The 57,671-nt window shown below is 50.7% G+C and carries 41 protein-coding genes (2 of these 41 only partly in view); 12 read left to right on the top strand and 29 right to left on the bottom strand.

The features are described 5' to 3' along the window. From BLQ88_RS14010 to BLQ88_RS14025, 4 genes are all read left to right on the top strand, one after another. Positions 1 to 924, top strand: partial view of a lipoprotein N-acyltransferase Lnb domain-containing protein gene (locus BLQ88_RS14010; RefSeq protein ID WP_090151553.1) — the 3' portion only. The gene continues 306 nt to the left of window position 1, outside the view; the window shows 924 of its 1,230 coding nt (coding positions 307–1,230); its start codon lies beyond the left edge, outside the window; the stop codon is at positions 922 to 924. Beyond that, positions 890 to 1,684, top strand: a complete 795-nt coding sequence (locus tag BLQ88_RS14015; RefSeq protein ID WP_090150867.1) for an inositol monophosphatase family protein — start codon at positions 890 to 892, stop codon at positions 1,682 to 1,684. The genes BLQ88_RS14010 and BLQ88_RS14015 overlap by 35 nt, the downstream gene beginning before the upstream one ends. 187 nt (positions 1,685 to 1,871) lie before the next feature. Next, positions 1,872 to 2,408: a YfiT family bacillithiol transferase gene (locus BLQ88_RS14020; protein ID WP_090150869.1), complete on the top strand. Its 537-nt coding sequence runs from the start codon at positions 1,872 to 1,874 to the stop codon at positions 2,406 to 2,408. Positions 2,409 to 2,425: 17 nt separating this feature from the next. Continuing rightward, a complete protein-coding gene (locus BLQ88_RS14025; RefSeq protein ID WP_090150872.1) occupies positions 2,426 to 2,581 on the top strand; it encodes a FeoB-associated Cys-rich membrane protein in 156 nt (51 codons plus the stop codon). 68 nt (positions 2,582 to 2,649) lie between these two features. On the opposite strand, the gene acs is transcribed toward BLQ88_RS14025, so the two are convergent. Next, complete coding sequence (acs, locus tag BLQ88_RS14030; RefSeq protein ID WP_090150874.1) at positions 2,650 to 4,539, bottom strand: acetate--CoA ligase; 1,890 nt, start codon at positions 4,537 to 4,539, stop codon at positions 2,650 to 2,652. 259 nt (positions 4,540 to 4,798) lie between these two features. On the opposite strand from acs, the gene BLQ88_RS14035 reads away from it, so the two are divergent. Further along, positions 4,799 to 6,025, top strand: coding sequence for a THUMP-like domain-containing protein (locus BLQ88_RS14035; protein ID WP_090150877.1), 1,227 nt, complete (start codon positions 4,799 to 4,801; stop codon positions 6,023 to 6,025). On the opposite strand, the gene BLQ88_RS14040 is transcribed toward BLQ88_RS14035, so the two are convergent. Together BLQ88_RS14040 and BLQ88_RS14045 are read right to left on the bottom strand one after the other, a co-directional pair. Continuing rightward, on the bottom strand, positions 6,018 to 6,374 hold the full coding sequence (locus BLQ88_RS14040) for an ArsC family reductase (RefSeq protein ID WP_090150880.1): 357 nt from the start codon (positions 6,372 to 6,374) through the stop codon (positions 6,018 to 6,020). The genes BLQ88_RS14035 and BLQ88_RS14040 overlap by 8 nt on opposite strands. A gap of 25 nt (positions 6,375 to 6,399) precedes the next feature. Beyond that, a complete protein-coding gene (locus BLQ88_RS14045) occupies positions 6,400 to 7,800 on the bottom strand; it encodes a dicarboxylate/amino acid:cation symporter (RefSeq protein WP_090150881.1) in 1,401 nt (466 codons plus the stop codon). A 443-nt stretch (positions 7,801 to 8,243) separates the two neighbouring features. Between BLQ88_RS14045 and BLQ88_RS14050 the strand changes: the two genes are divergently transcribed. The 3 genes from BLQ88_RS14050 to BLQ88_RS14060 are packed head-to-tail and all read left to right on the top strand — an operon-like array spanning position 8,244 to position 12,760. After that, positions 8,244 to 9,095, top strand: a complete 852-nt coding sequence (locus BLQ88_RS14050; protein ID WP_090150883.1) for a universal stress protein — start codon at positions 8,244 to 8,246, stop codon at positions 9,093 to 9,095. Positions 9,096 to 9,103: 8 nt separating this feature from the next. Then, complete coding sequence (gene corA / locus BLQ88_RS14055; RefSeq protein WP_090150886.1) at positions 9,104 to 10,249, top strand: magnesium/cobalt transporter CorA; 1,146 nt, start codon at positions 9,104 to 9,106, stop codon at positions 10,247 to 10,249. A gap of 36 nt (positions 10,250 to 10,285) precedes the next feature. After that, positions 10,286 to 12,760 (top strand): bifunctional UDP-N-acetylmuramoyl-tripeptide:D-alanyl-D-alanine ligase/alanine racemase, encoded by a 2,475-nt coding sequence (locus BLQ88_RS14060; protein WP_090150889.1) that lies wholly within the window; start codon positions 10,286 to 10,288, stop codon positions 12,758 to 12,760. A 3-nt stretch (positions 12,761 to 12,763) separates the two neighbouring features. Here BLQ88_RS14060 and ppk1 read toward each other — a convergent pair whose 3' ends face one another. The 15 genes from ppk1 to queG all read right to left on the bottom strand — a co-directional run bounded on the left by ppk1 (position 12,764) and on the right by queG (position 40,623). Further along, positions 12,764 to 15,097: a polyphosphate kinase 1 gene (ppk1, locus tag BLQ88_RS14065; protein ID WP_090150892.1), complete on the bottom strand. Its 2,334-nt coding sequence runs from the start codon at positions 15,095 to 15,097 to the stop codon at positions 12,764 to 12,766. Positions 15,098 to 15,267: 170 nt separating this feature from the next. Continuing rightward, positions 15,268 to 17,223, bottom strand: a complete 1,956-nt coding sequence (gene gyrB / locus BLQ88_RS14070; RefSeq protein WP_090150897.1) for a DNA topoisomerase (ATP-hydrolyzing) subunit B — start codon at positions 17,221 to 17,223, stop codon at positions 15,268 to 15,270. A 251-nt stretch (positions 17,224 to 17,474) separates the two neighbouring features. Continuing rightward, the gene (locus BLQ88_RS14075; protein WP_090150900.1) at positions 17,475 to 19,169 is read right to left on the bottom strand and encodes a hypothetical protein; all 1,695 of its coding nucleotides are present in this window, start codon (positions 19,167 to 19,169) and stop codon (positions 17,475 to 17,477) included. A 197-nt stretch (positions 19,170 to 19,366) separates the two neighbouring features. After that, positions 19,367 to 22,531: a PVC-type heme-binding CxxCH protein gene (locus BLQ88_RS14080; RefSeq protein WP_090150904.1), complete on the bottom strand. Its 3,165-nt coding sequence runs from the start codon at positions 22,529 to 22,531 to the stop codon at positions 19,367 to 19,369. 44 nt (positions 22,532 to 22,575) lie between these two features. Continuing rightward, complete coding sequence (locus tag BLQ88_RS14085) at positions 22,576 to 23,448, bottom strand: ThuA domain-containing protein (RefSeq protein ID WP_090150906.1); 873 nt, start codon at positions 23,446 to 23,448, stop codon at positions 22,576 to 22,578. A gap of 244 nt (positions 23,449 to 23,692) precedes the next feature. After that, positions 23,693 to 24,640, bottom strand: a complete 948-nt coding sequence (locus BLQ88_RS14090) for a hypothetical protein (RefSeq protein WP_090150909.1) — start codon at positions 24,638 to 24,640, stop codon at positions 23,693 to 23,695. A 107-nt stretch (positions 24,641 to 24,747) separates the two neighbouring features. Then, positions 24,748 to 25,272, bottom strand: coding sequence for a YkgJ family cysteine cluster protein (locus BLQ88_RS14095; RefSeq protein WP_090150912.1), 525 nt, complete (start codon positions 25,270 to 25,272; stop codon positions 24,748 to 24,750). A gap of 79 nt (positions 25,273 to 25,351) precedes the next feature. Continuing rightward, positions 25,352 to 26,050, bottom strand: coding sequence for an outer membrane beta-barrel protein (locus BLQ88_RS14100; RefSeq protein ID WP_143016853.1), 699 nt, complete (start codon positions 26,048 to 26,050; stop codon positions 25,352 to 25,354). Positions 26,051 to 26,170: 120 nt separating this feature from the next. After that, on the bottom strand, positions 26,171 to 27,475 hold the full coding sequence (locus BLQ88_RS14105) for a vanadium-dependent haloperoxidase (protein WP_090150918.1): 1,305 nt from the start codon (positions 27,473 to 27,475) through the stop codon (positions 26,171 to 26,173). After that, positions 27,475 to 30,786 carry a VCBS repeat-containing protein gene (locus BLQ88_RS14110; protein WP_090150920.1) on the bottom strand — a complete coding sequence of 1,104 codons (3,312 nt, stop codon included), beginning with the start codon at positions 30,784 to 30,786 and terminating at the stop codon, positions 27,475 to 27,477. Before BLQ88_RS14110 ends, BLQ88_RS14105 begins: the two co-directional genes overlap by 1 nt. A 61-nt stretch (positions 30,787 to 30,847) precedes the next feature. After that, positions 30,848 to 34,153 (bottom strand): VCBS repeat-containing protein, encoded by a 3,306-nt coding sequence (locus tag BLQ88_RS14115; protein WP_090150923.1) that lies wholly within the window; start codon positions 34,151 to 34,153, stop codon positions 30,848 to 30,850. Positions 34,154 to 34,157: 4 nt separating this feature from the next. Continuing rightward, positions 34,158 to 35,702 (bottom strand): SusD/RagB family nutrient-binding outer membrane lipoprotein, encoded by a 1,545-nt coding sequence (locus BLQ88_RS14120; protein WP_090150925.1) that lies wholly within the window; start codon positions 35,700 to 35,702, stop codon positions 34,158 to 34,160. Between the two features lie 18 nt (positions 35,703 to 35,720). Further along, positions 35,721 to 38,816 (bottom strand): SusC/RagA family TonB-linked outer membrane protein, encoded by a 3,096-nt coding sequence (locus BLQ88_RS14125; RefSeq protein WP_090150928.1) that lies wholly within the window; start codon positions 38,814 to 38,816, stop codon positions 35,721 to 35,723. A gap of 367 nt (positions 38,817 to 39,183) precedes the next feature. Then, positions 39,184 to 39,597, bottom strand: a complete 414-nt coding sequence (locus BLQ88_RS14130) for a DUF1761 domain-containing protein (RefSeq protein WP_090150930.1) — start codon at positions 39,595 to 39,597, stop codon at positions 39,184 to 39,186. Positions 39,598 to 39,675: 78 nt separating this feature from the next. Beyond that, positions 39,676 to 40,623: a tRNA epoxyqueuosine(34) reductase QueG gene (queG, locus tag BLQ88_RS14135; protein ID WP_090150932.1), complete on the bottom strand. Its 948-nt coding sequence runs from the start codon at positions 40,621 to 40,623 to the stop codon at positions 39,676 to 39,678. A gap of 161 nt (positions 40,624 to 40,784) precedes the next feature. Between queG and BLQ88_RS14140 the strand changes: the two genes are divergently transcribed. The 3 genes from BLQ88_RS14140 (at position 40,785) to BLQ88_RS14150 (ending at position 43,877) form a co-directional block, all read left to right on the top strand. Then, positions 40,785 to 41,357: a nucleotide exchange factor GrpE gene (locus BLQ88_RS14140; RefSeq protein WP_374754762.1), complete on the top strand. Its 573-nt coding sequence runs from the start codon at positions 40,785 to 40,787 to the stop codon at positions 41,355 to 41,357. Positions 41,358 to 41,396: 39 nt separating this feature from the next. Continuing rightward, complete coding sequence (gene dnaJ / locus BLQ88_RS14145) at positions 41,397 to 42,557, top strand: molecular chaperone DnaJ (protein ID WP_090150939.1); 1,161 nt, start codon at positions 41,397 to 41,399, stop codon at positions 42,555 to 42,557. Positions 42,558 to 42,683: 126 nt separating this feature from the next. Beyond that, positions 42,684 to 43,877, top strand: coding sequence for an endonuclease/exonuclease/phosphatase family protein (locus tag BLQ88_RS14150; protein ID WP_090150942.1), 1,194 nt, complete (start codon positions 42,684 to 42,686; stop codon positions 43,875 to 43,877). 829 nt (positions 43,878 to 44,706) lie between these two features. Here BLQ88_RS14150 and BLQ88_RS14160 read toward each other — a convergent pair. The 11 genes from BLQ88_RS14160 to BLQ88_RS14205 form a co-directional block, all read right to left on the bottom strand. Beyond that, on the bottom strand, positions 44,707 to 45,009 hold the full coding sequence (locus BLQ88_RS14160; protein WP_143016848.1) for a hypothetical protein: 303 nt from the start codon (positions 45,007 to 45,009) through the stop codon (positions 44,707 to 44,709). Between the two features lie 93 nt (positions 45,010 to 45,102). After that, a complete protein-coding gene (locus tag BLQ88_RS14165; protein ID WP_143016849.1) occupies positions 45,103 to 46,149 on the bottom strand; it encodes a DUF6973 domain-containing protein in 1,047 nt (348 codons plus the stop codon). Positions 46,150 to 46,236: 87 nt separating this feature from the next. Next, the gene (locus BLQ88_RS37360; protein ID WP_262485701.1) at positions 46,237 to 46,368 is read right to left on the bottom strand and encodes a hypothetical protein; all 132 of its coding nucleotides are present in this window, start codon (positions 46,366 to 46,368) and stop codon (positions 46,237 to 46,239) included. Between the two features lie 370 nt (positions 46,369 to 46,738). Continuing rightward, positions 46,739 to 49,714, bottom strand: coding sequence for a glycosyltransferase family 117 protein (locus tag BLQ88_RS14170; RefSeq protein WP_090150952.1), 2,976 nt, complete (start codon positions 49,712 to 49,714; stop codon positions 46,739 to 46,741). Positions 49,715 to 50,001: 287 nt separating this feature from the next. Beyond that, on the bottom strand, positions 50,002 to 51,315 hold the full coding sequence (locus BLQ88_RS14175) for an ABC transporter permease (RefSeq protein ID WP_090150956.1): 1,314 nt from the start codon (positions 51,313 to 51,315) through the stop codon (positions 50,002 to 50,004). Between the two features lie 39 nt (positions 51,316 to 51,354). Continuing rightward, on the bottom strand, positions 51,355 to 52,269 hold the full coding sequence (locus BLQ88_RS14180) for an ABC transporter ATP-binding protein (protein ID WP_090150959.1): 915 nt from the start codon (positions 52,267 to 52,269) through the stop codon (positions 51,355 to 51,357). A gap of 151 nt (positions 52,270 to 52,420) precedes the next feature. Beyond that, positions 52,421 to 52,855 (bottom strand): hypothetical protein, encoded by a 435-nt coding sequence (locus BLQ88_RS14185; RefSeq protein ID WP_090150962.1) that lies wholly within the window; start codon positions 52,853 to 52,855, stop codon positions 52,421 to 52,423. 143 nt (positions 52,856 to 52,998) lie between these two features. After that, positions 52,999 to 53,403 (bottom strand): hypothetical protein, encoded by a 405-nt coding sequence (locus BLQ88_RS14190; RefSeq protein WP_090150965.1) that lies wholly within the window; start codon positions 53,401 to 53,403, stop codon positions 52,999 to 53,001. Between the two features lie 15 nt (positions 53,404 to 53,418). Next, positions 53,419 to 54,645 carry an alanine dehydrogenase gene (locus BLQ88_RS14195; protein ID WP_090150968.1) on the bottom strand — a complete coding sequence of 409 codons (1,227 nt, stop codon included), beginning with the start codon at positions 54,643 to 54,645 and terminating at the stop codon, positions 53,419 to 53,421. A gap of 47 nt (positions 54,646 to 54,692) precedes the next feature. After that, on the bottom strand, positions 54,693 to 55,124 hold the full coding sequence (gene tsaE / locus BLQ88_RS14200) for a tRNA (adenosine(37)-N6)-threonylcarbamoyltransferase complex ATPase subunit type 1 TsaE (RefSeq protein WP_090150970.1): 432 nt from the start codon (positions 55,122 to 55,124) through the stop codon (positions 54,693 to 54,695). 56 nt (positions 55,125 to 55,180) lie between these two features. Beyond that, a complete protein-coding gene (locus BLQ88_RS14205; RefSeq protein ID WP_090150973.1) occupies positions 55,181 to 56,467 on the bottom strand; it encodes a Gfo/Idh/MocA family protein in 1,287 nt (428 codons plus the stop codon). A gap of 114 nt (positions 56,468 to 56,581) precedes the next feature. On the opposite strand from BLQ88_RS14205, the gene BLQ88_RS14210 reads away from it, so the two are divergent. Further along, positions 56,582 to 57,671 carry the 5' portion of a heparinase II/III domain-containing protein gene (locus tag BLQ88_RS14210; protein WP_090150976.1) on the top strand. Its footprint extends 875 nt past the window's final position, so 1,090 of the gene's 1,965 nt are visible here — the first part of the coding sequence; the start codon lies at positions 56,582 to 56,584; its stop codon lies beyond the right edge, outside the window.

Below are 57,671 nucleotides of genomic sequence, written 5' to 3' on the forward strand. Positions count from 1 at the left end.
GTAGCGCATTACCAGGAAGAGAACCGCTCCATTTCCGAACAGGTTTTAAATCTTTCAGTACCCCAAAAACAAAGACTCTACAACTTTCTCGAAAACAACTATCTACCCGAAAACCGGGAGTATCAATACAAATTTTTCTACGACAACTGCGCCACCCGTATGACCGTCGCATTGAAAGCGGCTATGGGCGACAGCCTCATTTATAATGGTTATACCAAAGAAAAACTGAGCTTCCGCCAGTGGATCGACCGGTACGCATTCAAGCAGAACCCCTGGGCGGATTTTGGCATGGATTTGGCCATAGGCGCGCCATCCGACGAAATCGCGACACCCGAGCAAGCCACTTTTCTCCCCGATAACCTCGCCACGGCATTTACAGATGCGAAAGTAAAAACGGCGACAGGCACCGCGCCGCTGGTTTCAGAAACCCGCGAAATTTTCAAAGCAGCGCCATTCCCGCCGCCTACCCCGTTTACACCCACGGTTGTTTTCTGGTCGCTGGCGATCCTGACGCTGGCAATCACCTACTGGCAAATCCGTACCGAACGGATCAATTTCGTGTTTGATAAAGTGCTTTTCGGCATTGCGGGCCTGTCTGGCTGGATTTTACTGGGGCTCTGGTTCGGGACGAACCACGGCGTTACGAGCTGGAATTACGACGTACTCTGGGCATTTCCGCTGTGGATGCCGTTGATTTTCGCCCTTTCGAAAACCAAAAAGCCCTCTTGGTTTCAGTATTTGTTGATTTTTTATGCATTTCTGCTACTTTGCGCAACGGGCAATCTGGCGAAACACAATCTGGTGCTGATACCCATCCTGGCGATGCTGATCATCAGGGTTTACTATATTAACAATTCACTATCAAAAATTCCCCAAAAGGAAATTGCGTATGGATCTGGAGTTGCTGACACAAAAAACCATTGAAATAGTAAGGCAGGCGTCCTCATTTATCCAGCAGGAAGCGGCCCTTTTTTCTCGTGACAAAATCGAGTACAAAGACCTCAATAACCTGGTTTCCTACGTCGATAAGGAAGCCGAAAAACTGCTGGTAGCCGGTTTACAGGAACTTCTGCCCGAAGCCAGCTTCATTACCGAAGAAGGTACCACCGGCCAGGAGCCCGATCCCGAGGCATTGAACTGGATCATCGACCCGCTCGACGGTACCACCAACTTCATCCACGGCATTCCCGTGTATTGCGTGAGCGTAGGCCTGGCCCGTGGCAAAGAGCTGCTCGTAGGCGTGATCCACGAACCGAGCCTGAATGAAATGTTCTACGGCTGGCAAGGCGGTGGCGCGTGGTGCAATGGCAAGAACATTAAAATATCCACCGTACCGCAGCTCGCCGACGCCCTCATCGCGACCGGCTTCCCCTATTACCGCTTCGAGAAGCAGAAACGCTACATGTACATCCTCGAACTGCTCATGCAAAAAACGCACGGCATCCGCAGAATGGGCGCCGCAGCCGTGGACTTAGCCTATGTAGCAGCCGGCCGTTTCGACGGTTTTTACGAATACAACCTGAATTCCTGGGATATGGCCGCCGGAACGCTGCTCATCAAAGAAGCAGGCGGCACGGTAACCGACTTCAATGGAGGCGATAATTACCTCTTCGGAGGCGACATCATCGCAGCCGCCCCGGGAGCACATCCGGAACTCGTGCAGGTGATCAGCGAAAATTTCTGAACACATGCCAGGTCAGGAAATGGTCAAGAAATTGTCAAGTATAGTCAGGAAGTGGTCAAGGGTAGTCAGGAGTAGTCAGGGAATGATCATAAAATCGATGACAGAACATCAAATTACAATACCTGACCACACCTGACAATACACATTCACTCATTCACCCATTCACTCATTCACTCATTAAAGCGCCATGAACCTGAACGAACTCCAATACCCCATCGGCGAATTCCAATCTCAGGAAAGCTACACTCCTTCCGAGATCAAATCGAATATTCAGATTATCAGCGCATTGCCCTCCAAGTTTATCAACCTGCTGGGCAATTGGGATGATCACCGACTGGATACGCCCTACCGCCCGGATGGCTGGACCGTGCGACAGCTGATCCATCACGTCGCCGATAGCCATATCAATGCCTACACGCGTTGCAGGCTGGCGATGACGGAGGATAACCCGACGATCAAACCTTACGAGGAGCAGTTATGGGCCGAATTACCGGATGCGAAAACGGCGCAGGTCGAATTGTCGCTGCAACTGATCCGATACGTGCATTTGCGATGGGTACTATTGCTGAATTCTTTGGACGAAAACGACCTTGCCCGCACCTATTTCCACCCCGGATCACAAAAATCATATCGTCTGGACGAAGTGATCGCGAATTACGCATGGCACAGCGAGCACCATTACCAGCATGCATTCCGGCTTGCTCAACGGAACAATTGGCAGTAAAATACGGTTAACCGATCATGGAGCAGCAAATCATCATCTGGGCACTATTCCTCGTCGCGGCCGGCTACATGGGCTGGCGCATCTGGAAATCATTCGACCGGCGCAACACCGGCGGATGTGCCAAAGGGTGCGGTTGCGCTGCCGACAAAGTGAGTTCGGTTAAAATCAAATAATATACCCGTTCGCGAGAATGCAAAAGGCCCCAACCGGGGCCTTTTGACTTATATTCAAGTATCAAGTTCTACAACTTCCCTTCCTTAATCTCTTCCACAACCGCAGGATCGAGCAAGGTTGAGGTATCTCCCAAATTACTCACATCACCCTCGGAAATCTTGCGCAAAATGCGGCGCATGATCTTGCCTGAACGTGTTTTTGGCAAACCGGTTACGAACTGTACCTTATCAGGCTTCGCAATGGGCCCGATAATTCGGGAAACCGTGGCGGAAATATCCTTGCGGAACATTTCGGGGTCATCAGGCGTGTGCTCGGTGATCACGTAGGCGTAAATGCCCTGACCTTTGATGTCGTGCGGGTAACCGACTACGGCCGATTCCACCACGCCCAGGTGCATATTGATCGCATTCTCCACCTCCGCGGTGCCGATACGGTGGCCGGAAACGTTCAAAACGTCGTCCACGCGGCCGGTAATGCGGTAGTAGCCGTCTTCATCACGCAAACAACCGTCGCCGGTGAAATATTTGCCCGGGTAGGTCGAGAAGTAAGTCTGACGGCAACGCTCGTGGTCGCCGTAGGTGGTGCGGATAATGCCCGGCCACGGGAATTTAATGCAGAGATTACCGCTCACGCCGTTTCCTTCGATTTCCTGGCCGCTTTCATCCACCAGCACCGGCTGAATACCCGGCAATGGCAATGTGGCGAAAGTAGGCTTCTCCGGCGTAATGCCTGCGAGCGGCGAAATCATGATGCCGCCGTTTTCAGTCTGCCACCAGGTATCCACCAGCGGGCAATGGTCGCCGCCGATATTGGTTTTGTACCAATGCCATGCCTCTTCGTTGATAGGCTCCCCTACCGAACCCAGTTTTTTCAATGAAGAGAAATCATGCCCTTTGACATAATCCAAACCAAAGCCCATCAGCGAGCGGATGGCCGTAGGCGCGGTGTAAAGGATATTAACCTGATGTCTTTCAACAATTTTCCAGAAACGGCTGGCGTCCGGGTAGGTAGGCACGCCTTCGAATACCACGGTAGTAGCACCATAGCAAAGCGGGCCGTACACAATGTAGCTGTGCCCGGTGATCCAGCCAATGTCGGCGGTACAGAAATGCACCTCGCCCGGCTCGTATTGGAACACGTTCGCGAATGTGTAAGTCGCGTAAATCATGTAGCCGCCGCAGGTGTGCACCACACCTTTCGGCTTGCCCGTCGAGCCCGAAGTATAGAGGATGAAAAGCATATCCTCGGCGTCCATGGGTTCGGCGGGGCATACGGAGTTCACTTGTTTCACTTCGTCTTCCCACCACAGGTCACGCCCTTTGAGCATGTGTACCGGTGTGCGGGTACGAGTGAGCACGATTACTTTTTTAACGGTCGAGCATTGTACCAATGCCTCGTCCACGGTATCCTTCATCGGGATCACCTTCGAGCCGCGGAATGCGCCGTCGGAGGTGATTACCATCGAACATTCGGCGTCGTTGATACGGTCGGCGATGGATTTGGCCGAAAAGCCACCGAAAACCACCGAATGTACCGCGCCTATGCGTGCGCAGGCGAGCACGGCAATGGCCAGCTCGGGCACCATCGGCAGGTATATACAAACACGGTCGCCCTTTTGCACGCCGTGCTTTTTGAGCACATTGGCGAACCGGCAAACCTGTTCAAACAAAACATGGTAAGTGAGTGTCACCGCCTGATCCTCGGGGTTGTTAGGCTCCCAGATAATCGCGGGCTGATCGCCGCGTTCGGCCAGGTGACGGTCGAGGGCATTTTCGGTGATGTTCATCACACCGCCTTCGAACCATTTGGTACGCGCTTCCTGGAAGTCCCAGCTCAGTACTTTCTTCCACGGTTTACGCCATTGAAACTGTTGGGCCACTTCCGCCCAGAAACCTTCGGGATCTTCTACACTTTGTTGGTAAGCAACCTTGTACTCTTCAAAGGTCTTAATTCTCATGATAAATAAAGGTTTTAACAGGAAATTTAGGATTTGACTGTGAAGTTATAATTTTCATTTGGTTAGTCCTACTTGCACAGAAACTGTATCCCAGACACTTGCAGGCCATTTTATTGATTATCAACCGATAGCAGAAGGTGAGCAATTGTTATCATTCTGATAATATTTCAAATTCTCCCCATAAAGCAGGCATTGTTGCCCACCGTCGTACGCTACCGGCTAAAAAGATGTACTTTCGGCTTTCGAACTAGTTGAACGAATGATCAAAGGGCAGGAAATAGCAGCAAACGGCAATGCGCACGAGGGGTTGGCGGAAATAGAAATCGCATTCATCCGTGCGCATTTGTACGACAACCCCGGCGAGCTGATCCTGAAAGCGGGCAAGTTCAAGGGGCTCGATGTGAAGAAACTCGCGGCGCAAATCCAGTCACGGCAGAAGGCTTTGAAAAAGCTGCCCGAATGGTCGGCGAACGAAAAGCTGATTTTCCCGCCCGCATTGTCCGTGGAACAATGCTCTTCGGAAGCCACGGCGCATTACAAAGCCGGCATCGTTTCGGGAAATGCATTGATAGACGTCACCGGCGGCATGGGTATAGACTGCTATTACATGAGCCGGAGCTTCGCCGAAAGCCATTATTTCGAACAACAACCCGAAGTAGCGAGCACTGCCGCGTACAACTTCGCGCAGCTGGGCGCAACACGCATACACGTACACGCGGGAGAATCGCTCAATGCATTACAAAACGGCCTCACTGCCGACTGGCTCTACGCCGACCCGGCCCGCCGCGACGCGAACAAGGAAAAAGTAGTGCGCCTCGCCGATTGTACGCCGGATGTAGCCGGAAATGCAACATTACTTTTAAATGCAGCCCCTAATATTTTAATCAAAACATCCCCCCTCCTCGACATCGACCTCGCTTCGAAGGAACTGCAAAAACTGAAAGAAGTACACGTAATGGGTTACGAGCAAGAATGCAAGGAACTACTCTTCGTGCTCGACCGCGAAATGCAGGACCCGAATTTTAAAATCAAAGTCCGCATTGTCGACGCAGCGGGCCAGCCCATTCACCAGCTCGATTTCGACCGGGAGGAAGAGCGCAATGCATTGGTAAGTTATTCCAAACCGCTGGGCCATTTGTATGAACCACACGCCGCCGTACTGAAAGCGGGCGCATTCAAAACACTTTGTGCACGGTATAATATGCAGAAACTGGCCATTCACAGCCAGTTATACACGTCGGAAGAATGGATAAGCGATTTTCCGGGACGCAGTTTTAAGGTCGCAGCCGTTTGCAAGCCCGATATCCGTGAGATTTCACAGCACATTCCCGGTGATAAGGCGAACATTACCACCCGCAATTTTCCAGCGAAGCCCGAAGAATTAAGGAAGAAGTGGAAATTAAAAGATGGTGGCGACCATTACCTGTTCGCCACCACCCTTGCCGATCAATCCAAAGTCGTGATCGTTTGCGTGAAACCTATTTGAGGTAGGTTTCTTCGTAGATTTTCTCGTTAAAGCCGAGCGTCAGCGCTTTACCGGTTTCGTCTTCTACTACCGGGCGTTTAATGGCCGTCGGGTTCGATGAGAGCAGTTTTGCAGCGGATTTTGCGTCGGTAACCTTTGCTTTTTCTTCGTCGCTGAGCTCCTTCCAGGTGGTGGAGGCTTTGTTCAAAACCTTGTCCCAGGGGAACTCGCTGAACCAGCTGCTTACTTTCTCCGGGCTGATGCCGTCTTTTCTGTAATCGTAAAACTGGTACGCCACCTTGTTTTTGTCGAGCCAGGTGCGGGCTTTTTTAATGGTATCGCAATTCGGGATTCCGTAAAGGGTCAACATAAAAATTTACTCTGAAAATGACTGTTTATATTTCGCTGGTTGCGGGAACTTCCACCACCTTGTCCGAATTGTGCATTTTCTCATCATCGAGCTCGCCTTCCCAACGGGCGATAACGGCCGTTGCAAGGCAGTTACCGGTCACATTCACCGACGTGCGGGCCATGTCCATCAGTTCGTCGATCCCCATGATCAGCAATACAGGCCATTCGGGCATTCCAAAGTTAGCGATCGCACCCAACAATATCACCAAAGTAGCCCGCGGGATACCGGCCACGCCTTTGCTGGTGAGCATTAATAACAATACCATCGTAAACTGCTGCCCGATCGACATTTCGGTGCCGGTTGCCTGCGCTACGAACACGGTCGCGAGTGCGAGGTACAACGTGGAACCGTCGAGGTTGAAACTATAACCCGTTGGCATTACAAAAGATACGATCTGGCGTGGCACGCCGAATTTCTCCATTTTCTCCATCGCCTTGGGCAATGCGGATTCCGAACTGGTAGTCGCGAATGCGATGGAAACCGGCTCGAAAATGGCTTTCGCGAATTTGATCACCGGAATCCGGGCGATCATCGCCACCGGTACAAATACGATGAGAATAAAGACGACCAGCGCACAATACAGCGTAGCGAGCAGCAATGCAAGGTTTTTCAATACATCGATACCCATATGGCCGACGGTTTCGGCAATCGCAGCCCCCACGCCGATCGGCGCGAAATACATGATGATTTTGGTAAACTTAAACATTACCTCGGCCAGCAGCTCCACGCCATGCACGAACTTCTCTTTTTTCGCCGACGGCAGTAATGCAAGGCTAATGCCGAAAAGCACGCTGAAAACCACGATTTGCAGCACTTCACCGTGGTAAATGGATTTGGCGACGTTCTCGGGGAATGAATGCAGCACGATTTCCTGCCAGGTTTGCTGGTTCACTTTCGGCAAGGTAGCATTCAAACTCTCCGGCGGCACGATGCCCACACCCGGCTTGAACCAGTTGGCAAACACCAGCCCGATGACCAATGCGAACGTGGTAACGACTTCGAAATATAGTAACGATTTCCAGCCCATCCGGCCGACTTGTTTCAGGTCGGAATGGCCCGCGATACCGGTTACGAGCGTCGCAAAAAGCAGCGGCGCGATCACCGTTTTGATCATTTGGAGGAATATCTGCCGCAGGAAATGCAGCTCGGTGCCCATTTTTGGAAAATCATAACCAATCTCCGTCCCGACGAGCATCGAAATGAGGATTGAAGTGGTAAGGTTCCTTTTCAGGACCGCGTACACGATCAGGCTCGCCAGCGCCAGCCAGCGGAGGCCAATGAGCACACTATCAGATAACGGCAGGATGTCGTAAGCACTTAAAACGGAGGCTATCGCGGCAATGGTGACCAGCACGATATTGATAATCGTAATCTTGCTCTTCATACAGGGAATTTGGTATCCTTAATTAGTTTGTAATGGTAAACTTATAAAAAATCAAATTAATGATTGTCAATGCAACAAATGGATTTAAGTCAAAATACAGAATTTAATCCAAGTATCAGACAACCGGAATGAATGTTTATACTAAATGAAAGAGGAATTATAAAATAAACAATCGTTTACCTTAAAACAGCAAATGTATTGGACAAATACAAATAATAATGAGCGCCGAGGCAGGAGTTCGGCTTGAAAATCGTGAATTCGTGCCCAATTTGGCATAAAAATTGACAACAGCAAGATTACGCATACATTAAATTCTTTTCCAAACCGGCCTATGTGCCTTTTCCGACCGCCAAAACTGGTAAAAGATGACCAAAGTCCTTGATTCGGGTTCCTAAAATCGATATGTTAGGACTATCCATACCCAAAACATAACTCAACCCAACATGAGAAGTATCCTGATTGCCATTGATTTTTCTGAAAATGCCGAGCGCGCATTGGCCGCCGCTAAACTGATCGCCGAAAAAGAGGCGACCGAACTCCTGATCCTACACGCGTACCAACCCTATATAGCCGATGTAAATGTGACTTCCGGCAATGTGATGCCCGGCATCGGCGGCACCGACTTTCTGACGATGACCACCGAACTGGAAGAAGAATTCAAGAAACGGCTCGACGAATACGCCGCGACCCTGACGTCGGAAGGTTACAATGCAAAGGCAATATGGGCAGTCGGCAGTGTGCAATCGGCCATTGAAGAGGCTATCAACGACCACGTGCCGGATATGATCGTGATCGGACGCACCGGTACAGGCGGCTTCCTCGACAAACTCATCGGCAGTTCGGCCACGCAAATCGCGCTCAACTCACCGTGCCCGGTATTGGTGGTACCACCGCAAACCGAGCCGACGAAATTCAAGAAAGTGGTGTACGCGACGCAGTTCGAATACGAAGAGAACAACATCCTGCGCGAGGTATTTGTGCTGATGAACCACCTCAGCGCGGACCTTACGCTGCTGAAAATCAACTCGGACACACAGCCCGACATTCAGCCTGATAACCAGTACATTGCCGATATCAAGTCACATTTCACGATCCGCGACGGCCAGATCGTGATCCGGGAATCGAAACACGTGCTCGACGGGATCGAGGATTATTGCGACGAAGTACGGGCAGATCTGCTGATCATGTCGACCCGCGAACGCTCGTTTATTGAAGAATATCTGATCAATCCGAGCATTACCCGTAAGCTCGTAGTGGATACGCATGTACCTTTGCTGGTGTTTCACCTCAAATAACAAACGGTTTGAACGGAACGGAAAGCGATAAACCTGCTGAGGGCGCCTCACCGCATGGCGGCGCAGTCAAAAACGGCGGCAGAAAATCCAAAAAGTATCGTAAGCGTGGCCTGCTCACTTCGCCGGGCACGCTTACCTATATCGGTCCGGAGGTTGGCCTGAAAACCAAAATCCGCCGCATTCGCTACAACGAGCATTCTTTTAAGGAAGAGAATGTGAAATCGCTCGACGAATGCCGCCCCGAGCCCGAAGGACAAAACCTCATTACCTGGCTCAATGTGGATGGTATTCACGAAATCCCCTTGATCGAAAAGCTCGGCAAGTTCTACCACTTGCACCCGCTGCTGCTGGAAGACGTCGTGAATACGGAGCATAAGCCAAAGCTCGAATTGTACGACACCGGGCATTTGTTTCTGACCCTGAAAATGCTCCACGTCGATTCCGAATCGCCGATCAGCATTTCCGCCGAGCATGTGAGTTTTGTCTTGGGCAAAAATTATGTGCTGTCGTTCCAGGAAGAGCTCACTTCCGACATTTTCACGTCAGTCGAAAACCGGCTCGAAGCTTCCGTAGGCAAAACCCGCCGCAACGGGCCCGATTACCTGCTTTTTGCGTTGATGGACGTGGTGGTCGACAACTATTTCATTGTTCTGGAAAAGCTCGGCGACGCCCTCGACGCAACCGAAGACCAGGTGATCCGCGGCGTACAGGAGCTTTCGCTCAAAGACATGTACGCATTGAAACGCGAGCTCACACTCGCCCGCAGGCAGATCTGGCCGCTCCGCGACATGGTGAACCAGCTGATCCGGGAGGACAATATGCGGATCAGCAAGGATGTAATCCCCTACTACCGGGATCTTTACGACCACATTATGCAGGTTCTCGACACCATCGACTCCTACCGCGAACTCGTGGCTAGTTTGGTGGACGTGCATTTGTCGACCATCAGCAACCGTATGAACCAGGTGATGAAAACGCTGACGATCTTTTCGGCCGTTTTCATGCCGCTGACGTTTATAGTGGGCGTTTACGGGATGAATTTCGAGTTTATGCCCGAGCTCAAAGAGCCTTATGGCTACTACTATGTGTGGGGATTGATGGTCGCGGTTACGGTGGGGATGATATTTTATTTCAAATCTAAAAAATGGATGTAGATTGATAACTTTGTGCTCTGATTAACGAGCATTGGAATGAGTCTTACCGTCAATACATCCCCTGTGGTTACCACACAGGCACAGTATATCCTGACCGACAGCCGGCAGGTTTCCTTCCCCGGACAAAGTATCTTTTTTGCCATCAAAGGCGAGCGCCACGACGGCCACCGCTTCCTGCCGGAGCTTTACGAGGCGGGCGTGCGGGAGTTTGTGGTAGAAGAAGCCGCATTCACCGGCGAGCTGCGCGAAACCGCAGCAGCCTGGGACGATGCGCAAATCTGGGTGGCAGCGTCGAGTATCCGTGCATTGCAGCAACTGGTGGCTTCCAAACGGAAGCAGTTCGACATTCCGGTGGTGGGTATTGCGGGAAGTAATGGTAAAACCATTGTAAAAGAATGGCTCGTGCAACTGCTGTCGCCCGGGCGCAGCATTGTAGCGAGCCCCAAAAGCTACAATTCGCAGATCGGCGTGCCGCTTTCGGTTTGGAATTTGAGTAAGGAGCATTCGCTGGCGATTTTCGAGGCGGGTATTTCCAAAGCACATGAAATGGAATACCTGCAACCGGTCATGCAGCCTACCATCGGCATTTTCACCAATATCGGCCCGGCGCATGACGATGGTTTCCGCAGCCGCAAGCAGAAGATCACCGAAAAACTCCGCCTTTTTACCAAAGTCAAAAAACTCATTTACCGGAAAGATTACCACGAGATCGACGAGGAAATCAGCCTCATTCTGAAACCGGTGAATGCATTCCTGGAAACGCTCAGCTGGGGAAGCAACTACTCCGGCTCGCACGTGCAGGTGGCCTATACTCCGCAAAAAGACAAAACCGTAATTTCTCTCACCGGAAAACTTGGTAACCATACTTTCGAAACCGGCTTCCGCGACGACGCTTCACTCGAAAACCTTACGCATTGCATTGTTTTTCTCCTCGATTTCGGCCTCGAACCGGCTGTAATTCAAGAAAGGGTATTATTGCTCAAACCGGTTTCCATGCGTTTAGAACTCAAAGAGGGCATTAATAACTCGTACATCATCGACGATGCTTATAATAACGATTTGCAAGGCCTCTCGATGGCGTTGAACTTCCTCGCGCAACAGGAGCAGCGCCACCGCAAGACCGTCATTCTCTCGGACGTCCTCCAAACCGGGCAGACGCCGCTTGAACTTTACAAAATGGTTTCCCGACTGCTGAGCGAAAAAAGCGTCGACAGGTTAATTGGTATAGGAAAACAAATCAGCAGCCAGGCATCGCTGTTCGACATTCCGGAACAGGAGTTTTACGACGATACCGACTCTTTCCTCAAAACATTCGCATTCAACACCCTCGCGGACACGCTCGTGCTCGTGAAAGGCGCGCGGCCTTTTTCGTTCGAACAGATCGTTCACCGCATTCAGCAAAAGGCGCATAGTACCGTACTCGAAATCAACCTCGACGCATTGGTACATAACCTCAACTATTACCGCGCACGCGCCGGGCAAGGCACGAAGATCATGGCGATGGTGAAAGCATTCGCCTATGGCAGCGGGAGCTCGGAAGTGGCCGCACTGCTGCAATACCACCGCGTCGATTACCTGGGAGTAGCCTACACCGACGAGGGCGTCATGCTCCGCCAAAGCGGCATTACCTTGCCCATTATGGTCATGAATGCGACCTTACCTACCTTCGACCTGCTGTGGCAATACAAGCTGGAACCCGAAATTTACAGCCGCCGCATCCTCACCGACTGGGTCGAGTACATCATCCGCAAAGGCGAACCGGCCAACACGCCCTCCGTACATTTGAAGCTTGATACGGGCATGCATCGCCTCGGTTTCGTGAAAGACGACTACGAATGGCTGGTTGAACAACTTCGTAAAAATCCGGCATTGAAGGTAGCAAGCATATTCTCGCATTTGGTGGGCGCGGACGAAGGCGTGCATAATGAGTTTTCGAGAAAGCAATATGCGCAGTTTATGGATGGTGCCGGGCTTATCGAGAAGACTTTGGGATACAAAACCATCAAGCATATCCTCAACTCCGCCGGCATCGTGCGTTTCCCCGAATACCGCCTCGATATGGTGCGGCTAGGTATCGGGCTTTACGGCGTGGAAGCTACCGGGCAGGACCAGCGAGCATTGCAATCCGTCGGCACATTGAAAACCATTGTTTCACAGATCAAGTACCTGACCTCCGGTGAAACGGTGGGATATAGCCGCAAGGGCATTGTGGACCACGATTCGGCCATCGCGACGCTGGCAATCGGCTACGCGGACGGCTACGATCGCGGGTTGGGCAATGGCGTGGGGAAAGTTTGGGTGAATGGCACATTATGCCCTACTATCGGCAATATCTGCATGGATATGACCATGATCGACGTCACGCATGCGCAATTGGATGAAGGGGATGAAGTGATCGTTTTCGGAAAGGAAGTTCCTATTACGGAACTCGCGAAAACCATCAACACCATCCCCTACGAGATCCTGACGGGCATCGGCGACCGCGTCAAGCGTGTATTTTTTAAAGACTAAGCCTTATAGACCGGCTTCGGTTTGCGGCGCTACCTCGGTATCTGCATTGTCAGGTTCAGGGGTAGCGCTTTTTTCTTCTGCTATTGCTTCTGCTTCAACATCCTCTTCCTCAAACAAATGCGTTGCCATCACCTGGTCGAGCGTAACGTCGTAGAATGCCTGATGCACGTTCAGCGGCTCGCTGCCTTCCTTGATCTCACATTTGATATAGTTACCATCTTCCTGCAATTCGTAAGCATTCACATTGTCTTGCAGGCTGTAATACAAAATATGGATCGCTTCCTGGCGCACGCGCGGGTCGACGAGTTTGAAAAGTGATTCAATGCGTTTGTCGAAGCTCCTTACCATCGCATCCGCGCTACCTCCGTACACGAGCGGGTTGCCGTTCTGGTGGAAATAGAAAATGCGGGAGTGTTCCAAAAAGTCGCCTACGAGCGAGCGCACGGTGATATTTTCACTTAAACCTTTGCGCTGCGGCCGCAGACAGCACATCCCGCGAACGATCAGTTTAATGGGCACACCCGCCTCCGAAGCTTTGTACAGCTCATAAATGGTGTCGCGGTCTTCCAGGGAGTTTATTTTAATACAAATACCACTTTTCAAACCTGCTTTCGCATTCTCCGCTTCCTGCTGGATCAGCTCGATCAGCTTCGCACGCATGTAGCGCGGGGCCGTGATGAGGTTCTGGTATTCGGACGGGATCGAATGCCCTGTGATAACATTGAAGAATTCCGAAATGTCGTGCGTGTATTCTTCATTGGATGTCAAGAGGCCGGTATCGGTGTACAAACGGGAAGTATCCTCATTATAGTTACCACTCGACAAATGCGCGTAGCGCAGCACGCGATTGCCCTCGTTCCGAACGATCAGCAACAGCTTCGTGTGCGTTTTGAGCAAACCAATGCCGTATATGACGAAACAACCGGCTTTTTGCAGTCGTTGCGCTTCTTTAATATTGTTTTCTTCATCAAAACGCGCCTTCACCTCGAACAATACCGCTACGTGCTTGCCATTTTCGGCCGCGTGCAGAAGCGCCTCCGTCACGCGCGAGTTTTTTGCGAGGCGGTAAATGGTCAGTTTAATGGACAATACCTTCGGATCTTCCGCAGCTTGTTCGAGCAGCTGCAATACCGGTTCGAAGTTGTTGTAAGGGTGGTGTAACAGAATATCCCGCTCCCGCATTACCTCGAAAATATCGGGAATGCGCTCGCGTTCCAGGCCCAGCGGCGGCACCGGCGGGCGGGTCGGCGGGATCTGGTCTTTAAACTCCGGGTGTTTGATAATGCCCCAAAGCGCCGTGAAGTCGATCAGCGCGTCGATCATAAAAACGTTGTGATCATCGATTTCCCAGCGCTTTTTAATAAGGTTAAGCAAATCCGGGTTCACGTCGGGCTCGATCGAAACCTGTACCACGCGGCCCAAACGGCGGCTTTTGATCTTCTGCTTGATCTCGTCGATGAAATCCGCCTCGATATCGTCACTTTCTTCGAGGGTAAAATCACCATTGCGGCTAATGCGGAACAGGTTCGCAGATACGATATCGACATTCCGGTACAGCTTGTTGATATGCGCCTTGGCAATGTTTTCAATAGGTAAAAATAGCAGCTCGTCCTCCCGCTCGATGACGTAGAAGCGCGGCAGATTCGGCGGTAACTGCACAAATGAAAGCTTTCTGTCTTCCTCCGAAGTGGTACCCTTAACCTGCGTAATCACACCCAGGATCAGGACTTTTGCGAGCAAAACGGGGAATGCGTGTGTATAATCAAACAGCATCGGGGTCAGCATCGGGTACACGGTGCGGTCGAAGTATTCTTCTACGGCAACATGTTCTTCGCCGGTGATCTCGTCCATTCCGATAATGCGGAAGCCGTGGTCCGCGAAAAGCGGCAGCAGCTGGTTTTTATAGCATTCATTCTGCCGGCGCACGAAATCGTGCACTTCCTTCATCAACACCTTCCGGAAAGGAATTTCACGCAAACCCGAGTAATCGAGGCGTTCCTTCCCGAAATCGAGGTAATTATAAAGGCTACCCACGCGGATTGTGAAGAATTCGTCGAGGTTTGAGGAAGTAATCGCGAGGAATTTAAGGCGGTCGAACAGGTTACGTTCTTCGTTGGTCGCCTGGTCGAGCACGCGGTCGTTGAACTTCATCCAGCTCAGGTCCCGGCTGATGAGGTCGCTTTGCTGCATTTGGGTAATAGCTTTCTCCGACGACGAACTGACTGCCTTACCGTCGTCTGCCGCAGCCGGTTCTTTCGGGCTTTTGAACAATGCGAACAAATTGGTCAGCTTACTTCGTTTTTCGTTGCTATATATATTGTCGGATGAGCCGGACATAACGTTATGCTATTTAAAAAGGTGTATCAGGATGGCAATAAAAATTCAACGAATCTAAACAATCTATTGTTTTCGGGCCGATGAACTTTGTGTTAAATTTTCGTTCCAAAAAGAAACGGATGACCGTGTTTCACAGCCATCCGTTTCGATATTGCGGTATAAGCTAATGACTACACGTCGACGCGGGCATATTTCGCGTTTTTCTCGATAAAATCGCGGCGAGGGGCTACTTCATCGCCCATCAGCATCGAGAAAAGGTGATCGGCTTCGGCAGCAGATTCCACAGAAACCTGTTTCAAACTTCTGCGCTCGGGGTTCATCGTCGTTTCCCACAGCTGCTCGGCATTCATTTCACCAAGACCTTTGTATCGCTGTACGTTCACCGAATCTTCCTTACCATTGCTGATCTCGCGAACCGCTTCTTCGCGTTGCTGCTCGGTCCAGCAGTAACGCTCTTCCTTGCCTTTCTTCACGAGGTACAATGGCGGCTGGGCAATGTAGATGTAGCCATGGTCGATCAGGATCTTCATATAACGGAAGAAGAACGTCAGGATCAGCGTACGGATGTGACTACCGTCGATATCCGCATCCGTCATGATTACGATCTTGTGGTAACGCAGCTTGTCGATGTTCAATGCACGCTCATCGCCGTCCTTACCGATCTGCACGCCCATTGCCGTGAACATATTCTTGATCTCCTCATTTTCGTAGATCTTGTATTCCTGTGCTTTCTCCACGTTCAGGATCTTACCACGCAATGGAAGGATCGCCTGAAATGCGCGGTTACGGCCTTGCTTGGCAGTTCCACCCGCCGAGTCCCCTTCCACGAGGTATAGTTCGCACACGTTCGGGTCGGTTTCGGAACAGTCGGAAAGCTTTCCGGGCAAGCCGGTACCGGTAAGGATATTCTTGCGCTGTACCATTTCGCGCGCTTTTTTCGCAGCGATACGGGCTTTCGCGGCAAGGATGACCTTGTCGATGATCACGCGGGCTTCTTTCGGGTGCTCTTCGAGGTAGCTTTCGAGCATTTCGGCTACCACCTGGCTCACGGCACCGGTTACTTCGCCGTTTCCGAGTTTGGTCTTGGTCTGACCTTCGAACTGCGGCTCAGCTACTTTAATGGAAATAACCGCTGTAAGTCCTTCACGGAAGTCGTCCCCGCTGATCTCCAATTTTTCTTTGGCCAAAATACCTGACTTGTCGGCATAGTTTTTCAGCGTACGCGTCAATGCGGCACGGAAGCCGGAAACGTGGGTACCACCTTCGATGGTATTGATATTGTTTACATACGAGAACACGTTCTCGCTGTACGAGGTGTTGTACATCATCGCCACTTCCACCGGGATCGCGCCTTTATCGCTTTCCATGTGGATCGGCTCGGGGATCAATGGCTGACGGGTAGCGTCGAGGTAAGTCACGAATTCGTTTAGACCTACTTCGGAATAGAATTCTTCGCCGCGGAATTTGCCATTTTCGTCTTCCTCACGCTTGTCTTCGAGCGTAATGCGGATGCCTTTGTTCAGATAGGAAAGCTCGCGTAAGCGGCTAGCGATCGTCTCGTATTTGTATTCGGTTACGGTAAATATCGACGCGTCGGGCAGGAAGTGGATGATCGTCCCCGTATCGGTTGAATCGCCGATCACGCGGGTCGGGTAAAGCGGCTTGCCTTCGCTGAACTCCTGCTCGAATACTTTGCCCTCGCGGTGCACTTCCGCACGCAAATGCGTGGAAAGCGCGTTCACGCAGGATACCCCTACCCCGTGCAGACCACCTGAAACTTTATATGTGTCTTTGTCGAACTTACCCCCGGCGTGCAATACCGTCAACACAACCTCCAGAGCCGATCTCTTCTCTTTGGGGTGCATTCCGGTAGGGATACCGCGGCCGTTATCTTTTACAGTGATTGAATTATTGGGCTCTACGGTGACATTGATCGTATCACAGTAACCTGCCATCGCCTCATCGATAGAGTTATCGACAACCTCCCAAATCAAATGGTGAACGCCTTTGAAGCCAGTGTCACCGATATACATGGCCGGACGTTTACGAACGGCCTCTAAACCTTCAAGAACCTGGATATTTTCAGCCGAATAGCTGTTTACTTCTAGCACTGCTTCGTTTGACATATAGTTTGTTTTACACTTGGATAAAAAGAACCATTATCTGGCTTTTTAAGCACGTAAAGATACGAATTTTTTATGGTTTTACCTAGCAAAACCTATCTCAAACCTGCCATTCCGTGTGCCTTTCAAAGCGAATGCGGGCCTGGGAACGTCCGGGGCTGAAATATGATATTTCTGTGTTGGGAAATAGCAGCAAAAGGTTACATCGTCATTTCTCCGACGGGCGATATGGCTTAGTATCCGGCGAATGAAAGTTACCTGAGCATATACCCGTGCCCGCTGCATACGAGCGTCCTGTCGAGCCGGTAAAATTTCTTTTTCCCGTCTCCTGAAACATCCAGAATGCCGAGGTCGTAGGTACCGGCGTCCAGATCGTTTTCGCGAAGCAGGGTATTGAAACCGTTTTTGTAGTAGTTGGCTGCCGTAAGAATATTTTTTCGGGCTTCTATTTTCGGAGTAGCATTGATGAGGTAGATCGTGTCGTTCGCGGTATTTTTCATGACCAGAAAACGGTCGTCCCAAAAGTCCTTACGCACGGGCGACACATTGCTGGAAATAAAGTAGTAGGTGAGCCGTTCGGTACCCTCCCGCACGACGCGATGGATATTCCAGGTCTCGATGTACATTCCATTGTCACGCACGGACCCTTTTTGAGCAAACATCGCATTCAGCTCTTCTTTTTCCACAACAGGCTCGGGAAGCCAGAAAAAACCCTTTTCATATCCCGGCACCAGGTAGAAACTGCCATATTTGACGATTGACCGCTCTACGGAGAACATACTGCGGTTATTGCGCCAGTTATAAATGTCGGCGAGATAGGTCGTTTTTTTGGCCGCTACAATGGCTGTGTACCGGTAATGTGAATAGGCCCAATAGAAAATGCTCAGCGCCAATGCAGTCGTATAAACCCACCTTTTCCGAAAATACTCGAAATAAAACACGAGGAAGATGTAAAAAATAGCCGTCGCGAGCGCGGCATACAGCTGGAAACGACTCGCCACGGTGGTTCCCGCCCACGATCGGAAAACTGCGATAATGAGGCTGGAAATAAAAATGAATGCAAAAACCGACAGCAGCTCGATCGTCCCGGGTTTGATCTGCATGGGCTTCTTGAAATAAATACTCGCCACACGAAGCGTTACCATTACCATGCACGCCAGGATTAGAAAACCCCAAATAGCCGACGTTAGCTCCGGCTTGGCCCAAAGCGACATCTCGGAACCGATAAACCCGAAAAGCGACGAAAAAAAGAGCAGCCCGCTTTTAGGCAAATGCACCGCCTGCCCCGACTCGTAACCCGAGAGGTAAATGCCGAGGCTGATGAACATGAAAACCGCAGTCAGGATTGCGCTGCGGAAGTTTTTATAGCAGAGGAAATAGAAAATGATCGCCGGGAATGACAGAATACCATTTCCGTGGGTGAAAGTAGCCAGGAAACAGCAGAGCATTGCGCCGTAGAAAGCAGGTTTCGTGCCGCGTGACACGAGGATGATGGCCGTTACCAGGAAAGCCGTCAGATACGAATGCTGCATACCGGTAAGCGCCCAGCCCGAGACTTCGTGGTATAGCGGGTGGAAGAACAGGAACGGCACCGGAACGAAATAATACAGCGGCAGCCCGGCCTTGCGAAAATTGAGATACAGGAAATAGAAAATGTAGATCAGGTTGGCAGATACGAGCGCAATATAGAATCGCAAATGGAGACGTCCGGTGAGCTCGTAGTCAAGCAGGGAGATAAACCTGGGAACTACCGCTTTGTGATCGTTGAAAGTGCGGAACATTTCTTCAATCACTTTGGTAAAACTTGTGTGCTCACCCGTAATCGCTTCGATAAACTGAATGAATAGAAAATCGTCCTGAAAAGGGAAATTGACCGAAAAATGAAGATTATAAAGAAAAAATAACAGAATTACGAGACTGATGGCAACAATTGGTAAGAATCGAAGCATGGGTTAAGGCCGTAACGTATGTATATGATAGATTCGGATCAGTTGTAAGCAAATCTAAACCTTTCTCGCATCTGTTTGTACACTTAGTTTGCTTTTCTTAGTAACCGAAAAGTGACGAATAAATTGTAAACAAACAGAGAGAGCGGAGAAAAATCCCCGCCCTCCGTATCAAGCATTTACAATATCATATCAATCTGTTACTTTTCCAAAGGGTGATCCTTTAAAAGCTGCTCCGGTGAGTAAAAGTCTTTCTTACTCTCGGTAGCGGCCCGCACCTGTTTCACCTTTTCAGGCGAGATCGCGGCCCCCTTGTTTCCGAACGAGTTGCGGACATAAGTCAGTACCGCCGCTACTTCATCGTCTTTCAGCAAGCCAGCAAAAGGCGTCATAGGCACCTGGCCGGGATACTTCTTGCCATTCACCTCGATCGGCCCCAGCAAGCCTTTCAATGCAATCTTGATCAACCGCTCGTCGCTGCCTGAGATCCATGGCCCTGAAAGCGGCGGGAAGCCCGATGCTTCCAGCCCTTTGCCGTCGGGCTGGTGGCAGGTAGTACAATAACCTTCCTTGGCGTAGATCTGCCGGCCCTGGTTGAACAGGATCAGATCATTGCCTTTCAGGTTTGTCGCGGCGACGGTCTGTTTCTCTCTCTTCACATTCTCGCCCTTCAAATGTGCTTCCGCTGCTTCAAATGCGTGGATCGTCCAGTCGTCGAGCGGCATTTTCTTCGCTTCCGCCAGGATCGGCAACCCCTTTTCCTTTCCTATCCACGAAGCTGCTACAATAGCCATCAGCCTTACACGGCTATTCTCGTCGCGCGCTGCCTGCATGAGCAAATCGGCCTGGTCGGGCACCTGGTGGCCGGTATAGCGCACTACCTGCACTGCGGCTGCACGTGCGTGGTAGTCTTTGGCTTTCAATACCTGTTTCAAAAGCTTTTGATCTACTTTATCCATACCCCAGCTTACCCAAAGGCCTTCCAGCAAATGATGCTCGTAACGCGGGTCGTTTTTGTCCAGCCCGGCCACCCAGGTGTTCAGCTTGGCCAAAACCTGCGATGCATCACGGCCACGCAACTCGCGGCGCGTGCGGTAACGGGTGCGGTACTCCGGTAATTTCAGGTTGTTCAAAAGCTCTTCAATGCTCGCACCATCGACCTTCGCAGGCGTCACCAGCGGGCGTGAGGGATAGGTAATGCGGTAAATACGGCCGTGCGAGTGGTCACGCAACGGGTCACGCGCATTGTGCTGCATGTGGCCGATGAGGATGTTGTGCCAGTCGATCACGTACAATGAGCCATCCGGCGCAAATTCCATATCCACCGGGCGGAAGTTACGGTCTTCGCTCACTACCAGATCCTGGCGGTGATGGCTTTTGTAGCCGGTACCCTCATCTGTAAGCGTATGCTCTTTGGTTCCGAGGAAACCAATGGTGTTATTGATCAGAAAATCGCCCTGGATATCGTCCGGAAAATGGCGGCTCGACACAAATTCCAGACCGGAAGTAGGCCGCACACGGTGCTTATCCTCCACGAGCTGCACCGATTTGTGTGTTGCTTCGCCGTAGCGCGGCAAAACGCTTCCGGGCAGCATCCAGCGGACATCCGGGCTCGATGTTTCGGCAAAAAACGGCTGGCCCCAGTCATCGAATGCGATACCCCACGGGTTAGGAATGGAAAGCTGTGCCGTACGTTCGAGTTTTTTCAATTGCGGCGCATAGCGGTAGAAACCACCGTTGGTGGCACGTACAGGGCCATACGAAGTTTCTACATTAGTGTGCAGGAAAACCCCCTCACCGGAATAAATAGCGCCCGACGGGTCCACTGTGAATGCGTGGCTATTGTGGTGCGTGTCGTGGTCGTCGAAACCACTCAGCAGGATTTCCTCCTTGTCAGCCTTGCCGTCGCCATTGGTGTCGGACAGCAGTTTCAGGTTGGTACCTTGCGAAACGTAAACGCCTTCTTTGGCAATTTCAAAACCCAACGGCAAATGAAGACCATCCGCGAAAACCGTCTGCTTATCGGCCTTACCGTCGTTATTGGTATCTTCGAAAATGATGATCTTGTCGTTCGGCTTCGAATCTCCCGGCTTGTAGTGCGGATAACTCGGCATGGTAGCTACCCAAAGGCGGCCTTTGTTATCGAACGACATTTGCATAGGCTTAGCCAAATCCGGGAATTCCTGCTCCGAAGCGAAAAGCTCGATTTTATAGCCGTCCGGCACTTTCAGTTTCGCCAACGCGTCGTTTCCGTAGAGGTAAGTAAGACTGCCATTCTTTTCAGGATTAAAATTGGTCTTCACCTGCGGCAATGTGCGGGAACTCTTATCGGCCGCAGCGAGGTCCATTTTCTCGCCTTTCGAAGCCGCCTGCCAGATCGCCTGGTCACGAATGTCGGTCAGCTGGCGGATCTTCTCGATTTCAGCAGGATAATTGTCCGGCCCGAATGGATTGTACCGGCGACCATACACATGCACGCCGTTCGGGATTTTGAAGTCGTTATGCCACATCCAGTTCTTTTCGGTCACGGCGGCATGCACCAGTTCCCGGTCCTTCGCTTTGGCCGACGCCTTTCCGAAGATTTTATCTACCAGCAAAACGCCCAGTTTCTTGTATCCTTCTGCATTCAGTTGCGATCCGTCGATCGTCAGGTCTTCCTTCGTTTCGGCATACCATTTCTGAGACGGAGCGAATGCATCCACGAACAGCACTTTATTTTGATCAGCCACTTCCTTCATGGCTTTGGTGTACAAAAGCAGGTTTTCGTTCTCCTTTTTACCATTCGGAAGGTCATACTTGGCTGAAAGGTCTTCGAAAGCGATCGGCGAAACGATCACCAGCTGGGGCGCCGAAGTACCATTGTATTTCTGCTGCAACGTCCATTTGATGAATGCATCGAGCTCGGCTTTATAGTTGGCAAGGCCTGCTTTGCCTTCAAACGACTCATTGTAACCAAAAAACGATACGATCACATCCGTTTTCAAACGGGTAAGCCACTGATCGGGCGTTTCGAGATGGCCTTCGCTTTGGGAAGGATTGGCGAGTTCGGTCTGGAATTTTTCGGCTCCTGGGAATGCCCAGGGCGTATTGCGGCTCGCATGCGGACGAAAGCCGGGCGTATCGCCGCCATCGCACATATTGCGGATAACGAGGTTATCATCGGGGTAGCGCATGTACAATTCCGTTTCGAAATTGTCGTAGTTCATCATCCGCGACCCCAGGTTGTTACCGATCAGGGAGATGTGTGTGCCCTTGCCGATCTTGACGGGAGCCGGCTGGTTCAACTGGAACGCGCTGAATGCAATGACTGCCAGTCCAAATGCAATAAGCGATGAATAAACGCTGATTTTTTTGGGTTTAGACATTTGAAAAGATTTTAGATTGGGTTTTAGGTAGCGTTATGTAAAAGTTACTTGGCTTCGCGGTAGGGTACCTGGATATCCATTTTACCCTTCCATGTTTTCGGGATTTTCAGGCCCAGTTCGTAATGGATCGCATTGACAACAAGCCGCTGGAACGGTTCCAGCCTGAAATCTTCCGGATGGCCGAGCGTGGTCATGAACACCTTGCCGCCGAATGAATTGGTACCCGTCCATGCCACCGGGTTCTCGATCGCCTCTTTGTCGGGGTTCACCGATTTGCCCATCAGCAGCCAGGTAGAGCCTTTCGTAGGATAATCGGGCAGCACGCGGTACAGCCACGAACGTGCGTGGAACGGGCCCGTAACGCCCGTAAGAATGGGATTTTTGACCTGCTCGGGAATGACGGTCACGTCGGTGCTGCTGTTGTGGCCATAATGCGTGTGCTTGGCCGCCCCGCCCCATCCCGGAGGCGCATTCAGCGCAAACTCGCCGAAAGCATTCCATTTTTCGCTTTCATGTCCTTTGGGGAAGTTAAATGCGTGCGTGGTGGTGCGGAAGCCCATCACTGGCTTGCCTGTTTTCAGATAAGCCTCGATATGCGCCAGCTGGTCCGGCGGCAACTGACGCCAGCGGAGATAAAAAACCGCCAGATCGGCATCCTTCAATGCTTCCAGGCCGGGGATATTCTTTTCGCTGTTGTGATCGGGATTGGCTTTGAGGACGATCGTACGCATGCCATAATTCCTTTCGAGCTCCGCCGCCACGATCGGCAGCGTTTCCTCCCCGCTGTACTCGTGGTCGCCCGTGACGAATACAACGAGAGGCTTCTTTTTAGAAGATTGCGCGGACGCCACATGCGCGCCAGCCACCACTGCAAATGCCGTAAAAAGCAAGCAGATGCAGAACTGTTTTAATTTCATGGTGAAAGGATTAAGGTTCAAGCTTCGTGAGTAAAGGGGTATATTCAGGAAGACTGTTTAATGCAATTTTTCCCCTAGTTAATTATAAATGAAATATGATGTATCCTGTGTTATCCTGTTTTAGAAGGAACGGGCGGGGAAAAGGATTATTCAAACAAGATATCTACTTTCGCGAAGGTGGTATAGCAAATAAAATAGCGCTAAAATTACCGGATTGTCAAGAATTCTACATTTAACTCTCAATCTACCTTGCCAGACATTCCATCAGCAGAGGCTTGTAAGGACTATTGAATGGAATATTTCTGATAGCAAGTAATATAGGCGAGTTAATACCTGATTCTACGACTAATTTCAACTTTCCCTCGTCTTCTCCAACAAAACGTGCGATCCAGATAGCTACTGTGAACGCCCCCCATTTTTTTGAAATTGTTCCGCGAGAGAGATTTCTGGTGATATCAGCCTTTTGAGTAACGGTCAGGTTACCTGCATTACACACTTTCTCAATGTTAGCTAAAAATTCCGGCAACAAGGCATCTAAGACTACTTCGGTAACGGCAGGAAGAGAATCTTCTTGTGGCAGCCATTTACTAGACAATGATCGATAGGTCCCCAATCCCTCATAAATACATTCCCAGAGGACGCTGTCTTTAAATGTTCTCAGTTCCATGTGTTCGCTTTTCACCCAGGCTTTGTGAAATAAGTGGGTCATTTCATGTGCAAAAAGCCTGTCAATGCGTTCCGTATTTTCGGCTGAATTGGCATTCCCATAATTTTTTTCAAGTATGGATGCATCAAACCCTATTGTACTGCCATCGAAAGTAAACGCGTCGTCGACACCGTGCGACCCTACTATGATGGTGACTTTGCTCGGTAAATTTGCTTCGAAAGGCCTCGCCAGAGAATCTAGCATCAACTCCCACGCTACTTGTCTGCTTGCTATTAATGCAAACCAATTTCTCTCTCCGATAGTGAAAGTCGTCAATAGCTGGGTGGTGGAATCTACGGAATGGTTATTTCTAGTCGCCAGAATATGCCTCCATTCAGCATTTGCGGAGTCACTTTCCGTCACGCTCCTGAGGACTAGCGTATCAAAATGCTTGACGTCTAGCTGTGCAAAAGTGTTACTCCAAGCGACGAGAAGACTTAGCAATATGCAAATGCGCAGTAAAATAGATGGATAAGTGACGATCATGAGGCAGTTCATTTTGAAAACCTCTTAAAATAGGTACCCTATCTCGCAGATATTGCATGCAGTTATTTTGCGTTACGTCTGAGTTAGCAAAGCAGGTTTTTATACCTTCATACAACAAGCTTGTCCTTCTCAGCAGGCGTGAAATACCGGTCGTAGATGTCCCGGAAGATGAAGAGTAAAAGGTAAAGCTGCCGGTGCTTACTGACAAAAGCAGCGTCGTCGCCGGATTTGTCCAGCAGACTTTTCAGCGCCCGGAAGTTCAGATCGGCGAGTTCGGGAAACTGGGATGCGGCATTGAGGAGTTTGTCGCGGTGCTCCCTGAAAAGCCGGATTTGGCTTTCCGCATCTTCAAAAGCCTGCTCGCCGCGACGGTATTTTTTGAGAGGAGGACAAAAATACGCCGAACAGGTGTGTGGCCGGCTTTTGTCATAGACAGTACAACAGCCTGAAAAATGCGGGCAGGGCATGTTAAAAAACAATTTACCGTCGATCTCCTTAGTGGTCAAACCCAGCTCATCCGCGATTTTCCTGTCATTTTCATCGCGCACGAACCCATAAGGGAACAAGGTACCATCGCAGCACATTCCGCAGCTTACGCACAAGTCTGAAATGTTCTTTTCGCTGTCCGTCATATCCAATCTGTTAGGTGTGTAATGATAAGGTAAATAAGTTAAAATCTTAAAGGCGAGAAGATTCCATATCTAACCGGTATCACATAAACCTGATCCCGAGCGTGACCGAGAACCGCGAAAGGTCTACGCTATCGTCCTTCGACAAATGAAGCGTCTCCGTACTGAATGCGGTTTTGCGTTGGAGGCGGTAGATGGCGCCCATCATGGCTGTGCCGGTGAGGTTGAGGGCTAATTTGGGAGAAATGGGTTGCTCTATGCCGACGCTCACGCCCCAGTTCATGGTTTTGCCCGAGAATGTGAATTGCTGGGCGCCGACGGTGCTTTTGTTTTCGTAGGGCTGATAACCGAGCAGCAGGGAGGTTAGAACGGCCGTTTTACCGTTTTTCAGAAACGACCGGTGGATCAATGCGCCGCTCAGGTGCTGAATGGTTACCTTTTCGCTCTGAGCGCTGTCGAGGTTGGCTTTGCCTTTGTACATTTCATAACGCACACCGAAGCCGACGTGCTTCCAGGGAAAATAGGCAACCTCTCCACCGAATGCAATGCCCGATTTGAGGTCTTTGATATACTCCTGCTCGTCGTGGCTGGTAATGCGTCCGGCGCGGAACAGACGGTAGGCGTAACCCCCGTTCAGGCCGAAGCTCCACCTGGCAAAATCGGGCTGATCTGCTTCTTTCTCTCGTAATGCAGGCTTTTGGGGCTGGTCGATCGGCTCTTCGCGGTCTTTCCTCCATTCCGTGATGGAAGCCTCCTGGGCGCTGGCACTGTGACCAAGCATTCCCAAAACCAATAAGCAAGCGGCAAACGATCTGATCATTATTTGCGGAACACGCGAGTTTTTAAGAACCCAAAACTACTATTTTCAGATCACATTCAACTTCCGGCATTTCAGAAATTGTCAGATTGCCGGCTTTACGCCCGCCTTTTTGAGTTTTTCAATAATAAAATCACCCAATGCCCTGCCCTGCGCCTGGCCGTTCTCGATCGCGTCGCGGTAATGAATGCCGCCATACAGCCGCGAAATGGCAGCCTCCTCCGATGCCTGCCTGAACGACCTGAAATCCCTCGCAGGGAGGTCAAATATCACTTCGGTGTCGTCGCGGAAGGCGAAATTGTCGCCGAGCAGGAAAGTCAATGTTTCGGCCACGGCTGTCGACACCACGCTGTGCCCGCTGGTGTATTCCGGGAAAGGCGGGGTTTGCAGCAAAGGTTGCCATTTGGGGTCGAAGCTCCGGTTGATAACCGTTTCCGGCCGTACGCGACTGCTCCGGTACTTTTCGTCCCAGCAACTGATAAATGCGTCCATCAGGGTCGCAGCCACGAGGGAATGTACCATAATGCCTTTGTCGAGATCCAGGTTGGCTTTGGTGGTAGCAATGCCCGTGATGTTCATCCAGTGCCCGCCCGGGCTGATTTTCTTGAAACCGATATTCATATGCCCCGAAGTATTGATCGCAAACGGGTTGCAATCCCAGTAAGAAGCGATGAAACGCTGCTGATCAGTCAAGTTTTTACCTACCTCATAAACCTCTTTCGCCAGCTTGTAAAACGCGCTCGTGCTATCTTTGCTGAATTCCACCGGCGGTTTGGGCACAAACTGATCGCATGAATCGATGAGTACCGGACGGATCGTTTTCCAATGCGGCTCCACACCTTCCATGTAGCCCGGCGGGGTCGGGTACCAAAATCCCTCACCTCGCTTCGGGCGGTACCGCAGGCGGGTACTGAGTTTGAGATAGCCGTCGGTATTCGCGTCTGCCGCGATCTTCTTCGCCACTTCCTTTGCCGCGGCAACGGACTTGTCGATCGTTGCCTGCGGGTAACCTTCGCGCAGCAATGCGATGATCAGCTTTTTCTGGTCCTCTTCCAGCATGTATCCCGACGGAATAATCAGCCGCCCCGTTTCCAGAATGCAATACAATGCCGCGATCTGATAATCGTAGTCTTTCGTTTCGATGGCAACCGGGCTAATGCTTTTGGTAAATGCCGTCGGCGCGACGATCTGCTGGTTACTCCGCGCCACGATCTCATGCGCGCCCAGGAGGCAATAGGTATAAAACCGACTGGCAGCAGGCGGATTCACCACATCATGAATCATGACCATGGTTACCGAGAAAACGGCTGGCTGTAAATGCTTGCCCAGCTCCGGTTTAGCAAAAACAGGTTGAGCTAACATCAAAAGGAAGAGAAGGGTACGGCGCATTACTTTCGGGAATTTTTATAAAACTGCAATGGCTCATTGAATGCGCCGATTACCAGAAACGGCTGGTTACCGATATTGATCTGCACGGCTGATTTCACATCGCCGATCACCGAAAGCCCGGCACTGGCCTGCTCCACAAAGCGGAAGCCACCCTTGCCATCTCCGGCGAAAAGGCTACCGTAATTGGCATCCATACTCCCCAGTTTCAGCCGGTTATCGCTTTTGTTACCTAAAAGCAGCAGGTCTTTCAGCCCGTCGTGATTGTAATCACCGCTCAGGATCGCGCATACGGGGCCGAATTGCGCACGCGTAGGCATGGCAAACTTTTCAAATTTGCCCTGGCGGTTCATGAAGCAGACCGTACGCAGTTCGCGCGCTTCGACCTTGCCTGCCTTTTCGAGTTCGGCGGGCGGGATGATCTCCTGCATGGTTGCATTGGCGTAGTCGCGGTAGAAAGAGAACTTTTTGCGCATCGGGTAAATCTGATCATTCAGCTCGTCGCGGCTTACAAACGGGTAGGATTTGCCTTGTACATAAAAATTAAAGAAGGGATCGATGGACCCGTTTTTGTCGAAATCGGCGAAATACAGTTCTGCGGGCTCTTTTTCGGAGGCTTTGATTTGCGAGTTCAAGCCCAGGTTACCGGCCAGGATATCGGGCTTTCCGTCGCTGTCCAGGTCTAGTATTTGAACAGTATTCCAAAAACCGCTCTCCTCATTTTTGAAAAAACCGGTTGTTCTATCTTCAAAATCTTTTCCATTAAAACTAAAAACCTTCACCGGCATCATTTCCCCGACTATCACCAGCTCGGCTTTATCGTCACCGTTCAAATCGCCCCATTGCGCGTCGGTTACCATCCCTATTTTGAAGAATGGCGATTCGCGGGTTTCGAACCGGCCTTTTCCGTCATTCACCAATAAAAAGGATGCGGGCGCTTCCGGGTAACGACCGGGGATAATGCGCCCGCCTACAAACAGGTCGAGGTCGCCATCATTATCGAAATCATAAGGTCGCACGCACGACTTGCTGCTGGCCTTCAGATTCGGCAGCGACAATACCGACAAGCTCAATCCGCCCCTGCCATCGCTCAGGAACAACTCGTCTTGCAGCGAAACCGTATTGGGCTCAAAAAGCGAATAGCCGCCTTTGGCAAGGTACAAATCGTCAAAACCATCAGCATTGGCATCGAAAAACACCGCGGCCGAAATCGCAGACGTGTTTTCATCGCCCACTGCAAAACCCGGCATTTCGCGGAACGTGCCGTCTTGCTCCTGCAACCATATCCTGGCCTGCTTATTCTGATCTCCGCTCACGAAAATATCGTCGAGCCCATCCTTGTTCACATCGCCTTTCGCCACCACCGGTCCCGTTTGCGAATACATCGAAAGCATCAGCGGCTGACGTTTGAAATCGTTTTCACTGAAACCTTCATGTTGATACGCGATCGCAGGGACCTGTTTTTGAAACAATGCTTTTGAAGTGATTTCCTGCCCGCCAGCCTTGCTACTGCTCTTTTCTGCGACCAGCAACTGGTTACTTTTCACATTTTCGAGGATTTGGCTCGTACCATCCGGCCAGAGGATTCTTACCGTATCAACCGCCGCCGCTTCACCGAGCCCGAAATGCAGACGCAGGGGCGTACACGAGAGATACCCGCGGTTCGGGTTTACTTCCTGGTATTGGAGCGTTCCCTTGTTTTTGAGATAAACCTTCGCTCCTACTCCGGCGGCATTGGCACCATCCTGTTTCAGTTTAAGTTGCAGCCAGTGAAGGTTTTTCGAATCGCTGGCTGTGTTTTGGTATATAAATGCAGGCTCATTGATGTTGTTGACCACCAGATCGAGGTCGCCGTCGTTATCCAGGTCGGCATACACGGCGCCGCTCGAAACCGACGCGTGTCCCAGGCCCCAGGGCTCCTGCATATTGGCGAATGTGAGGTCGCGGTTATTTTTGAAAATATAGTTGGCAAGCGCTGTCGACGGCATTGCCTTTACCAGGTCCATTAGTTGAAACGGCTCCTTATCGACGGCCCTTTTGATCTTGTAATCGCCCCAGTATTTCAGAAAATCCTTATTGGTATAATCCCTGAGATAACCGTTTGACACAAAAAGATCCTTAAAACCATCGTTGTCGAAATCGGCGAAAAGCGGCGTCCAGCTCCAATCGGTATTGGAAACCCCGGCAAACTGGGCGATTTCGCTGAAAGTGCCGTCGCCGTTGTTGAGCTGCAACATATTGCGCATATACTGCTTTTGCAGATCCTGCCGCACCATCAATTCGAATGCTTCGTAGTTCTCCTGCAATTGAAGCAGCTTCTGGCGCTGGTTGTCCTCGGGCAGCATATCGAGCGACATGATATCCGGCAGGCCGTCGTTGTTGAAATCGGCGATGTCGATACCCATCGAAAACTGGGCTAAATGCCGAAAATACTGGCGCGTGGCGTCTTTGAAAGTGCCGTCGTGGTTGTTAATGTAGAGGTAATCGGGCTCGTTGTAGTCGTTGGTGACGTAAATGTCCTGCCAGCCGTCCTGGTTCACATCCGCAATCGCAATACCCAGCCCGAACGTGAGGGGATATTGGTGAATGCCCGCCTTTTGGGTAACCTCTGTGAAATGGTTTTTCTGGTTTTCAAAAAGCTTGTTACCTGCGAGCTCGTCCGTCTGCGTACGGAACTTGGCGAGCTCCATATTATCGATCTTTTTGGTGGTATGATTGAGCAGCATCATATCCAGATCGCCGTCGTTGTCGTAATCGAAAAAAGCCGCCTGGGTACTGTAACTGATATTGTCGAGCCCGTATTCCTTCGCCTGTTCAACGAATCTGAGGTTACCCTGGTTGACAAAAAGCTGGTTCTTCCGGTCTTCATCCTTCACCTTGCCCGAGTAACAAATGTGGATATCGAGCAAGCCGTCGCCATTCACGTCAGCCATTGTCACGCCGGTTTTCCAGCCTCCTTTCCTTCCTTCCAGCCCTTTGCCCGCCGAGGCGGTAATGTCTTTGAATTTCAACTTCTGCCCTTTCGCGCCCAGGTTCAGGTAAAGCTTATTGGAGCCCATGTTCGAGGTGAAGAAAAGGTCGTCGAAACCGTCGTTATTAATGTCACCCACAGCCACTCCCCCGCCATTGTAATAGTATTCGTACGACATCACATTCTGGCCCTCGGTTTCACTGACGGGGTTTACGAAATCAACGCCGGTTTGTTTGCCTTCGAGCAGACGGAACAGCGGCCCTTGCGCCAGGGCCCGGGTAAAATGCAGGGTCAAAAACAGAACAGCATGCAGCAGGTACAGCAGGCGACGCTTATTATTCATTGAAAGTGCCGTGATAGAAAAGAAAGCGATAGGAAAAATAATATTTTCTAATGCTTTTGTATCATTTCATGGAAATTATTTTTTGGGATTTGGAACGGTAGGCAACTAATGGCGCATTATTCATAGCTCCCAGCAAATATTTTCCGCCGTTCGCCTGCACGACGGCCAATGCACGTACATCGCCATGCACATAAAAACCGCTTTTTTGTTGCGGCAAATAATCGAATTTCAATGCACCGCTATTTACAAACACTTGCAAAAGGCTTGCGTCGCTTTTGCCCATTCTCACCCTGGCTTGCCTGGCATTTCCTCCCAAAACAATGTCCTGCTTGCCGTCGCCATCCATGTCGTGCACTGCAATGGCGTACACGGGAGCAAACTGCGCTTCGACAGGCAATGCATGGAAGACCAGCTTTCCGTTCTTATTTTCCAGAATGCCTGTCCGGTACTCATTGACCGTAAACTTCCCGGCACTTTTCAGCTTTTCATCGGATAGCATTTCGGCCAATGTGGCTTTGGAGTAACTGACGTAATCAGGGTATTTCTTTTTTAATGAAGGGATTTGATCCAGCAGCTCGTCACGGCTGGCGTAGGGATATTGCCTGTTCTGCTCGCTAAGGGCTACTACCGGAACAATCCGATTAAGCTTATCAAAATCAGCCGCATATAGCTCCAAACCACCGGGCGATGTAATATTCCACTGCGAGTTTACACCCATATTTCCAACCACAAAGTCGGTATCGATATCTCCGTCCAGGTCCGCAGGGTGTAATGCATTCCAGCAGCCTTGCAGGCTTGCGACACCCCATTTCTGGCCCGCATTGGTCAGCTTACCTTTGGTATTGTTAAAAACCTGCACAGGCATCCAGTCTGCCGTCAGAATGAGTTCCGGGAAACCATCTTTGTCGAGATCTTCGAATGCCGCATCCGTGATCATTCCTGCATTACGAAGCTCCGCAGCAAGTTTACCGGTCTGATCCGTGAATGCAGCTTTGCTGTTATTGGTAAGCAACACACCTCCCGGGCTTTCCGGGAAGCGGCCGGGCGTCACCCGCGAGCCCAGGAAAACATCAATATCGCCGTCCTTATCAACGTCTGCCGCCGCTACCGCAGCTGCATTAGGCCCAACAGCGGGAAACGGCGCCTTTTTAAATACCCCTTTTTCATTCAGATACAGGCGTGGCAAAAGCAGCCGGTCGTCCGCATTGAGCTCATAACCGGCGCTGGTTACCAGCAAATCCTGGTCGCCGTCACCGTCCGCGTCGAAAAACTCGGCATCGGCATCTTCAAATGCAGCGTCGGCCTCGAATGCAGACTGTGGCGACTTGCGGAATGCGCTATTACCGCTCAGAAACAGCGCGCCCGATTGCCCACGGGCTCCCGCGATGTAGAAATCGTCGGTACCATCGCCGTTAATGTCTTTTTGTGCCAAATGCGGGCCATGATAGCTGAGTACCGTTGGCAGCAGCGTCTGAATGCGAAAATCGTTGCGCGCTTCCTCCGTATGCGTGAAGTCGATAAGCGAAGCCGGCTCCCACAATGGCGAAGGAGCAGGAGATGATTCCGAAGTTTTGCGGGCATCGGCATAGCGGAGCGTTACCTCTTTTGCGCTAACGCCTTTCAATACCTGCCGGCTGCCGTCCGCCCAGTTGACGACCAGCGAATCGATCCGCGAATTACCGCCCAGGCCGAAATGCAGCGCATCCCACTGCGCCGACTGGAACCCGCGAACCGGAATGAAATTCTGCGTTTGCGTCAGCGAATCGCCATATAATGTAACCTTCGCGCCGGCGAGCCAGGCATATTTGGGTGATGACAGCTTCACGCGCAGGGACGCATTGCCGGTAAGCACCTTCTCCGCATTGTTGCGGTAAATGAATGCCTTCTGGCTCACATTGTTCGTCACCAGGTCAAGGTCGCCGTCGTTGTCGAGGTCGGCGTAGATGGCACCGTTCGATTGATTGTTTTTTTCAAAACCCCATTCCTTGATGCGTTTGGCGAATGTGAGATTTTTCTGATTCTGGAAAATGTAGTCCGGCTCGTTGATGGGGGGCATTTGCGCGATGATCTCCATTTGCTTCGGCGAGTTGCTCGCCTGATTGTGCTCCACCTGCTTGTCGGCCGAGTATTTCAGGAATTCCATATTGGTATAATCCCGCGCATAGCCGTTTGAAATGAATATATCCTTCCAGCCGTCGTTGTCAAAATCGGCCATTAATGCGGCCCAGCTCCAATCGGTATTGGAAATACCCGCGAGCTGGCCTATCTCGCTGAAAACGGGGACGCCGTTCGCGTTGACGCCGTTATTCAGCTGTAACATGTTGCGCATGCTCTGGTCGTGGAAACCTGCGCGGAGCAATTGCTGGTACTTGTCGTAGTTATCGTCACCGGACGTTAGCTTGATGCGCTCGTTGTTATCCGGCAGCATATCCAGCGTCAAAACATCCATCAGGCCGTCGTTATTGATATCGGCCGCATCCGTACCCATCGAAAACAGCGACACGTGCCCCGTCGCTTCGCGGATCACCTCCCGGAACTTGCCGTTTCTTTCATTCAGGTAGAGGTAATCGTTCTCATTGTAGTCGTTGGCAATGTAGAGATCCTGCCAGCCGTCGTTGTTAAAATCATTCACATTCACACCCAGTCCGAAGCTCAGCACATTGGAGACGATGCCGGCGGAGTCGGTCACATTGGTAAATTTCCCTCCATCATTCCGCAGCAGTTTGTTGCCGTATGCCTCATTGCGCTGCTGACGATAATTAGCGAGCAGGTTACTGAACCCGGCATATTCCTGCAACGAATGGTTGAGCAGGAAACAATCCGCATCGCCGTCGCGGTCGTAGTCGAAGAACACTGCCTGTGTGGTGTAGGACGCGTCGTTCAGCCCATATTCGGCTGCTTTTTCGGTAAAAATCGGGATACCGTCGGCTGTTTTGCCGTTGTTGATGTAGAGCAGCTTCGTACGCAGGCGCGGGTCCTGTGCGCCTGCGCGGCTCACGAAAATATCCACCCAGCCGTCGTCATTAATGTCCACCAGCGACACCCCGGTTTTCCATCCCTCATTCAATCCCGTCCCCGATTTTTCAGAAACATCCTCGAATTCCATTTCGCCGCGGTTGAGGTACAGCTTATTGGCCACCATGTTACCGGTGAAATAGAGGTCGATCAGCCCGTCATTATTAAAATCCGCCGCCGCCACGCCTCCGCCATTGTAGAAATAGCCATACCGCAGCACGTTGTTTTCTTCGTCCTCATCGATATAATTATTAAAATCGACGCCGGTCTTGCCGGCGTCGAGTAATGTAAAGAGCTTCTCGTCGTTCTTGCAGCCCGAAAGCAGGGCCAGCAGTACCATTATTTTACGCATATACTCACGGTTTATCCCACCACAAACGAGTACTGGATTTATCCTCGCCGCCAAGTTTGGAGATGGCGTCTGTAACCGCCTTGGCATTCGTCTGCTGCTCACCGATTACGAAAGGCGTGCGCCTTACCACTGCATCCTTGGGCGAATCGGGGTTGTCGGAATTGATCCGGGCGTAGAGTTTCGGATAACCTGTACGGCGGTACTCAGCCCAGGCTTCATGACCATTGGGATAATTAGCGAGCCATTTCTGTGTGATGATCTGTTCCAATTGCTTGGCCGGATCGGCAGAGAATTTCACCGGGATGTCCGACAATGCCGGCGTTTTCGCCATGTCGTTCAATGCGATGGGTGTAGTCACGCCATTGGTGTAGGCCGTGATCACCGCCGCATCATTGATCCCCCATTGCTTGAATGCCGTTTCAATGCCTTTTTCATAAAACTCTTTCGCCGTTCCTCCCATTGCCCAGCCTTTCAATGCACCTTCTGCGCGCAAGAAGTAAGCCTCGGAAGCATACATGATCGCGAAAGGGTTTGTTGCCTGCACACCGGGCAGGAATGCATCGGCCACATTGGAAGTCGCGCCAGCATTGTTTTCGGCAGCGCCCAGTTCCCCCTGCGTATATCCATTTCGCAGTCCCTTGAAATTGCTCGTTCCGGGGATAGGTGCAAAATACCTGCTCATTCGGGGGTCCACATATCCTTTCAGCACGCTTTCCATCGCTGCGCTCATCCGGAACTCGTTCCACGCGGTGGCCTGGTTCATCGGGTTGAAGGAGTTGGCAGTCACTTTCAGGAATGCGTCGTGGGCATTGGTTGTCAAAACACCTCCTGCCACAGCCGCTTCGGCTTCGGTCTTCGCCAATGCAGGCTCTACTTTGGAAATGCGCATCGCGATACGCAGGCGCAGCGTGTTCGCAAACAATATCCATTTATCCACATCCCCGGCGTAGATCTGGTCGACCGCGTCGAAAACTTTTTTCCCCTTGAATGCCTGCAAAGCATCGGTGGAAGTTTTCAGGGTTGTCAGAAAATCCTTGTAAATGGCTTCCTGAGAGTCATAGGGAACGTCCGGCCCTCCGTTACCCACCTGTGAGTAGGGAATCGGGCCCCAGTAATCGGTACGCGGCAGGTACATATAAACTTTCCAGATATTGGCCATTGCGAATTTGCCAGGGTTGGGATACTTGCCTTGCGGACCGGTATTTTCCAGAACGCCTATCAATGCAGGCACCGCCGTACCATAGAAACCGCTCCACGCGCCATTGAGCCAGTTGCCCACCATTACATTTCTGTCCGAGGAGAAGTTTTGGGCGATATTCGCAAAGTATTGCCCTTGCAAATCGGCAAATAGGCTTTGGAATGTCTGCCAGCTTGCCTGAATGGTACGGTACTGGGCGGCTGCGAACGCATTCTCCGTACCCAGCTCGTCCAGTTCGGTGAGCTTCGTTTTGTTCGTGTTGATCTCCTCGAAATCACCCGTGCAGGAATAGGTTCCCACGGCAACGGATGCCAGGAGCGCCAGTGCTAATATTTGATATTTCCTTTTCATCGCTTTCCTGATTTTCGATTAGAATGTAAGAGTAAGGTTTACACCCACTGAGCGGGTAGCCGGCATCGAAAACGATTCAAGTCCAACCGTTGTATTTGCCGAGCCCGCAACCAGCTCGGGATCAAACCCTTTTGCTTTATTCATGATAAAGAACAGGTTACGTCCTACGAGCGACAATGAAGCATTCTGGAAAACCGACTTACCGATAATGCCTTGCGGCAAACTGTACCCGAGCGTCATTTCCCGCATACGAATGTTGGATGCGCTGTACGTGAATGCTTCGCCGATCGGCGTGTTCCGGCCTCCTACAAATTTCCAGTATGCCTCAGCTGTGGTTTTCACGGTGTTAGGACTGCCATCGGCCTGCACACCTTCGACGACCATCCCTTCGCGTCCGGCCAGTGTTTCCTCGGTCACACCATCCGCATAAGTTACCGCATTGGTGAACGATGTTACCACACCGCCGATCCTTCCACTGACGAGGAAGCTGAAATTGATTCCTTTATAAGAGAAACGGTTGGTAACACCGCCTGTCCATGACGGCCGGGATGTTCCGAGCGGGACCGTCGTGTTCGACGTTACAAGCGGAATCCCATTGGTACCTACGATGATCCGGCCCTGGGCATCGCGCTGGTAACCGCGGCTATAAATCTGGCCAAGAGCTTTACCTTCTTCGGCCCGCATGAAGTTCATAAAATCACTTGCGAGTGTCAGCGTCGTGATGCGGTCCGACAATTTGATAAGTTTATTCACATTCCTCGCATAATTCAGATCCAGATTCCAGGTAAAGTCACCCATTCTGACCGGAACCAGGTTCAACATGAGCTCGATACCCTGGTTTCGGACATTCCCCGCATTGATATATTCGAAACTCCAACCGGACGCCGGCGACAGCGGCACCTGGAATAGCTGGTTTTTAGAGTTGCTATTATACAAGGTCAGGTCAAAGCCGATACGGTTGTTGAGGAACTTAGCTTCGAGGCCTATTTCCTGCGCGGTCGTCATTTCAGGTTTCAGGACAGGGAACGGCTTGATATTGTCGCGTACAATGTAGCCGGAAGTACCTCCCGCGATGAACGAGTAGGTTTGAAGCAGCAAATAAGGTGCTGCATCGTTACCCGTGAGCGCGTAACTTCCTCTGAGCTTCGCAAACGAAATAGCCTGTGGTAAGTTGAAAAGGCTCGTCAGCACGGCCGCCACGCCAACGGACGGGAAGAAGTAGGATTGGTTTGCCTCGGGCAAGGTAGACGACCAGTCGTTCCTGGCTGAGCCGGAAATGGTGAGCGCATCGCGCCAGATAAAGTCCGCAGATGCAAATACGCCCTGTTTGCGGGTCTGCGCTACCGAACGGTTGGTTACCGAGTTTCTGGCATTCGTTGTAACAAACAGGTTGTCGCGGTTCAACTGGTTGTTAAGGGTCTGATGGTTGATGTAATCTCTTTTCAAAATATTTCCACCAACCGTCGCCTCCAATCTGAAATCCTCGCCGAACTGCTTGCTAACCAACCCGAACAAATCCAGGTTCAACTCTGAATTATCGCGCCAGTTGGTTTGATAATCACCAAAATCGGCAATCGTATAGGTATCGGTGTACCATTTACCTTCAAACTTATCGATGTATTTGTCGTATCCCGCCCGACCCATGAGCGTAAACCAGTCTGTTATTTTATAATTCAACTGCGTGAAACCGTAAATGCGGTCGCGGTTATCGAGCGCAAGTACCCGGTTTTTGATCCAGTAGGGATTTTGCCCGCCGTTTGAACCGGGGTTCCAGTAATTTTGCCGGACCCGCCCTGTTGCCGGTACGATGTACTCGAATTGCTTCGCCTGATCGAGCGAAATGCTTCTTGGCAAGCGCAGAATGTGGCGTTGCAAATTGGCGAATGCTTCACCCGTCTGTTGCCGGTTTTCGATTTTTTCACTCAGATAGGTCACCTTGCCGTCGAAGCTCAGTTTGCTGGTGATCTGGCTCGACAAACGCAGGTTAAAGTTATGACGGCCCAGTTTGTTGTTAGACACGATCCCTTTTGCCGAGGTATTGGTGTAGGAAAAATAGGTCTGCACCTTTTCGTTTCCTGCCGTCAGTGAAACTGAATTTGCAATGGAAGTTCCGGTCGAATAGAAGTCCTTATACGAATCGGGGTTCGGTGAATAGGCATAGGTCTTTCCCACGTTTGCAGGATCGGGACCCCATGCCGGCACTTGCTGTCCGTCCATTTTAGGTCCCCAACTGAATTCACTGTTTTGCTGGATCTTGTTGCCATCCACACCCTGGCCATATACGTTTTGGAAGTCCTGAAGAATGATAGCCCGCTCAGCCTGGAAAGTACTGTTGATGCTCACGCCGATTCCCTTCCGTACCGCACCTTTTTTTGTAGTGATCAGCAATGCACCATTCGCCGCCCGGCTTCCGTACAAAGCTGTTGCCGACGCCCCCCTCAATACGTTAATAGATTCGATATCGTCGGGGTTGATGCTCGAAAGGCCGTCGCTTGCGTCGCGACCACCGTTGGCGTTACCGGGACTGAAATTAGAATTATCAATCGGCACCCCGTCCACGACGATCAGCGCCTGGTTATTGCCGGTAATAGACCGGTCCCCGCGCAAAACGATCCGGCTGGAACCGCCCACGCCCGACGACGAACGCACAATATCCAACCCGGCCACACGACCGGAAAGAGAGTTGGCGACGTTGAGCTCGCGCGCTTTTGAAAAGTTGTCGGTATTGATCATCTGGGTTGCGTAGCTCAGCGTTTTTTGTTCTTTGCTGATACCCAGTGCTGTAACCACCACCTCGCCCAGGTTACGCACATCGGCGTCCATCGAAACCGTTACGTTAGTCATGTTGGCCGATACTGCCACTTCCTTGGATGTGTAGCCTACCGAAGACACGATAAGCGTTGCCGCACCACTCATATTCAAGCTGAAATTTCCCTCCGCATCCGTATTCGTTCCCCTCGTAGTCCCTTTGATCAGGACGTTGGCTCCCGGGAGCCCGGTGCCATTCTCATCGCTCACTTTCCCCGTAACCTGCCGGTCCTGGGCGCGTGATGCGTTAACAAATAGCACTGCTAACACGAATGTCAGCAGCACACACTGTAAAGCGTTGCGCATAAGTAAATTGGGTTTGTGAAATTTAATAGAAATTTAATCCTATTAAATCAAACAAGCAACTTATTCCGCCATTTTTAATTGCACTATACTAATATTTCGAACAATAAGATTACAAAAGCATTTAAAACGCATAATTTGCCTGTTTTTAGAATATTATTTGTCTTTAATACAATTAATATCCCCAATCCACGCAGCGTGCGTGCTCGAAACACAAGCACGCATTCGGCATTTTCGGTTTTGGATTGGATAACGCAGCGGGCCGATTAAATTGTCAACCGAAGCGATAATTATGTCGACAAAAAAGTACTACACGCCGAAGGCAATACACGGCATCGACTAGTATAAAATCAAGATGTGAAAAAGGCAACTACTCGTACTTGCGCCACACGCCCAGGATTGCGCCGGTGAGTGCGTACACGATCACGCTCACGCCGCCATTAATAAGGGACAGCGCCAACGCCCGCATGGAGAACATGTCTTTGACGATCGTTTCAAACAAAACGAAGACAATACCGAACAGAAGTCCGATGAGGAAGCCCATAATGAGCGATTTGACGGGGACTTTGGTGAATACCCAGGCCATGGTGTAGGCCATGAAGGAGGTGGAGACAATGCTGGCAAGATAAGGGGCCGGGCTGGCGGCCGACTTGATCTGCTCCATCGTGAAGCCGTTCAAAGCCATCCATTGTTCTGAAAATATGCTATACCACAACGCTGGTATTATCTGACCTATCACTACACATACTAGCACGGCCCAAAGATTGACAGATTGTTTTCTCATTGTATTGAGTATTTTATTCAGTCATCGAAAGGTACTCCCCGGCCCAAATATAAGAGGTTTCAGAAATAATTGTGCTTTTTATTCATCGGTTATGACAAATTCGATATTCCGCTTCAAACCGGCGTATTTGGCCCTTTTTACGGGTGAACGGCGGAATATTTCGCGGAATATTTCCTCGGTAATTTCCCGCCAGTCGCCGTTGGAAAAGCCGGCAAGTCCCTTGGGTAGATTGAATTGCTCCGTCGTATGCGGACGGGCGAAGCGGTTCCATGGACAGACGTCCTGGCACACATCGCAACCGAATATCCAGTTGTTGAATTTACCCTTCACGTCCTCAGGTATCGCGTCCTTTAATTCGATGGTGTAATAGCTGATACATTTGCTGCCATCGACCACGAACGGGCCGGTAATGGCGTCCGTCGGGCAGGCGTCGATGCATTTGGTGCAGGTACCGCAATAATCACCGGTGGCGCTGTCGGGCGCGAGATCGAGGTCGCAGATGATCTCACCTATGAAGAAAAAGCTGCCCATTTCCCGGTTGAGCAGGTTGGAATGCTTGCCGATCCAGCCGAGGCCGCTTTTGGCCGCCCATACCTTGTCCATTACCGGCGCCGAATCGACGAAAATGCGGCCATTTACCTCACCTACCTCTTCCTGAATGGCTGTGAGCAATGCGCCGAGCTTTTCCTTCAATATATAATGGTAGTCGGTGCCGTAGGCATACTTGGAAAGTTTGAGATCGTCTTCGCCTTCCGGCAGGCGTTCTTCGGGGTAATAATTTAATAATACGGAGATTACGCTCTTCGCGCCCTCTACGAGTTTGGTCGGATCGAGGCGCTTGTCGAAGTGGTTGGCCATGTAGGCCATGGCACCGTGATGATTCAGCGAAAGCCATTTTTCTAGGCGCGGGGCTTCGCTTTCGAGGAATTCCGCCTTTGAGATACCACAAAAATCGAAGCCGCATTCAAGCGCTTTTGCCTTGATAAACCGACTCCTCTCCTGCCGTACGATATCTGATGCCGTCATGTTGCAAAGTTACAAATTGATTGTAAAATGCCATCTTGTCAGTAATTTAGCCGTGGCAAAGTAATTTAGGAGTAAAATGGCTGTTGCAAAAAGACACGTAACTGCGAAGGACCATGCCAGAAAATACAGAATTCAACATAGATCAAGACAAAAATTACGAAATGAACGAGGATAAAGCTTCATTGGAAACTGACAATCTGGTAAACGAAGAAAATTCCGAAATTTCCAACAATGTGCCGCTGGACAATGCAGGGCAGGAGATTACTGGCGAGGCGCCCAAATTGGACCCATTGGATTCCGCTAAGGCTGAAATCGCCGAGCTGAAAGACAAATACCTGCGTCTTTATGCAGATTTTGAAAACTTCCGCCGCCGTACCGCCAAGGAAAAACTGGAAATGATCTCAGGAGCAAGCGCCGATACGGTGAAACTCATCCTGCCGATTGTCGACGATTTCGAACGCGCCAAGGTTTCTTTTGAGTCTTCTACCGAGATCGACGCGCTTAAAGAAGGCGTAGACCTGATTTATACCAAACTTTATAAAGCCCTCGAATCCAAAGGCCTGAAAGCCATGGAATCGAAAGGTGCTGATTTCGACGCTGAAATCCACGAATCCATCGCGCAGTTCCCCGCACCGTCGGAAGACCTGAAAGGAAAGGTGATCGATGAAATTGAAAAAGGATATTACCTGAACGACAAGGTCATTCGTTACGCCAAAGTAATCGTAGGCGCCTAATACGCTCAACCTTCCTAACGGATACATCAGTAATTAAAAATGGCAAAGAAAAGAGATTATTACGAGGTCCTTGGCGTAGATCGTGGCGCCTCCGCGGATGAAATCAAGAAATCATACCGCAAGCTCGCGATCAAATTCCACCCGGACAAGAACCCCGACGATCCTACCGCGGAAGACAAGTTCAAGGAAGCGGCGGAGGCATATAGCATTCTCAGCGACGAGAACAAACGTGCACGTTATGACCAATTCGGGCATGCAGGCGTAGGCGGTGCTTCGGGCGGCGGGGCAGGCGGCTTCGGCGGCGGCTTTACGATGGACGATATTTTCTCACAATTCGGAGATATTTTCGGGGACAGCAGTCCGTTCGGTGACATTTTCGGTCGCCAGGGCGGAAATGGCCGTCGGGTCCGCAAAGGCTCCGACCTCCGGATTAAGTTAAAGCTTAACCTGGAAGAGGTGGCGAATGGCGTTGAGAAGAAAATAAAGGTTAAAAGACACGTTACCTGTAATACCTGCGGTGGCAATGGCGCCAAAAACGGCACATCGCTGACCAACTGTAACGGTTGTAACGGGACAGGCCAGGTGCGCAAAGTGGTGAGCACCATGCTCGGCCAGATGGTTTCCACCGCCACCTGCCCTACTTGTAATGGTGATGGCAAGATCATCAGCGAACGTTGTGATTCCTGCGCAGGCGAAGGCCGCTTGCTGCAAGACGACCTCATTACCCTGAACATTCCGGGTGGTGTGGCCGAAGGCATGCAGCTCTCGATGTCGGGCAAAGGAAACGTTCCTGCGCGCGGAGGCATGGCGGGCGATCTGCTGATCGTCATCGAGGAAGAAGAGGACGCATTGCTGAAAAGAGATGGTAACAACGTCGTGTTCGACATGCATCTGAGCTTTATCGACGCCGCGCTCGGCACTTCCATGGAAATACCGACCATCGACGGCAAAGCGCGCATTAACATCGAATCAGGAACGCAGGCAGGCAAGATATTGCGCCTCAAAGGCAAGGGTATCAAAGACCTGAACGGCTACGGAAAAGGGGATCAGCTGGTGCATATCAATGTATGGACGCCACAACAACTGACTTCTGACGAGCGCTCGACTCTCGAATCGCTCCGTCACTCGCCGAATTTCCAACCGAAACCGGGCAAAAACGAGAAAGGCTTTTTTGATAAAATGAAAGATTTCTTCCATTGATCATGCCTGGTCAATAAATATTCCAAAAGAGCTGCTTCGTCACCGGAGCGGCTCTTTTTGCTTGACACCAATAGCGGTTCGCCGCGATTCATCATCGATCATTAAATAACCAAAAACATTCACCCAATGAAATCTCTGTTGCTTTCCGGCGCATTGCTTTGTACGGCACTTGCCAGCCAGGAACTGACGGCACAAACTGCCACCAACCCGGCAGAGCTCACATTTGCTACCTATAATGTGAGTATGGAAGCCGAAAACTATTTCCCACGCGGCACGCCGGGCAATTCGGAAAAGGTATTGATCAAGGAACTGGCTTCCGGCGCCAACCAGCAGATCAAAAACATCGCGCAGATCATCAAAACTGTCCGCCCGGACGTGATTTTGCTGAACGAGTTCGATTATGTCAAAAACCCCGCGGATGGTGTCGGGCAGTTTATCAAGGGTTATCTCAAAGACGATTCGAATGGAGCGAAAGGCATCGACTATCCCTATTACTACTATTCGACCGTCAATACCGGCCAGCCGACGCCTTACGACCTCGACCGGAACGGCAAAACGGAACAATTCGGCGCCGATGCCTGGGGGTTCGGTAATTACCCGGGCCAATATGGAATGGTGCTCCTATCCCGCTACCCGATCGACACCAAAGCAATCCGCACATTCCAGCATTTCAAATGGAAGGACATGCCGGATGCCTTGAAAACAACCCAGGAAAACGGCTCCGACTGGTACGCACCCGAGGCGTGGGCGCAATTCCCGCTTTCTTCTAAATCGCATTGGGACATTCCCGTGAAAGTCGGCAATAAAACCATCCACGTCCTCGCCAGCCACCCTACCCCGCCTTCATTCGACGGCAAGGAAGACCGCAACGGCAAGCGCAACCACGACGAAATCCGCTTCTGGAACGACTACATTACCCAAGGCAAAGGAAACTACATTTATGACGACAAAGGCAAAAAAGGCGGCCTCGCCGCAAATGCCTCATTCGTCATACTAGGTGACCAAAACGCCTCCCCGGACGAAGGTAATGCCATCGCCGACGGCATCCGCCAGCTCATCTCCAACCCGGCCGTAAATGGCAACACCGCTCCCGCCAGCAAAGGCGGTTCCGAGCATTCGCCCACCAATGCATTTGCCAAAAATCACACGGCATTCTGGCGCATGCGCGCGGATTACGTGCTACCTTCGCGCAAAGGCTTCCAAATCGTCGACAGCGGCGTTTTCTGGCCCGCAAAAGGCGAGCCGATGGCGGAGCTGGTGGAGAAGCGGGAGTCGAGCTCGGATCATAGGTTGGTTTGGGTTAGATTAAAGGTTGAGTAAGGTAGACAGCACTTATTACTCAAAACATCAGTAAAGACAATCACATTAACACAAGCGGCCTGGAGGGTTCCAGACCGCTTGTGTGTTTAAAATACTTTTGTTTTGATTGTTAGATGACCTTTTTGAGCCGCTCCTGGAACATAATCAATCCGAATTCTCTCCCGTAGAAATCCCATCGGCCGGATGAATCGATACGCCCAGCAGGGAGCTCAAAAGTCCACACGCGATGAACCATATCCGGATAATAGATCTCCAACGTGGCCGTACCATCCAAATATCCCCTGATGGACGCTATAAGTAATGCTTTTGGGATAGATCAGTTATATAAAACTCGCACTCTTCGAAAGAGCAACCTGTGTGGCTATACCGATGGAATAATATCTCACAATCCCTGCTAAACAGGCGCTTTGCAATGCATTTAAATCGACCCATTACTCAAAGAACTTTGGTGACAATTTTCACATAACCTTTTTTGGCCGTTCCCGGAATATAATAGATCTTGATTTTTTATAAAAGAAATCCTGTCTAAGCCGAAGCGAATCAATGCGACCTGGTTTTAATTCAAAACCTCCGACCCAATACTCGGATTGCGGCACGTATTGGAGCTGTATTTTTGCTGTGCCGTCAATTTGCCCCGTAACCGTTGCATCCACACAGCAAAAAGCATTATGGAATGCAGAGTCGTAGAAGACATGCGGTTTGGATGGATCGGTAATTTCGAATACACCATCTTCTTCCCGCCGACACGCGTCCGTAAGAAGGAGCAGAACACAGAATGAGGACCATAATTGTCTATTTTTCAACTTTTTTTGCAGTCTCATCGGGAATATCAAAAGATCAGAGTCTTAATTTTCAAACTTCCCTTTTTAGCTTCTCCCGGAAAATATTTGACAACTATCTTTCTTTGCCAGTAAAAGTCCCCGTGTGAATTCTCAATATTAACCTTGCCTTTCGGTAAATAGATGCTATCAATTAAACCACCTTTTGAATAATACTCTACCAATATCCACGCAGGTCCATCCAGTGTTCCGGTAACAAAAGTCGCAACACAGCAATCGGGATGGAACGAAGCTGAATCGGTAAATGTGTGCGCTTTCGACACGTCTACAATATAAAACTCTCCCTTCTCCATTGAACAACTCGAGGCTATCCCAATTAACAGCAGGCTATTTACAAGCCTACTGTTAATGTATTTCTTAAAACTTTTAAATAGATTCATGTTTGCTCAATGGCATCGATTAGTCCCATTTGTCCAAAACATAGTTTGAGTCTGCCCTGGTAGAGGCTCTTCCGGAAGTATCCTTTTACCCAACCCGACTTTGATTGCCGCCATTACATTATCTACTATCAGGGCTATTTTGAGACCTGGAGAGTTTGCAGGTAAACTGGCAATGGACGCACTAATGCTCTTGTAAATTTGAATACCTAAGCCATTATTGTGTAGATCCATCTCCTGTTGATTGGGAGGCGACTCCAACTCGTGATTATTGGTTATTTGTAAAGTCGTGGAGGTCCCAAATTGCATACATAGAATCGCAGTCCATACAGCATGCTTGAAAGCGTTCCAATTACCGTTATCTCCATCCTGACAGTAAAACCAAAATGTGAGTGCTATTGCCGTTCCACGAGCGAATGCAGCTTGTGGGATTAACCACTTCCTATTTTCGAAATACTCTTTCTCCGTATTGTTCAGATTAGCCCATAGATCCGATACATAAGGCAATTGCATCATGGCTTCAAAAAGGACATCACTTCCTCCTGTTAATGCTACATCCAGAGAATTCGACCAAACAGTTCCTGTCCCACCTGAGCTTTGGCCAATATACACCATCTCACAAGTAGTCTCCTGATAAACCCACCCAGAGCACCCATAACCGGCCACACAACCTTGATGGTACCAATCCGTGCAGACTTCCACCATGTCGGAAGTCCGGCCACCTTTGTTGGGCCCGAATGTCGCTACCTGCTTACCTTCTTCGTAAATCAGTCCATTGACCAGCTTTCCGCTCATATCGAAAAAGTAAACTTTCCCTTCAAAATTGGAGGGATCGACCTTGCCGTTCTTAACCGTCGGCTCGTAGTCCCCATCGAATACGGTACGCATTTCCATAGCCTCAATCTTGCCGCGGACTTTGCGTACGACCAGGTTCCGCTGGATCCTTCCGGCTACGCTCTCTTCATCAGGCTTGCGCTTATCCTTTCGTCCGTCCTTAATGCGGCAGCCGAGGAAGTTGCCTGAAAGTACCGGCGCTACCACAATTTCATCTTCCACGGCCACTTTCCGCTGCGTCGCGGCGCCCCAGATAACTTTGTCATCCGGCTGACCGAGACTCCGAGCCGATTGACGGAACCCGGAGTACTATTTCTGAGCCTGCTCGACGGTGAAGTCGTCGGTGGGCAACACATTTACTTTTTCACCCGTGTCTTTACATCCAAACACAAAGGCAAAAGCAATCACCAGCGCCGCGCGCCGGGCAATGCATTTCTTCATACATTTGAAAGGTTTTGGTTGACTATTTGACTCGAACCTCAACCCCGCCCGTCAGGTACCAAGCTTACGGCGGGGTTTTGATTTGGGCGAATGTTAGGATTCCGGGAGAGATATGCAAGCCGTGTTTTGCTCATGGTAGAGGATGGACCAACATTGGGAAATAATGGCAGTTATCCAACGGGTCACATCAATTTAACTATCTGATTTTCAGTGAATCAAATCTATCCACCGGCAACTAATTTTTCCGGTTGCTTGATAATTACTTATCGCGCAGCGTGTAGAAAAAGTTAATCCATGTAAACAGGCACAAAAAGAAAGGGCGGCATCTGCTTTCGCAAATGCCGCCCTTTGAACTTCAATAACTTAAATATTACTGCCCCCCACCATACATATTAAACGCAGCCAGGTGCTTCTGGAAAATCGCCTCGTATTTCTTTGCGACGGCTTCCTGCTTGGCGTCGCGGCATTCCTGGACGATCACTTGCATGATGTACAGGTACACGTTGCTGTCGCGGCGGCGGGTGGTGGGGTTGTTTTTTGCCCAAGTGAGTACTTCGTCGGCTCGGGTGGCCATTGTTTCGGCTATTTCGAGGGCCTTTTTGGTTTCTCCCAGGTCGAACAACGGACCTATGAAGTTGGCCGAGAACTGGTCGTATGGAATGCTCTTGTCGGGCATGGTGGTCAGCGAGCGCTCGATGGCTTTTTTCGCTTCTTCCTTGCGGCCGTCGGCGATCAGCTGGCCTGTGAGGCGCAGGAATGCGATACGCGCAGTCGCTACCGGCGAACCGAGGTAGGTGTTGTCATAATAGGTGTTCGGATTATCGAGCTCGCGCCAGAACATCTTAGTCATCATATTTTTGTACATCACATCCACATTCACATAACCATCGCTTGCACCCGGTACTTTCACCGGCAACAGGCGGTATGCATAACCTTCGAGCTGCATGTATTCTTTCAGGTTCAGATAGCTCGATCCGCCCAGGGTCGACGAGAAGTAGATCGGACGTTTCCAGTCGTTGGAAGCAATGATATCGAGCATGATCAGGTCGGATTTGTACAAATCTCCCTTACCGATTGTCCAGCTGATCGAGTCGCTCACGAATGGCATGAGGTCGTTTTTGATAATCCCCATTTTCTTCACCGCCTCGGCGTCCACAGGAAGGAACAATACCGACGATGGCAGAATGGAAGTCATATCGCCGCTGGTCAAAGGCACCTGAATGGCCTTATTTTCCTGCTTCACGAGACCCATGTATTCTTTCAGGTTGATACCCGCTTTCACGCTCGGGATTTCATAGAAAGGCACGATGTCGTTCTTTCCGAATGCGTAGTTGTTTTTATCGAGCGAGATCGGCAGCGCCTCCGATTGATAAGTGCGGCGCTTCATTTGATCAATGTACCAGTCGGTACCGAGAAGGCTGAGATTACACACACGTACATCCGTGCGGAAGCCTTCCACTTCCTGCACATACCACAAGGGGAATGTATCGTTATCACCACCTGTGAACAGGATCGCATTCGGTGCGCAGGAGTTCAGGAGGTTTTTGGCAAAATCCACCGAGTGATAGCGGTGGTCGCGGTTGTGGTTATCCCAACCTTTGGCACCCATAATGACAGGCGCAACCAAACCGACCGCCGTAGCGACACCCGCTCTCGCCGTACCGCTTTTGACAAACTTACTGATCGCATCCGCGATGGCGATAACACCGTAGCCGATCCAGATACAGAAAATATAGAATGAACCCACGTAAATATAGTCACGCTCGCGTGGCTCGGTGGGTGGCGAGTTGAGGTAAACGACCAATGCCACGCCGGTCAGGATAAACAGCAAGCCTAGCACGAGCAGGTCGCGTTTCTGGCGGAAATAGCAGATCACAATACCAAACAATCCGAGCAGGAACGGCAGCATAAAATAGTTGTCATGCGCCTTGTTCTTCGCAATTGGCTCCGGGTATTTGGTCGAAACATCCCATGGGGTCATGTTCCCTGCCCCTTCTTCGTCGCTTTCACGACCTACGAAATTCCAGAGGAAATAGCGCCAATACATGTGCCCGATCTGGTAGGAGAACATGAACGAGAGGTTATGCGCCATGGTCGGCTTCTGGCCTTCCGCCAAACCCGTCATTTGCATGTACAACTGCGGGTGGCCCGGCTGCGTGCTGTACATACGCGGGAGCAGCATGTTGGCACCCGGTTCATATTCGTATTCCGGACGATAATCGTAGATCACATATTTGCCATCCTGCTTGCGGTACATCGGCGCGCCGCGTTTCTGGCTTACCGGACGTGATACGAACGACGGCCCGTACAACAACGGACGGCTGCCGTATTGCTCGCGTTTCAGGTACGAAACGAAGCTGAGTACGTCATTAGGATTGTTCTCGTTAATAGGCGGGTTGTACTCTGCACGCACGAGTACCATCAGGTAACAAGCATAGCCGATCAGTACAAATGCGAGAGAAAGCAAACCTGTGTTCAGCAACACATTGCCTTTTTTCTGAGAAAAACGGATTCCCCAGATCAGCGCACCGATGAACAATATAATGAAGAAGATTACCCCCGATTTGTAAGGCAATCCCAAAGTATTGACGAAGAATATCTCAAATTTACCTGCAATGCTCGGCAAGCCCGGAATGATACCCGAGTTGATAATCCCGAGAACAACCAGACCGCCCACAAAAGCCATAATGCCACCGAAGACGCTGACTTTCTGGTATTTTTTGAAATAATAAACCAATGCAAGTGCCGGAATGGTAACGAGGTTCAGCAAGTGAACACCAATAGAAAGTCCTACGAGATAGGCGATCAGGATCAGCCAGCGGTTCTCAGCCGCAGGGTCCTGGATACGCTCCCACTTGAATACAGCCCAGATTACAATGGCTGTAAAGAACGATGACAAACCGTAAACCTCTGCTTCCACTGCCGAAAACCAGAATGAATCCGACCAGGTATAAGCCAGCGAACCAACGATACCGGCTCCCATTACGAGCAGCGTATCGGCTTGTGTAAGCTCTTCATCATTTTTAGCGACCAGCTTGCGCACCAGCAAAGTTATCGTCCAGAAAAGGAACAGGATCGTAAATGCACTGCTCAGCACCGATACCATGTTGATCCAGTAAGCTACTTGCAGCAAATCGCCCATGGCGAAAAGGGAGAAAATGCGGCCGATTAACAGGAAGAAAGGTGCGCCCGGAGGGTGAGGAACCTGCAATTTGAACGCGCAGGCTATGAATTCCCCGCAGTCCCAGAAACTGGCAGTACGTTCGACAGTAAGGGCGTAGGTGATGAATGCAATAGCAAAGACAATCCAACCCGTAAGGTTGTTTGTACGGCTGAAACGGGTCATCTGAAAGACGGTAAATTTGAAAAAGTTATATGCACAATGCGCAAAGATGGCGACTCTTTTTGAGCAGTTCTATCAATGATCGGCCAAAATTAGCAAAATAACCACAACGGCAACGGTTTGGGAATCTTAAAAAACGTTAAAGGGGGCTGCGCCCCCGACCACCGACCATGGACCGCCGACCGCCGATCGGATGTTGGTTGCACCATACTTAAATGTTCTTTCTGCGAATGTACTTGAATAGGCGACTGCATAACCGCGGTCGGCGGTCAGCGGTCGGCCGTCGGCTGTCACTTATAAAATATCCACTTCACCAGCTCCTTATAACTCACCTTCTTGCCATACATCAGAATCCCTACACGGTAAATGCGGGCAGCTACCCAGGTGGTACCCATGAAGCCGAGTACCAGCAGCACCATCGACAATGCCAGCTCCCAGGCAGGCACTCCGAACGGAATGCGGACCATCATGATGATGGGTGAAGTGAATGGAATAATGGACGTCCAGAATGCGAGGGTACCGTCGGGGTCGCGGAGGACGAACTGGGCAAAAACAAACGAGAAAATGATAGGTAATGTAATGGGAAGCATGAATTGCTGGGTATCGGCATCATTATCCACGGCCGCACCCACTGCGCCGAACAATGCGCTGTACAGCAGATAACCGCCCAGGTAATAGAACAAAAAGCAGCCGACTATCAGCGGGATGTTGAGGCTTCCAATGGCACTTAGTACCTCGGCGACCGGGTTTTCGACATTGCCCGCAGCCTGCACCGGGATTTGCGCGTGTTGCATTTCTTTCGCGGCCTGCACCGATTCCTGGGAAATCTGGCTGCCGATAATGGCCGTCGTAGCGCTGGTCACGGCGGTAGTAAGCAATATCCACAATATGAATTGGGTTAAACCCACCAATGCCACGCCGATAATCTTGCCAAGCATCAATTGAAATGGCTTGACCGACGAAATAATCACTTCCACGATCCGGCTGGTTTTTTCTTCGGTAATGCCGCGCATGACCTGCGTGCCGTAAATGAATACCGACATGTAAATCAGGAATGCACAAATACCGCCGATGACCGTCGCAGCACCGGAGCTGCTCGTTTTCTCGCCTTCCTCGCTCAGGCTGATCGTCTCCGAACTGACATTCACGCGCGAATCTTCGAGGATTTTGTGCGTAATACCCGCCTCCGCGAGTTTGATGTCTTCAATTTCCTTCTCGATGACGTTCTCGATATCCGATTTCAAATCCAGGCTCACATTCTTTGCAGCGTAAATACGGACGCTCTTCGGCGACTTGATCACATTGGCCGGAATGTATACCAGCGCATTGGCGTCGCTGGATGGGAATGCAGCTTTCGCGGAATCAATGCTTTTGTCGATGAATTGAAATTTCAGCGTCTCCGAATCTTTGAATTTCTTCCCGAACAACCCGCTTTCGTCGAGTACCTGCACCGTTTTCGTATCCACCGAACTCATTGCCGCCCATATTACCGTCCCGTAGAAAGCCCCGAAAAGCAGCGGCCCCAGCACCGTCATCACCAGGAACGACTTCTTTTTCACCCTTACCAGGTATTCTCTTCTTATTACCAGAAATATATTTCGCATGGGGTTTCGGATTAATCACTGTGAATGGAATGTGCCCGCTTACGCCTCGGGAACTTCATTGACCGCCTTCATAAAAATTTCGCTCATCGTCGGAATGTTCTCGCCGAATGCACGAATCTCCACCTTCGACAATAAATTGAGCAACAATGCATTGGCGTTCGTATCGCCATCCAGATGTATATTGGACCGCAGGTAGCCGTCTTCGAGTATTTTCTGGTCGAGTATCTGGTAAATCGGATCCAGTTCGTCGAGATGACCTTTATATTCGACAAAATAAGTATGCGTTTTAAACTGCTCCTTGATCTCCCGCTTCGGACCATCGAGCACCTTCCGCGACTTGTGGATCAATGCGATATGATCGCAAAGTTCCTCCACGGTTTCCATCCGGTGGGTCGAGAAGATGATGGTACTGCCTTTTTGTTTCAATTCAAGGATTTCGTCGCGGATCAGGTTGGCGTTGATCGGGTCGAAACCGGAGAATGGTTCATCAAGGATGATCAGATCCGGCTCGTGCAGGACGGTGGAAACGAACTGGACCTTCTGCTGCATTCCCTTCGAAAGGTCGCCGATGGTTTTGTCCCACCAGGTTTTAATATCGAATTTAATGAACCAGCTTTTGAGCTTTTCCATCGCTTCTTTTTGCGAAAGGCCTTTCAGCTGCGCGAGGTAGAGCAGTTGCTCCCCTACTTTCATTTTTTTATAAAGCCCGCGTTCTTCCGGCAAGTAGCCGATCCTCGAAATATGGTTCGGGTTGAGCGGCACGCCGTCGAACAAGATTTGGCCGCTGTCGGGACCGGTGATCTGGTTGATAATGCGGATCAGCGACGTCTTTCCAGCCCCATTCGGCCCCAGCAACCCGAAAATGCAGCCTTTCGGAATGGCTATACTGACATTATCCAGGGCAGTATGGCTGGAATATTCCTTCGTTACATTCCTTACCTCTATGATGTTCATAAGCTCAAAACGGTGTAACCGCAAATATGCGAAGTAATTTCCCGGGTCGTGGCGACCACAAGTACAAAAGCCTCATTTGGCTGATCAATGGCAAAAATAAAAAGCGGACGGAATAATCCGCCCGCTTTCCACGGCATATGCCTTCGAATATTTATGCGTATTTCTCGCGGATCTGGAAAAGGACCCAAAAACCGATGAGGCCGCCGATGATGAAGCCGATAATGCTCAACTGGATCAGGTTACTGATCAGCCCGATCAGCAGTGCGTAGTAAAGCAGGTTCCATCCGGCGCGTTTACGTGCTTTGAGGGGTGAAAAGGCCATCAGGTACATTACCAGCGTAACGATACCCAGCGCAATCCCGACGTACGCGTTGAAAGCAATACCTGCGGAAAGCCCCCCTGCACCTAAAACAGCCCCACCGACACCCAACGCAGTAAGTAAGCCCAACACTCCGAGAACAGAGAGCACCAGGATAATGTAAGGGCCATACTGCACGAGAAATTCTTTGACGCTCTCGGAGAATGGCGGAAATTTTTGAAGGAAAATCGGTTCGAGTTCTTTCTCGAGAAGTAATTTAGATTCCATAGACGGGGGATTTATTAGCTGAATTTCAAACAATTAATTTCAAAACTAAAACAAAATCCAGGAACCCGATCCCCACGACCTATTAAGCGTTCCAACTGTTTATTTTCCGGCGGTGCAAGACTTTTTACACGGCATACCAAACACTAGTCCTCCGGGTAAGGCACATACACAAACCCCGAGAACTCACCGATCAATGCAAACAGGCAACAGAACTCTTCCGGGTTCTTGTAGTTTTCCGTAAAAAGCAGCACCGACTCCTCGCCGATCAGCTTGCGATCGACAAACTCCTGCAAATACGAGGCCTTGTAAGTATAGTTGTTCGTCAGTTCCGTCGCATCGATGAGCAGCACGCCCAGATCGACTTCATTATTGGTAACTGCAAAAATCGGATACTCCGAAAAACCGCGTTTGCGGATCTGGTAAGACGCCTCTTTCAGTTGGTCGGCGACCTTCACGAAATCCTGCGATATGTAACCCATCAACTTCTGATTCAAATCCGGAGAATTTGCATCGTCCATCAGGGCATTTTCATTGCTATTGTTAATCATAATTTTAGTAAAACTTTACATTCTCGCCGCCAGCAGCAACGTCAAATCCTTGTAACGCATATTGAAACTGCGGGCGATGTGGGAGTTGGTGAGCGTGCCTTTGTGGCAGTATACTCCCTTCATAAACCAACGATTGGCATAAATCATTTCCTCGATACCTCCTATCGTGCCGGTTTGGAGCAAAAACGGCAAAAATACATTGCTCAGCGCCGTGCTCGCCGTATGCGCCACGCGCGAGGGGATGTTCGGCACGCAGTAATGGATTACTTCGTTGTATTTAAATGTCGGGTTCTTGTGCGTTGTCATCCGCGATGTTTCGAACGACCCGCCCTGATCGATACTGACGTCGATGATCACCGAGCCCGGCTTCATTTTCGACACCATTTCACGCGTCACCACCATCGGGCTCAATCCATTCTCGGCCCGCATGGTACCGATCACCACATCCGCCCGGCCAATAGCCTCCGCGAGCGTTTCAGAATCGATAATGGACGTATACAAATTCTGCCCGATCGAGTATTTCAACCTTTGCAGACGGTAAATGTGTTTGTCAAAAACCTTTACATCCGCGCCCAGGCTCAGGGACGCACGGGTGGCAAATTCGGCCACCGTACCTGCTCCGAGGATCACGATTTTCGTTGGTGGAACGCCCGTAATGCCGCCCAGGATCACGCCCCGGCCGCCATTCGGCGTCGAAAGGTATTCAGCGGCGATAAGGAGCACCGTACTGCCGGCGATCTCGCCCATGGCGCGGATAATCGGCTTCCCGCCTACCTTGTCCTCGATCAGCTCATAGCCGATGCCGGTTATTTTCAGTTCGTTGAGTTTTTCAAAATATTGCTTTTCAAGCGCCGGCAGATTTAATGCCGAAATCAGCGTCGTACCCGCCTTCACATACCGGAACTCTTCCTCAACGAGCGGCTCCACTTTCAGGATCACATTGGCCTTATACACTTCTTCGGGACTATGAACGATCTTCGCGCCCGCCTCGCTGTACTCGTGGTCCGACAGGTTGGCGCCCTTGCCGGCATCTTTCTCCACCCATACCTCGTGCCCGTTCCTGACCAGGATCGCCACCGCGTCGGGCGTGAGCGCGATGCGGTTTTCCTGTAACGAAACCTCCCTCGGCAAGCCTATATGCAGTGAATTCTGGTCCTTTTTAACGGCCATTAACGACTCCTGGGGGTATAGCACCGACTGCTTGGCGAGCTCTTCAAAACCGGTAATCTGAGGTTGTGGCATTGACTGGCAAAATGAAGTGTGAAACTGAACTGACTAAATGTGACCTCTTATACCCTGGTGACTTCCAATATTCTCATGCCACTTTCATCCGCTTCCAGATGCAGCTGCATATAATTCAGCGGCCAAAGGTTCTCAACCTTCCCCGGCCATTCGACAAAGCAGAGATCCCCCGAATCGAAATATTCCTCCACACCCATATCCAGGGCTTCTGTTTCGTCCTTAATCCTGTAAAAATCAAAATGATAGATTGTTCTGCCCCCCGCATCATATTCATTCACCAGCGAGAAAGTGGGGCTTTGCACGTGGGTAGTGACCCCGAGATGGCTGCACAATGCCTTGATGAGCGTCGTTTTACCGGCCCCCATCTGGCCTTCGAAGAGCCAGACGGGCGTTTCTGCACCAAGCTTCAAAAGTGCTTCCGATACATTTCCAAGCTCGTCGAGTTCTTTAAAACGAATTACCGTGGGTTGTCCAATCATGTTACAAAAATACACAATTTGGAAAAACCCGTTACAATTTTATGGCTTCGGCAGCATCATACTTTCCATTCTTTCCGCATTGACCGGCCCAAGAGCTCGTTGGCCTTTTTGTCGCCTTCGAATTGCTCCTTCACTGGGTCCCATTTCAGCGAACGGCCCAAGCCGTACGCGATATTGCCGATGTTGCATACCGACGCCGTCCGATGCCCGGTTTCCACATCGCAAATGGGCAGTTTACGGGTGCGGATCGCATTCAGGAAGTCTTTATAATGATTGGTACTCACATAAACTCCGGCTTCTCCTGCATTGAAAACCTTGTCCTTCAATGGTTCAGGCGTGGTTTTCAGTTCACCGCGTGCTACAAACACCTCGCCGTCCGTACCCACGAAATGGCAATGCTGCTTGCCCTCCATCGGCCGGTGGATCACCTCCACGCCGTTGGCATATTTATAAACCAAACCCTTTCCCGGCTCTGAATAAACCAGTTCGGCAGGCCCGCTGGAATCCATGTTCAGGCCCCATTGCGCAATATCGAACATATGTGCGCCCCAGTCGGTCATACCGCCACCACCGAATTCGACGTAATCGCGCCATTTTGGCCAGAATTTCGCATCCATGGCGGGCGCGAGTTCGTTGTTGTAGGGCCTTTCAATGGCATTAGGGCCCATCCACAGGTCCCAATCGAGGCCTTCGGGTTTGGTTTCACTTTGCAAGTCCCATACTTTCGGCGGGCCGCCTACATTTACATATACCTTTTTTATCGTTCCGATAGCCCCGCTGCGCACCAGCTGTACGGCTTTCGTGAACTCCGGCGCTGAGCGCTGCATACTGCCTGTCTGGAATACACGGCTGTATTTTCTGGCAGCATTCACCATCGCACGGCCTTCTTTGACAGTCAGTGAAAGTGGTTTTTCGCAATAAATATCCTTTCCCGCCTCGGCAGCGCGTACTGCCATGGCCGCATGCCAATGGTCCGGCGCGGCAATCACCACGGCATCGATATCCTTCCTCGAAAGCAGCTCCCGGAAGTCCTTAATGCCCGTTGCGGCCTTGTAGGTGCCTTCCCCAAGCTTTTCGGAATACCATTTATTGGCGGCATTCACAAACGTCTCCTGCTTGACCGCGTACACGTCCGATGCCGCGATAATGCGCGTTTCCTGGGTATCGAGAAAGCGGTTACGCAAGCCCCCGCTCTGCCGCCCGCAGCCTATGAAGCCCAACGCAATCATGTCGCTCGGCGCTTTGTATCCTCGCCCGAGCACGTGCCTCGGTACAATCATGAAGGAAGAAACAACGGCACCTGCTTTCAGGAAGTCGCGGCGGTTCAGACGTTCGATATTCATATTTTTCGAGGAATTTGTACTAATTGAATTTAAATTAAAGGCCGAAGTAAGTGATTCTACTGGATAATGCAGTCTTATATTCAATTACATTCAACTTCCTAAACCACAGCCGTTATGATGAAACAACTACTGGCATTTGCCCTGCTCGTGGCATTGTCCGCAGGCACACAGCTCGCAAGTATGCAGCCCGCGAGGGCACAAGTCACCCCGCGCAACATTCTGGCGCAAAAGTACAGCCAAAGCGCTTTCACCGAAGCGCTCATTCCCCTCGACCAATGGGCTCCTTACCCCAAAACAGCGGAAGAATGGCGCAGCAAAACCGACCCTGCCGAACTCGCCAAGATCATCAAAGCCGGTGAAGAAGCGCTGGAAAAGCCCATTCCAATCGTTACTGCAAGCCTTTTGCTCGATTTTACCCGCAGCGGCGACCGTGAGCGCCACGCGGCGGCATCGTTCGGGCGGAGGAACCAACTGATGAACCTGGTGCTGGCAGAGGCCGTGGAGGGCAAAGACCGGTTCATGGAAGCTATTCTAAACTCCGTTTGGGCGATTTGTGAAGAAACCTACTGGGGTGTACCCGCGCATTTAAGTGCCCAAAAAGCCAAAAACGGCCTGCCCGATGTGCAGGACCCGACAGTGGACCTGTTCGGTGCCGAAACCGCAGGAGTACTGGCACTTACCGATTATTTCCTCGGAGCAAAGCTGGATAAAATGTCGCCCTTGGTAAGGCCGCGCATTTATTTTGAAACCAATAAAAAGATATTCGAACCGCTGAAAGACCCCAAGCGCTATGGCTGGCTGAGTACTACCAATCCGGTCAACAACTGGAACCCGTGGATCGTATCCAACCTGCTTATTGCCGACCTTTTGCTGGAAAAAGATGCCCAAAAGCGCGGCGATAATGCCTACCAGTACATGGTGTTCCTCGACCGGTATTTCAACAGCCTGGGCGACGATGGCGGCTGCGACGAAGGCCCGAGCTACTGGTTCGCCGCGGGTGCGAGTGCTTACGACGCGCTCGCGATCCTCGAAAGTGCTACCAATGGAAAAGTCAATATTTACGATAATGACCTGATCCGCAAAATGGCTGCATATGTGTACAAAGTGCACATTGCGAACGACTATTTCGTGAACTTCGCCGACGCCGATCCGAAACTGAAACCGGATGGATTAATGCTCTACCGCTTCGGAAAGGCCGTGGAGG

Origin of the sequence: Dyadobacter soli, assembly GCF_900101885.1 — a bacterium.
GTDB classification, from domain to species: Bacteria; Bacteroidota; Bacteroidia; order Cytophagales; family Spirosomataceae; genus Dyadobacter; species Dyadobacter soli.

Excerpts from the sequence above, each read along its gene's own strand:
- BLQ88_RS14015 (WP_090150867.1), top strand. The coding sequence starts at position 890 with ATGGATCTGGAGTTGCTGACACAAAAAACCATTGAAATAGTAAGGCAG.
- BLQ88_RS14020 (WP_090150869.1), top strand. The coding sequence starts at position 1,872 with ATGAACCTGAACGAACTCCAATACCCCATCGGCGAATTCCAATCTCAG.
- BLQ88_RS14025 (WP_090150872.1), top strand. The coding sequence starts at position 2,426 with ATGGAGCAGCAAATCATCATCTGGGCACTATTCCTCGTCGCGGCCGGC.
- acs (WP_090150874.1), bottom strand. The coding sequence starts at position 4,539 with ATGAGAATTAAGACCTTTGAAGAGTACAAGGTTGCTTACCAACAAAGT.
- BLQ88_RS14035 (WP_090150877.1), top strand. The coding sequence starts at position 4,799 with ATGATCAAAGGGCAGGAAATAGCAGCAAACGGCAATGCGCACGAGGGG.
- BLQ88_RS14040 (WP_090150880.1), bottom strand. The coding sequence starts at position 6,374 with ATGTTGACCCTTTACGGAATCCCGAATTGCGATACCATTAAAAAAGCC.
- BLQ88_RS14045 (WP_090150881.1), bottom strand. The coding sequence starts at position 7,800 with ATGAAGAGCAAGATTACGATTATCAATATCGTGCTGGTCACCATTGCC.
- BLQ88_RS14050 (WP_090150883.1), top strand. The coding sequence starts at position 8,244 with ATGAGAAGTATCCTGATTGCCATTGATTTTTCTGAAAATGCCGAGCGC.
- BLQ88_RS14060 (WP_090150889.1), top strand. The coding sequence starts at position 10,286 with ATGAGTCTTACCGTCAATACATCCCCTGTGGTTACCACACAGGCACAG.
- ppk1 (WP_090150892.1), bottom strand. The coding sequence starts at position 15,097 with ATGTCCGGCTCATCCGACAATATATATAGCAACGAAAAACGAAGTAAG.
- gyrB (WP_090150897.1), bottom strand. The coding sequence starts at position 17,223 with ATGTCAAACGAAGCAGTGCTAGAAGTAAACAGCTATTCGGCTGAAAAT.
- BLQ88_RS14075 (WP_090150900.1), bottom strand. The coding sequence starts at position 19,169 with ATGCTTCGATTCTTACCAATTGTTGCCATCAGTCTCGTAATTCTGTTA.
- BLQ88_RS14080 (WP_090150904.1), bottom strand. The coding sequence starts at position 22,531 with ATGTCTAAACCCAAAAAAATCAGCGTTTATTCATCGCTTATTGCATTT.
- BLQ88_RS14085 (WP_090150906.1), bottom strand. The coding sequence starts at position 23,448 with ATGAAATTAAAACAGTTCTGCATCTGCTTGCTTTTTACGGCATTTGCA.
- BLQ88_RS14090 (WP_090150909.1), bottom strand. The coding sequence starts at position 24,640 with ATGATCGTCACTTATCCATCTATTTTACTGCGCATTTGCATATTGCTA.
- BLQ88_RS14095 (WP_090150912.1), bottom strand. The coding sequence starts at position 25,272 with ATGACGGACAGCGAAAAGAACATTTCAGACTTGTGCGTAAGCTGCGGA.
- BLQ88_RS14100 (WP_143016853.1), bottom strand. The coding sequence starts at position 26,050 with ATGCTTGGTCACAGTGCCAGCGCCCAGGAGGCTTCCATCACGGAATGG.
- BLQ88_RS14105 (WP_090150918.1), bottom strand. The coding sequence starts at position 27,475 with ATGCGCCGTACCCTTCTCTTCCTTTTGATGTTAGCTCAACCTGTTTTT.
- BLQ88_RS14110 (WP_090150920.1), bottom strand. The coding sequence starts at position 30,786 with ATGAATAATAAGCGTCGCCTGCTGTACCTGCTGCATGCTGTTCTGTTT.
- BLQ88_RS14115 (WP_090150923.1), bottom strand. The coding sequence starts at position 34,153 with ATGCGTAAAATAATGGTACTGCTGGCCCTGCTTTCGGGCTGCAAGAAC.
- BLQ88_RS14120 (WP_090150925.1), bottom strand. The coding sequence starts at position 35,702 with ATGAAAAGGAAATATCAAATATTAGCACTGGCGCTCCTGGCATCCGTT.
- BLQ88_RS14125 (WP_090150928.1), bottom strand. The coding sequence starts at position 38,816 with ATGCGCAACGCTTTACAGTGTGTGCTGCTGACATTCGTGTTAGCAGTG.
- BLQ88_RS14130 (WP_090150930.1), bottom strand. The coding sequence starts at position 39,597 with ATGAGAAAACAATCTGTCAATCTTTGGGCCGTGCTAGTATGTGTAGTG.
- queG (WP_090150932.1), bottom strand. The coding sequence starts at position 40,623 with ATGACGGCATCAGATATCGTACGGCAGGAGAGGAGTCGGTTTATCAAG.
- BLQ88_RS14140 (WP_374754762.1), top strand. The coding sequence starts at position 40,785 with ATGAACGAGGATAAAGCTTCATTGGAAACTGACAATCTGGTAAACGAA.
- dnaJ (WP_090150939.1), top strand. The coding sequence starts at position 41,397 with ATGGCAAAGAAAAGAGATTATTACGAGGTCCTTGGCGTAGATCGTGGC.
- BLQ88_RS14150 (WP_090150942.1), top strand. The coding sequence starts at position 42,684 with ATGAAATCTCTGTTGCTTTCCGGCGCATTGCTTTGTACGGCACTTGCC.
- BLQ88_RS14160 (WP_143016848.1), bottom strand. The coding sequence starts at position 45,009 with ATGGAGAAGGGAGAGTTTTATATTGTAGACGTGTCGAAAGCGCACACA.
- BLQ88_RS37360 (WP_262485701.1), bottom strand. The coding sequence starts at position 46,368 with ATGAAGAAATGCATTGCCCGGCGCGCGGCGCTGGTGATTGCTTTTGCC.
- BLQ88_RS14170 (WP_090150952.1), bottom strand. The coding sequence starts at position 49,714 with ATGACCCGTTTCAGCCGTACAAACAACCTTACGGGTTGGATTGTCTTT.
- BLQ88_RS14175 (WP_090150956.1), bottom strand. The coding sequence starts at position 51,315 with ATGCGAAATATATTTCTGGTAATAAGAAGAGAATACCTGGTAAGGGTG.
- BLQ88_RS14180 (WP_090150959.1), bottom strand. The coding sequence starts at position 52,269 with ATGAACATCATAGAGGTAAGGAATGTAACGAAGGAATATTCCAGCCAT.
- BLQ88_RS14185 (WP_090150962.1), bottom strand. The coding sequence starts at position 52,855 with ATGGAATCTAAATTACTTCTCGAGAAAGAACTCGAACCGATTTTCCTT.
- BLQ88_RS14190 (WP_090150965.1), bottom strand. The coding sequence starts at position 53,403 with ATGATTAACAATAGCAATGAAAATGCCCTGATGGACGATGCAAATTCT.
- BLQ88_RS14195 (WP_090150968.1), bottom strand. The coding sequence starts at position 54,645 with ATGCCACAACCTCAGATTACCGGTTTTGAAGAGCTCGCCAAGCAGTCG.
- tsaE (WP_090150970.1), bottom strand. The coding sequence starts at position 55,124 with ATGATTGGACAACCCACGGTAATTCGTTTTAAAGAACTCGACGAGCTT.
- BLQ88_RS14205 (WP_090150973.1), bottom strand. The coding sequence starts at position 56,467 with ATGAATATCGAACGTCTGAACCGCCGCGACTTCCTGAAAGCAGGTGCC.